The organism is Micromonospora sp. BRA006-A (assembly GCF_033433935.1).
GTDB classification, from domain to species: Bacteria; Actinomycetota; Actinomycetes; order Mycobacteriales; family Micromonosporaceae; genus Micromonospora; species Micromonospora aurantiaca.
On sequence record NZ_JANCLW010000001.1, the window covers coordinates 1692348 to 1748828 of the forward strand.

Annotated in this window: 54 protein-coding genes (2 of these 54 running past the window's edge); 36 read left to right on the forward strand and 18 right to left on the reverse strand. The window is 73.5% G+C overall.

Features of this window, described 5'->3' with window-relative positions; genetic code table 11:
- The 3 genes in view from NMK34_RS08205 to NMK34_RS08215 are tightly spaced (each overlapping or abutting the next) and all read left to right on the forward strand, a layout consistent with a single transcriptional unit that may run on beyond the window.
- A protein-coding gene (locus NMK34_RS08205) for an NUDIX hydrolase (RefSeq protein ID WP_318332898.1) crosses the window boundary here: on the forward strand, nucleotides 1-332 show its 3' portion. 136 nt of this gene lie to the left of the window's left edge; only the last 332 of its 468 coding nucleotides appear in the window; its start codon lies off the left edge, out of view; the stop codon is at nucleotides 330-332.
- Nucleotides 326-1201, forward strand: coding sequence for a ribonuclease HII (locus NMK34_RS08210; protein WP_318332899.1), 876 nt, complete (start codon nucleotides 326-328; stop codon nucleotides 1199-1201). Before NMK34_RS08205 ends, NMK34_RS08210 begins: the two co-directional genes overlap by 7 nt.
- Complete coding sequence (locus NMK34_RS08215; RefSeq protein ID WP_011905215.1) at nucleotides 1198-1521, forward strand: DUF2469 domain-containing protein; 324 nt, start codon at nucleotides 1198-1200, stop codon at nucleotides 1519-1521. Before NMK34_RS08210 ends, NMK34_RS08215 begins: the two co-directional genes overlap by 4 nt.
- A 24-nt stretch (nucleotides 1522-1545) precedes the next feature.
- Here NMK34_RS08215 and NMK34_RS08220 read toward each other — a convergent pair whose 3' ends face one another.
- Nucleotides 1546-2652, reverse strand: coding sequence for a sulfite oxidase (locus NMK34_RS08220; protein WP_318332900.1), 1107 nt, complete (start codon nucleotides 2650-2652; stop codon nucleotides 1546-1548).
- A complete protein-coding gene (locus tag NMK34_RS08225; protein ID WP_318332901.1) occupies nucleotides 2649-3308 on the reverse strand; it encodes a class I SAM-dependent methyltransferase in 660 nt (219 codons plus the stop codon). The genes NMK34_RS08220 and NMK34_RS08225 overlap by 4 nt, the downstream gene beginning before the upstream one ends.
- Before the next feature lie 206 nt (nucleotides 3309-3514).
- Here NMK34_RS08225 and NMK34_RS08230 point away from each other — a divergent pair, with 206 nt between their 5' ends.
- Nucleotides 3515-4072, forward strand: coding sequence for a M23 family metallopeptidase (locus tag NMK34_RS08230; protein ID WP_318336293.1), 558 nt, complete (start codon nucleotides 3515-3517; stop codon nucleotides 4070-4072).
- A 13-nt stretch (nucleotides 4073-4085) separates the two neighbouring features.
- Here NMK34_RS08230 and NMK34_RS08235 read toward each other — a convergent pair whose 3' ends face one another.
- Together NMK34_RS08235 and NMK34_RS08240 are read right to left on the reverse strand one after the other, a co-directional pair.
- Complete coding sequence (locus NMK34_RS08235; protein WP_318332902.1) at nucleotides 4086-5267, reverse strand: aminotransferase class V-fold PLP-dependent enzyme; 1182 nt, start codon at nucleotides 5265-5267, stop codon at nucleotides 4086-4088.
- Between the two features lie 48 nt (nucleotides 5268-5315).
- The gene (locus NMK34_RS08240) at nucleotides 5316-6374 is read right to left on the reverse strand and encodes a tyrosine recombinase XerC (RefSeq protein WP_318332903.1); all 1059 of its coding nucleotides are present in this window, start codon (nucleotides 6372-6374) and stop codon (nucleotides 5316-5318) included.
- Between the two features lie 353 nt (nucleotides 6375-6727).
- On the opposite strand from NMK34_RS08240, the gene NMK34_RS08245 reads away from it, so the two are divergent.
- On the forward strand, nucleotides 6728-7069 hold the full coding sequence (locus tag NMK34_RS08245; protein WP_318332904.1) for a hypothetical protein: 342 nt from the start codon (nucleotides 6728-6730) through the stop codon (nucleotides 7067-7069).
- A 5-nt stretch (nucleotides 7070-7074) separates the two neighbouring features.
- Here NMK34_RS08245 and NMK34_RS08250 read toward each other — a convergent pair whose 3' ends face one another.
- Genes NMK34_RS08250 through NMK34_RS08260 form a run of 3 tightly spaced genes read right to left on the reverse strand, consistent with a single transcriptional unit; the run spans nucleotide 7075 to nucleotide 10134 of the window.
- Nucleotides 7075-8256 (reverse strand): DNA-processing protein DprA, encoded by a 1182-nt coding sequence (locus tag NMK34_RS08250; RefSeq protein ID WP_318332905.1) that lies wholly within the window; start codon nucleotides 8254-8256, stop codon nucleotides 7075-7077.
- On the reverse strand, nucleotides 8253-9773 hold the full coding sequence (locus NMK34_RS08255) for a YifB family Mg chelatase-like AAA ATPase (RefSeq protein ID WP_318332906.1): 1521 nt from the start codon (nucleotides 9771-9773) through the stop codon (nucleotides 8253-8255). The genes NMK34_RS08250 and NMK34_RS08255 overlap by 4 nt, the downstream gene beginning before the upstream one ends.
- 1 nt (nucleotide 9774) lies before the next feature.
- Nucleotides 9775-10134 (reverse strand): YraN family protein, encoded by a 360-nt coding sequence (locus NMK34_RS08260; protein ID WP_318332907.1) that lies wholly within the window; start codon nucleotides 10132-10134, stop codon nucleotides 9775-9777.
- A gap of 258 nt (nucleotides 10135-10392) precedes the next feature.
- On the opposite strand from NMK34_RS08260, the gene NMK34_RS08265 reads away from it, so the two are divergent.
- The 8 genes from NMK34_RS08265 to NMK34_RS08300 all read left to right on the forward strand — a co-directional run bounded on the left by NMK34_RS08265 (nucleotide 10393) and on the right by NMK34_RS08300 (nucleotide 19189).
- Nucleotides 10393-11448 (forward strand): hypothetical protein, encoded by a 1056-nt coding sequence (locus NMK34_RS08265; RefSeq protein ID WP_412098859.1) that lies wholly within the window; start codon nucleotides 10393-10395, stop codon nucleotides 11446-11448.
- Nucleotides 11449-11693: 245 nt separating this feature from the next.
- Entirely contained in the window at nucleotides 11694-12560 is an 867-nt protein-coding gene (gene rpsB, locus NMK34_RS08270; RefSeq protein WP_194799737.1) for a 30S ribosomal protein S2, read from the forward strand.
- A 127-nt stretch (nucleotides 12561-12687) separates the two neighbouring features.
- A complete protein-coding gene (tsf, locus tag NMK34_RS08275; protein WP_114919657.1) occupies nucleotides 12688-13515 on the forward strand; it encodes a translation elongation factor Ts in 828 nt (275 codons plus the stop codon).
- A gap of 157 nt (nucleotides 13516-13672) precedes the next feature.
- Nucleotides 13673-14440, forward strand: coding sequence for a UMP kinase (pyrH, locus tag NMK34_RS08280; RefSeq protein ID WP_013284607.1), 768 nt, complete (start codon nucleotides 13673-13675; stop codon nucleotides 14438-14440).
- A gap of 86 nt (nucleotides 14441-14526) precedes the next feature.
- The gene (gene frr / locus NMK34_RS08285) at nucleotides 14527-15084 is read left to right on the forward strand and encodes a ribosome recycling factor (RefSeq protein WP_318332909.1); all 558 of its coding nucleotides are present in this window, start codon (nucleotides 14527-14529) and stop codon (nucleotides 15082-15084) included.
- 253 nt (nucleotides 15085-15337) lie between these two features.
- Nucleotides 15338-16687 (forward strand): phosphatidate cytidylyltransferase, encoded by a 1350-nt coding sequence (locus NMK34_RS08290; RefSeq protein ID WP_318332910.1) that lies wholly within the window; start codon nucleotides 15338-15340, stop codon nucleotides 16685-16687.
- Between the two features lie 104 nt (nucleotides 16688-16791).
- Complete coding sequence (rlmN, locus tag NMK34_RS08295; RefSeq protein ID WP_318332911.1) at nucleotides 16792-17937, forward strand: 23S rRNA (adenine(2503)-C(2))-methyltransferase RlmN; 1146 nt, start codon at nucleotides 16792-16794, stop codon at nucleotides 17935-17937.
- Nucleotides 17938-17959: 22 nt separating this feature from the next.
- Nucleotides 17960-19189 carry a DivIVA domain-containing protein gene (locus tag NMK34_RS08300; RefSeq protein WP_262014805.1) on the forward strand — a complete coding sequence of 410 codons (1230 nt, stop codon included), beginning with the start codon at nucleotides 17960-17962 and terminating at the stop codon, nucleotides 19187-19189.
- An 80-nt stretch (nucleotides 19190-19269) separates the two neighbouring features.
- On the opposite strand, the gene NMK34_RS08305 is transcribed toward NMK34_RS08300, so the two are convergent.
- Nucleotides 19270-19494, reverse strand: a complete 225-nt coding sequence (locus tag NMK34_RS08305; RefSeq protein WP_013284612.1) for a hypothetical protein — start codon at nucleotides 19492-19494, stop codon at nucleotides 19270-19272.
- A gap of 248 nt (nucleotides 19495-19742) precedes the next feature.
- Between NMK34_RS08305 and NMK34_RS08310 the strand changes: the two genes are divergently transcribed.
- Nucleotides 19743-21323, forward strand: coding sequence for a Rieske 2Fe-2S domain-containing protein (locus NMK34_RS08310; RefSeq protein ID WP_318332912.1), 1581 nt, complete (start codon nucleotides 19743-19745; stop codon nucleotides 21321-21323).
- A 108-nt stretch (nucleotides 21324-21431) separates the two neighbouring features.
- Nucleotides 21432-22070, forward strand: coding sequence for a TMEM175 family protein (locus tag NMK34_RS08315; protein ID WP_318336294.1), 639 nt, complete (start codon nucleotides 21432-21434; stop codon nucleotides 22068-22070).
- A 68-nt stretch (nucleotides 22071-22138) separates the two neighbouring features.
- On the opposite strand, the gene NMK34_RS08320 is transcribed toward NMK34_RS08315, so the two are convergent.
- A complete protein-coding gene (locus NMK34_RS08320) occupies nucleotides 22139-23734 on the reverse strand; it encodes an NAD(P)/FAD-dependent oxidoreductase (RefSeq protein ID WP_318336295.1) in 1596 nt (531 codons plus the stop codon).
- A 238-nt stretch (nucleotides 23735-23972) separates the two neighbouring features.
- Between NMK34_RS08320 and NMK34_RS08325 the strand changes: the two genes are divergently transcribed.
- On the forward strand, nucleotides 23973-24392 hold the full coding sequence (locus NMK34_RS08325; protein ID WP_318332913.1) for a ribosomal protein L7/L12: 420 nt from the start codon (nucleotides 23973-23975) through the stop codon (nucleotides 24390-24392).
- Nucleotides 24393-24496: 104 nt separating this feature from the next.
- Nucleotides 24497-25666 carry an alkaline phosphatase PhoX gene (locus NMK34_RS08330; protein ID WP_318332914.1) on the forward strand — a complete coding sequence of 390 codons (1170 nt, stop codon included), beginning with the start codon at nucleotides 24497-24499 and terminating at the stop codon, nucleotides 25664-25666.
- A gap of 10 nt (nucleotides 25667-25676) precedes the next feature.
- Here NMK34_RS08330 and NMK34_RS08335 read toward each other — a convergent pair whose 3' ends face one another.
- On the reverse strand, nucleotides 25677-26519 hold the full coding sequence (locus NMK34_RS08335; RefSeq protein WP_318332915.1) for a YhjD/YihY/BrkB family envelope integrity protein: 843 nt from the start codon (nucleotides 26517-26519) through the stop codon (nucleotides 25677-25679).
- Between the two features lie 51 nt (nucleotides 26520-26570).
- On the opposite strand from NMK34_RS08335, the gene NMK34_RS08340 reads away from it, so the two are divergent.
- The 5 genes from NMK34_RS08340 (at nucleotide 26571) to ispG (ending at nucleotide 32249) form a co-directional block, all read left to right on the forward strand.
- Nucleotides 26571-27116, forward strand: a complete 546-nt coding sequence (locus tag NMK34_RS08340) for a GNAT family N-acetyltransferase (RefSeq protein ID WP_318332916.1) — start codon at nucleotides 26571-26573, stop codon at nucleotides 27114-27116.
- A gap of 62 nt (nucleotides 27117-27178) precedes the next feature.
- Nucleotides 27179-28408, forward strand: coding sequence for a PP2C family protein-serine/threonine phosphatase (locus NMK34_RS08345; protein ID WP_318332917.1), 1230 nt, complete (start codon nucleotides 27179-27181; stop codon nucleotides 28406-28408).
- A 197-nt stretch (nucleotides 28409-28605) separates the two neighbouring features.
- Nucleotides 28606-29820 (forward strand): 1-deoxy-D-xylulose-5-phosphate reductoisomerase, encoded by a 1215-nt coding sequence (gene dxr, locus NMK34_RS08350; RefSeq protein ID WP_047894153.1) that lies wholly within the window; start codon nucleotides 28606-28608, stop codon nucleotides 29818-29820.
- A complete protein-coding gene (locus NMK34_RS08355; RefSeq protein WP_013284622.1) occupies nucleotides 29817-31064 on the forward strand; it encodes a M50 family metallopeptidase in 1248 nt (415 codons plus the stop codon). The genes dxr and NMK34_RS08355 overlap by 4 nt, the downstream gene beginning before the upstream one ends.
- Before the next feature lie 9 nt (nucleotides 31065-31073).
- The gene (gene ispG, locus NMK34_RS08360) at nucleotides 31074-32249 is read left to right on the forward strand and encodes a flavodoxin-dependent (E)-4-hydroxy-3-methylbut-2-enyl-diphosphate synthase (RefSeq protein ID WP_013474403.1); all 1176 of its coding nucleotides are present in this window, start codon (nucleotides 31074-31076) and stop codon (nucleotides 32247-32249) included.
- Nucleotides 32250-32307: 58 nt separating this feature from the next.
- On the opposite strand, the gene NMK34_RS08365 is transcribed toward ispG, so the two are convergent.
- Complete coding sequence (locus tag NMK34_RS08365; protein WP_030269886.1) at nucleotides 32308-32982, reverse strand: winged helix-turn-helix transcriptional regulator; 675 nt, start codon at nucleotides 32980-32982, stop codon at nucleotides 32308-32310.
- Nucleotides 32983-33111: 129 nt separating this feature from the next.
- On the opposite strand from NMK34_RS08365, the gene NMK34_RS08370 reads away from it, so the two are divergent.
- The gene (locus NMK34_RS08370; RefSeq protein ID WP_318332918.1) at nucleotides 33112-33930 is read left to right on the forward strand and encodes a class I SAM-dependent methyltransferase; all 819 of its coding nucleotides are present in this window, start codon (nucleotides 33112-33114) and stop codon (nucleotides 33928-33930) included.
- 48 nt (nucleotides 33931-33978) lie between these two features.
- On the opposite strand, the gene NMK34_RS08375 is transcribed toward NMK34_RS08370, so the two are convergent.
- Nucleotides 33979-34566 (reverse strand): PadR family transcriptional regulator, encoded by a 588-nt coding sequence (locus NMK34_RS08375; RefSeq protein WP_318332919.1) that lies wholly within the window; start codon nucleotides 34564-34566, stop codon nucleotides 33979-33981.
- Nucleotides 34567-34687: 121 nt separating this feature from the next.
- Here NMK34_RS08375 and NMK34_RS08380 point away from each other — a divergent pair, with 121 nt between their 5' ends.
- From NMK34_RS08380 to NMK34_RS08405, 6 genes are all read left to right on the forward strand, one after another.
- Entirely contained in the window at nucleotides 34688-35914 is a 1227-nt protein-coding gene (locus NMK34_RS08380) for an MFS transporter (protein ID WP_318332920.1), read from the forward strand.
- Between the two features lie 64 nt (nucleotides 35915-35978).
- A complete protein-coding gene (locus tag NMK34_RS08385; RefSeq protein ID WP_194799755.1) occupies nucleotides 35979-36818 on the forward strand; it encodes a DUF4081 domain-containing GNAT family N-acetyltransferase in 840 nt (279 codons plus the stop codon).
- A 93-nt stretch (nucleotides 36819-36911) separates the two neighbouring features.
- Nucleotides 36912-37619: an ATP-binding cassette domain-containing protein gene (locus tag NMK34_RS08390; protein WP_318332921.1), complete on the forward strand. Its 708-nt coding sequence runs from the start codon at nucleotides 36912-36914 to the stop codon at nucleotides 37617-37619.
- Entirely contained in the window at nucleotides 37616-39766 is a 2151-nt protein-coding gene (locus tag NMK34_RS08395; protein ID WP_318332922.1) for a YhgE/Pip domain-containing protein, read from the forward strand. The genes NMK34_RS08390 and NMK34_RS08395 overlap by 4 nt, the downstream gene beginning before the upstream one ends.
- Before the next feature lie 10 nt (nucleotides 39767-39776).
- Entirely contained in the window at nucleotides 39777-40370 is a 594-nt protein-coding gene (locus NMK34_RS08400) for a TetR/AcrR family transcriptional regulator (protein WP_120571140.1), read from the forward strand.
- Nucleotides 40371-40460: 90 nt separating this feature from the next.
- Nucleotides 40461-43946, forward strand: a complete 3486-nt coding sequence (locus NMK34_RS08405; RefSeq protein WP_318332923.1) for an ABC transporter ATP-binding protein — start codon at nucleotides 40461-40463, stop codon at nucleotides 43944-43946.
- A 104-nt stretch (nucleotides 43947-44050) separates the two neighbouring features.
- On the opposite strand, the gene NMK34_RS08410 is transcribed toward NMK34_RS08405, so the two are convergent.
- The 4 genes from NMK34_RS08410 to NMK34_RS08425 form a co-directional block, all read right to left on the reverse strand.
- Entirely contained in the window at nucleotides 44051-45118 is a 1068-nt protein-coding gene (locus NMK34_RS08410) for an NADH:flavin oxidoreductase/NADH oxidase (protein WP_318332924.1), read from the reverse strand.
- Nucleotides 45119-45188: 70 nt separating this feature from the next.
- On the reverse strand, nucleotides 45189-46469 hold the full coding sequence (locus NMK34_RS08415; RefSeq protein WP_318336296.1) for a dicarboxylate/amino acid:cation symporter: 1281 nt from the start codon (nucleotides 46467-46469) through the stop codon (nucleotides 45189-45191).
- Nucleotides 46470-46606: 137 nt separating this feature from the next.
- Nucleotides 46607-47275, reverse strand: coding sequence for a DUF998 domain-containing protein (locus NMK34_RS08420; RefSeq protein WP_318332925.1), 669 nt, complete (start codon nucleotides 47273-47275; stop codon nucleotides 46607-46609).
- Nucleotides 47268-48233 carry a glutathione S-transferase family protein gene (locus tag NMK34_RS08425; RefSeq protein ID WP_269696300.1) on the reverse strand — a complete coding sequence of 322 codons (966 nt, stop codon included), beginning with the start codon at nucleotides 48231-48233 and terminating at the stop codon, nucleotides 47268-47270. The genes NMK34_RS08420 and NMK34_RS08425 overlap by 8 nt, the downstream gene beginning before the upstream one ends.
- An 87-nt stretch (nucleotides 48234-48320) precedes the next feature.
- Between NMK34_RS08425 and pcaF the strand changes: the two genes are divergently transcribed.
- The 7 genes from pcaF (at nucleotide 48321) to NMK34_RS08460 (ending at nucleotide 56237) form a co-directional block, all read left to right on the forward strand.
- Nucleotides 48321-49526 carry a 3-oxoadipyl-CoA thiolase gene (gene pcaF / locus NMK34_RS08430; protein WP_318332926.1) on the forward strand — a complete coding sequence of 402 codons (1206 nt, stop codon included), beginning with the start codon at nucleotides 48321-48323 and terminating at the stop codon, nucleotides 49524-49526.
- Nucleotides 49527-49642: 116 nt separating this feature from the next.
- Entirely contained in the window at nucleotides 49643-50461 is an 819-nt protein-coding gene (locus tag NMK34_RS08435; RefSeq protein WP_121686128.1) for an SAM-dependent methyltransferase, read from the forward strand.
- Between the two features lie 5 nt (nucleotides 50462-50466).
- Nucleotides 50467-52617, forward strand: a complete 2151-nt coding sequence (locus NMK34_RS08440; RefSeq protein ID WP_318332927.1) for a putative bifunctional diguanylate cyclase/phosphodiesterase — start codon at nucleotides 50467-50469, stop codon at nucleotides 52615-52617.
- An 88-nt stretch (nucleotides 52618-52705) separates the two neighbouring features.
- A complete protein-coding gene (locus tag NMK34_RS08445) occupies nucleotides 52706-53206 on the forward strand; it encodes a DUF456 domain-containing protein (RefSeq protein ID WP_184977164.1) in 501 nt (166 codons plus the stop codon).
- Nucleotides 53207-53253: 47 nt separating this feature from the next.
- On the forward strand, nucleotides 53254-54000 hold the full coding sequence (locus NMK34_RS08450; protein ID WP_318332928.1) for an MBL fold metallo-hydrolase: 747 nt from the start codon (nucleotides 53254-53256) through the stop codon (nucleotides 53998-54000).
- 261 nt (nucleotides 54001-54261) lie between these two features.
- Entirely contained in the window at nucleotides 54262-55830 is a 1569-nt protein-coding gene (locus tag NMK34_RS08455; RefSeq protein ID WP_318332929.1) for an amino acid permease, read from the forward strand.
- 29 nt (nucleotides 55831-55859) lie between these two features.
- Nucleotides 55860-56237, forward strand: coding sequence for a nuclear transport factor 2 family protein (locus tag NMK34_RS08460; protein WP_184977161.1), 378 nt, complete (start codon nucleotides 55860-55862; stop codon nucleotides 56235-56237).
- Nucleotides 56238-56277: 40 nt separating this feature from the next.
- Here the strand turns inward: NMK34_RS08460 and NMK34_RS08465 are convergent, their stop codons facing one another.
- Entirely contained in the window at nucleotides 56278-56472 is a 195-nt protein-coding gene (locus NMK34_RS08465) for a DUF397 domain-containing protein (protein WP_013474420.1), read from the reverse strand.
- On the reverse strand, nucleotides 56463-56481 hold the end of the coding sequence (locus NMK34_RS08470) for a helix-turn-helix domain-containing protein (protein WP_013474421.1). The gene runs 782 nt beyond the window's last position; 19 of the gene's 801 nt are visible here — the last part of the coding sequence; the start codon falls outside the window, past its right edge; it ends in the stop codon at nucleotides 56463-56465. The genes NMK34_RS08465 and NMK34_RS08470 overlap by 10 nt, the downstream gene beginning before the upstream one ends.

Sequence of the window (56481 nt, forward strand, 5' to 3'; positions counted from 1 at the left end):
CGGGGGAGTCCCCGGCCGACGGCGCCGCCCGCGAACTGGCCGAGGAGACCGGCCTGCGGATGGCCCCGGCCGAGCTGGGCGCGCCGGTCTGGGCGGAGACCGTCGAGTTCCCGTTCGACGGCGTCTGGTACCGCCAGGAGCAGCAGTTCTACCTGGTCCGGGTGACGGGCTGGGACGTCGACACCGCGGGTTTCAACGACGTCGAACGGGCGAGCGTGCACGGGCACCGCTGGTGGCCGGTCGCCGAGCTGGCCGCCACCGCCGAGCGCTACTACCCGCCGGACCTGCCCGGCCGGCTCGGCGCCGTGCTCGCGGGAGGCGGCGCATGCTGACCCCGCCGCGCACCGTGGTCCGCCGCGACGGCGGCCTGTACGCGCTGGAGCGCGCCCTGCAACGGCGTGGCTTCCGGCACGTGGCGGGTGCCGACGAGGCCGGCCGGGGCGCCTGCGCCGGGCCGCTGGTGGCCGCCGCCGCGATCCTGCCCGAGGGCCGGCGCGGCGAGATCGACGAGCTGGCCGACTCGAAGCTGCTCACCCCCGCCGCACGCGAGCGCGTCTACGACGAGGTGGTGGCACGGGCCCTGGCGTACGCCGTGGTGGTCATCCCGGCCGAGGAGGTCGACGCCCGCGGGCTGCACGTGTGCAACCTCGCCGCGATGCGCCGGGCCCTCGCCTCGCTCACCATCCGCCCGGAGTACGTGCTGACCGACGGCTTCGGCGTCGACGGGCTGGACGTGCCGGGGCTGGCGGTCTGGAAGGGCGACCGGGTGGCCGCGTGCGTGGCGGCGGCGAGCGTGCTCGCGAAGGTCACCCGGGACCGGATGATGGTGGAACTGGACGGGCGGTTCCCCGGCTACGGCTTCGCCGAGCACAAGGGCTACATCACCGCCGAGCACAGCGCCGCCCTGCGCGCGCTCGGGCCCTGCCGGGAACACCGCTTCTCGTACGTGAACGTGGCCGCCGTCTCCGGACGGGACGGCCGGCCTCCCCGCGCCCGCCGACCGGTGGGCGCCGACGCGGCGTCGCCCGAGCCCGCAGCAGGGCTGCCGGGTCTCGGGCCGGGAGCGTTCGCCGGCCGCCCGGACGAGCCGATGGGGCACTGCGGCGCGTCAGGGGGTACCGTCGGCGTGGCGTTGGGCGAGCAGCCGCGACCTCCGGCGTCGGTGGGGGAAGATGTGGTCATGGAAGGCGGAGTGCGATGAGCGCGGAAGATCTCGAGAAGTACGAGACCGAGATGGAGCTGCAGCTCTACCGGGAGTACCGGGACATCGTCCGCCAGTTCTCCTACGTGGTGGAGACCGAGCGCCGTTTCTACCTGGCGAACCAGGTCGACCTGCACGTGCGCAACTCCGACGGCGAGGTCTACTTCGAGGTCGAGATGCACGACGCCTGGGTGTGGGACATGTACCGCCCTGCCCGTTTCGTCAAGAATGTGCGAGTGATGACGTTCAAGGACGTCAATGTGGAAGAGCTCGAAAAGCCCGACATCTCGCTTCCCGCAGATTCCGGATTCGGGAGCTGACCGCAGGCGGCTGAACGCCCCCGATCACTCCGCCGGAACGACCACCTCGACCCGCTGCACCAGGTTGTTCGCGAACCCGCCCCGGTTCCACGGCTGCTCGACCGGCTGGGTACGCCCCGACGCGTCGGTCGCCCGGGCGCCGAGCACGTACCGCCCCGGCGTCGCCGTCCAGCTCACCGACCAGCGGCGCCACGCCCACTCGCCCCCGGCCGGCTCGTCCAGGACCGCCGCTGTCCACGTCCCACCGCCGTCAGTCGTCACCTCGACCGAGGTCACCGGCGCGTGGCCGGACCAGGCCCGGCCGTCCAGAGTGCACGGGCCGGGCCGCAGCACCCGGATGCGGGACATGAAATCGGGGAACCCGGGCGGACGTACCAGCGCACGCGGCTCGATCCGGGTCACCGGCACACCCGGGTCGTCGGCGTCGCGCCGCAGCCGGTAGGCCACCGCGTTCTGGTAGCCGTCGAACGACTCGGTCGTCACGGTGATGTCGCGCAGCCACTTCACGTGCGCCATGCCGCACCAGCCGGGCACGATCAGGCGCAGCGGCGCGCCGTGCTGCGGCAGCAGGGGAGCGCCGTTCATCTCGTACGCCAGCAGCACCTCCTCGCGCAGCGCGTCGGCCACCGGCAGCGCCCGCTGGTAGTCCTGCTCGACGCCGCGCTCCACCCCGTGGTCCGCGCCGGTGAACACCACGTCCACCGCGTCGCCGGACAGGCCGGCCTCGCGCAGCAGCGGCGCCAGCGGCGTACCGGTCCACTCGGCGTTGCCCACCGCCTCCACCAGCCAGGGCTGGCTGACCGGGCGGGGATGCAGCAGCGCCCGGCCGTTGCCGGCGCACTCCAGCGTCACGCGGTGCGTCACCCGGGGCCGGTCGCGCACCGCCGCCAGGTCCAGCCGCAGTGGACGCTCGACCGCGCCGGACACGCTCAGCGCGTACGTGGCCGGGTCGACGTCCGGGATGTCGTAGTGGATGAGCAGGTAGTGCAGGCCCGCCGGGGTCACGTCGTACCGCAGCGCCTCCAGTGGGATGCCGTGGTTGCGCGCGGCGAGCTGAAGCTCCTCGGCGCTGATCGCCTCGTCCGGCCCGGCCACCCGGGAGGGCCGGCTGACGTCGTCCACAGTGGTCACGGCTGCTCCGTCCGCTCCAGCACGTCGTAGCCCACGAACGTGAACATCCGCACCCCCGGCGCCAGCGGGCGGGGCGTGCCGGTGAAGCGGTGCGCGCCGACGCCCACACCGTCGGCCGGGCTGTTCACCGCGACCGGCTCGAAGCCCTCCTCGGCGAACCACTCACAGATGACCGGCACCAGGTCCGGCTCGCGCCGGTGCCGCGTCCACAGCACCGTGCCGCCGGTGGCGCAGAGCGAGGCGCAGTGCCGCACCGTCTCCCGGATGTCGTCGTCGCTGATGTTGCCGAAGATGCCGCAGGCCAGCACCAGATCCGCCGGGGCCAGATCGGCGTAGCAGTCGGTCAGCGAGGCGTCCCCGGTCACCACCTCCACGCCGGTGAGCCCGGCGTCGGCGGCGGCGCGGCGGGCCGGGTCGGCGTTGCGCGGATCCAGCTCGACCAGGCGGGCGGTCACGTCGGCGCCCCGGGGATGGGCGGCCAGCACCGGGATCAGGTCACGGCCCTGACCCGCGCAGAGACTCAGCGCTCGCAGCGGACCGGGTGGCGCCGCATCGAGGGCGCCGGATACACGCTGCCGCACCTCGGCGAGCCGCCGGGCCAGTGTGGACTCGGGCTGGTCGTAGTCGCTGTGCCAGGCGTACCAGTCCTTCGTCACCCGGCCAGCATAGGCGTCCGGGCCGTAGCAGATCGGCCCCGATCTCGGCGCTCGTCCACAGTCGGTGCGTCGTCCACAGGGCCGGCGGGTGGGGTGCGCGGAAGGGTGCCCGGGCTGGGCAGGGTGCTCGCGTGCGTTCCTCGATCTCTCACGCCGTGGTGTTGTTCCTCGTCGTCTGCCTGCCGGGCGCCGCCGGGCCGCCGCCGATGTCGTCCCGGGCCGAGGTCTACTCGGTCGGGCCGCCTCCGGCTGCACCCGCGCGCGGGCCGGATGGTCCCGCATCAGCGGGTGCCCCGGCTTCTGGTGCTTCGGCTGCGGGACTTCGGGGTGCGCCCGGCGGGCGGTTCCGGTGGCCGCTGCCGGGCGCGCCCCGGGTGGTGCGGCGCTTCGACCCGCCGCCGCAGCCCTGGCTGTCCGGGCACCGGGGCGTCGACCTCGCCGCCGAGCCGGGCGCGCCGGTGCTGGCGGCCGGCGCCGGGACCGTCCTGTTCGCCGGTACGGTCGCCGGTCGGCCGGTGCTCACCGTCGGCCATTCCGGCGGGCTGCGCACCACATACGAACCGGTCCGCTCCCGGCTCACCGCCGGCACCCCGGTGGACGCCGGCACGCCGGTCGGCGACCTGCTCGCCGGGCATCAGGGCTGCGCCGAGGCGGCCTGCCTGCACTGGGGACTGCGACGCGACGCGGAGTACCTCGATCCGCTGGCCCTGCTCGGGCTCGGTCGCGTCCGGTTGCTGCCGCTGCACCCCGTCCCCGCCGGGTGATCGGCTGTGTCGCTCAGCCCTGGGCGAGCAGCGTGGGCAGCCGGACGGCCAGCCGGTCGTACTCGTCGGGGGTGTTGTAGACCTGCCCGCACAACCGCAGGTAGCCGCGCCCGTTCCAGCCGGCGATCGACACCTCGGCGGAGAGCCGGTCCGCGATCCGGGCCCGCAGCTCCCGGGCCGCGTCCAGCGTCGTCGCGACACCGGGCGGCAACGGCACGAGCCGCATGGCGACCGCCGGTCCGCCGGGCTCCGGCAGCCGCTCCGGCGCCACACCGAGCGCGTCCCCGACGACCCGTTGCCCGTACGCGGCCAGCGCCGCGTTGTGCGCGCGTACCCGGTCGACGCCGAGGCTGCGCAACGTGAACAGGCCCACCGGCGCGGCCAGCCAGCCGGTGTAGTCGAGCGTCGCCTGCCACTCGACCCGGATCGGGAAGCCGCTGTCCTGCTCCCACGAGACGACGAGCGGCTGGATCCTCTCCCGCCACTGCGGCGCCACCACGAGCACGGCGGTGCCGCGTGGCGCGTACGCCCATTTGTGCAGGTTGCCGACCCAGAAGTCGGCGCCTACCGACGCGACGGTGGCCGGCAGCATGCCCGGTGCGTGCGCGGCGTCCACCAGCACCGGCACGCCCTGTTCCCGGGCCACCGCGACGATCGCCGCGGCGGGGAGCAGCCGGGCGGTCGGCGAGGTGAGCTGGTCGACGATCAGCAACCTGGTACGCCCGGGGCGCAGCCCGCTGCGGACGATCTCGACCACCTCCTCGTCGGTGGCGGTCAGCGGCACCGGCAGGGTGCGGGACACCGCCCCGGTGCGGGCGCACTCCCGGGCGACCGACAGCGCCACCGCCCCGTACCCGTGGTCGGTGGTCACGATCTCGTCGCCGGGGCGCAGCGCCAGCGACTGCAGCACCACGGCCGCTCCGGCGGTGACGTTGCCTACGAGCGCGGTGCCGTCCGGATCGGCGCCGAGGAACGTGGCCACGTGCCGGCGGGCGTGGGCGATCCGGTCGACCAGGCCCTGCGTGAAGAACCGCAGCGGGTTGGCCTCCATCTCGTCGCGCAGGCGCTGCTGGGCGCGTTGCACGGCGATCGGTACGGCGCCGAACGCGCCGTGGTTGAGGTGGCTGACGGAGGGATCGAGGGAGAAGAGCAGCCGAGCCCCGGGAATCGGCTCGGGTGGCTGCGGCACCGTCATCCGTCGATCCTAGCCCGGGATGGATCATGCGCCGCCCGGATTCGGCGGTCAGGCGCGGGGGTGGGCCTGGCGGTACGCGGCGCGGAGCCGCTCCACCGAGACGTGCGTGTAGATCTGGGTGCTGGCGAGCGAGGAGTGCCCCAGCAGCTCCTGCACGGCGCGCAGGTCCGCGCCCCCTTCGAGCAGGTGCGTCGCTGCGGAGTGGCGCAGCCCGTGCGGCGTGACCCGTGGTACCCCGGCGGCACCGGCCCAGCCGGACACGATCCGCCGCGCGGTGGTCGGGTTGAGCCGCCCGCCCCGGGCTCCGAGCAGCAGTGCCCGGCCCGAGCCCGGGGTCAGCAGAGTGGGCCGGCCGTCGCGCAGCCAGGTGTCGAGCGCCCGCTGGGCCGGCACCCCGTAGGGCACCGACCGTTCCCGCCCGCCCTTGCCCAGCACGCGTACCACCCGGCGGGCCTGGTCGACGTCGGTGACGTTGAGGCCGCACGCCTCGCTGACGCGTACCCCGGTGCCGTAGAGCAGTTCCAGCAGCAGCCGGTCGCGCAGCAGCACCGCGTCGGCCGGTTCGGCGGACGCCGGCTCGGCGGATGCCGGTTCGGCGGCCGTTCCGTGGTCGCGTCCGAGCCCGGTGCCCTCGGGGTGGGCCGTCGAGCGGTCGGCCCCGGGCGGGCTCCGGCGCTGCCGCGACGGGGCCTCCACGAGAGCGGCGGCCTGGTCGGCCCGCAGCACGGTGGGCAGTTCCCGCCGGGCCCGAGGGCTGGCCAGCGGCGCGGCCACGTCGTCGGCGAGCAGGCCGGTCCGGTGCGCCCAGGCGCTGAACGTCCGGGCCGCGGCGGCGCGCCGCGCCATCGTCGTCCGGGCCGCACCCATGGTCCGCTGCTTCGCCAGCCAGCTGCGCACCACGGCGAGGTCCAGCTCCGGCAGTTCGGTGCAGCCCATCCGGACGGCGTGGTCCAGCAGCGACACGAGATCCGTGACGTACGCCCGGACGGTGTGGACGGAGCGGTTGCGCACCCGCGACAGGTGGTCGGCGAAGTCGTCCACCGCCTCGCGCATCGAGGCCGGCAGTTCCTCGTGCGCGTCCCGGGTGCCGCGCTGCCGCTTGGTCATCGCGGCACCCGGTCCTGGCGCACACGGTCGCGGCGGCGAAAGCGGACGGCGATCACCGCCCCAGCGTAAGGCCGGAGCGTCGCCGTTCGCCGTGCGTTGCTCTCGTCTTCGCGGTGGGCACGTCGGTTGTGCCGTCCGCCACGTCGGCCGCGTCCTTCCGGCGTGGGATACGTGACGACGCGCTGAGCGGGGTGGCAGAAGCCGGTCTGGACAGGGGAAACTCATGCTGCGGCACGCTCCGGTGCGGCGACCGGCGGGCAGCGTGGCCGGGCCGGCCCCGACGGAGGGTCGATCCGGCCGCGATCAGGCGAACGCGTCCCCGTGACGGTGACGCCGGTACGAGGAGGCCGAGAGTGGGAGTGGACGCCGTCCTCTACCGGCAGATATCGGCGGGCACAGGTCGTCGCCGGCCCGCGTACGTCTCGATCGAGGCCGTGGCGGATCCGCAGGACGTGCTGCTCGACCTGCTCAACCGTGTCCGGGGCGGTGGGCGGACCCCGCTGCTGGACCGCGTCGACCCGCTCGGCGAGCTGACAGTGGGCGCCGAGCGGATGCCGCAACTGATCGCCGAGCTGCGGTGCCTGGCCGAGGTGGCCGGGGCGCCGGCGGAGGTCGACCACGTGCACCGGCTGGCCCGGCTCGTCCGCCGATGTGCCGAGGGCCGCGACGCCGAGATCCGGTTCGAGGGCGACTGACGCGCTCACGAGCGGGCGATCGGCGGTGGTGGCGCGAGCGCGTAGCCGTCGTCGCGGCGTACCACCATCGCCAGTTCCTCCAGCATGGACAGTTTGCGCATGGCGGTGCGCAGGTCCACGCCCGCCCGCGCCGCGACGCTCTCCAGGTCGAGGGCCCGGCGGCGGGGCAGCGCCTCCAGCACCTGGGTGGCCTCCTCGTCGAGCCGGTCCCGGGGGCGTTCGGGTGCCCGGGCGGGCGGGGCCAGGTCGTACCCGATGCGTCCCACCTCCTCCAGCACGTGCGCGACGTTCGCGACCAGCCGTGCCTCCGGCCGCTCCCGCAGCACCTCGTGCCCACCGACCGACATCGCTGAGGTCACCGGACCGGGCACCACCATCGCCGGGCGGCGCAGGCCGAGCGCCCGGTTGAGCGTCTGGGTGGCGCCGCTGCGGGCGGCGGCCTCGACGAGGACCGTGCCGTTCGTCGCCGCCGCGATGACCCGGTTGCGGATGAGGAACCGGGGCCGCAGCGGCTCCGCGCCGGGAATCCATTCGCTCACCAGCAGGCCGGTCTCGGCGATCCGGTCGAACAGCGCGGCGTTGCCCATCGGGTACGGGCGGTCCACGCCGCAGGCGAGCACGGTGACGGTGCGCCCGCCCGCTGTCAGCGCCCCGCGATGCGCGGCGGCGTCGATGCCGAACGCCCCACCGGACACGACTGTCCACTCCCGGTCGGCGAGGCCGTAGCCCAGCTCGGTGGCGATGTGCGCGCCGTAGGGGGTTGCCGCCCGCGCGCCGACGACCGCCACCGAGCGCGCCAGCGCCTCACCGAGCGGCCACGCTCCGCGTACCCAGAAACAGAGCGGCGGATCGGTCTCCACGTCGACCCGCCGGGTGGCGCCGGAGAGTGCCAGCCGGCGCAGGTCGCCGACCTGGGTGGGCCATTCGTCGTCCTCGGGGGTGACCAGCCGGGCCCCGAGCCGTTCGCCGCGGGCCAGCGCGTCGGCGGCGACCGCCCGGGCGTCCCCGGCGGCGCCGCGCGCCGCGACGGCCGACCGCAGCGTCCGTTCCGGTGCCCCGCCGGACAGCAGCAGATCGAGTGCCGCGACCGGGCCGAGCCGCTCGACCAGGGCGTACACCGACCGGGTGCCGGGCTCGGCGAGCCAGGTGAGCGCGACCCGCGCCAACCGGCGGTCGTCGGCGCTCACGCGACCTCTCCCGTCCGGAGCTGGATGGCCTCCGCCACGTCGTCGTGGGCGGGCCGGTCCCGCCCGTCCAGGTCCGCGATGGTCCAGGCGAGACGGAGTACGCGGTCGTAGCCGCGCGCGGACAGCGAACCGGTGTCGAGCCGGCGGCGGAGATCCGTGGTGACCCGGGCGGGCAGGTGCCACGGCGGCCGGCGCAGGTGCGGGCCGGGGACGTCGGCGTTCACCCGGTGCCCGGTGGCCGTCCAGCGCTCGGCGGCGGCGTGCCGCGCGGCGACCACCCGGGCGGCGACGGTGGCCGAGGACTCGTGCGCGGCGTCGGTGCGCAGCAGCTCCGCCGCGCGTACCGCCGTCAGCCGGACCTGCACGTCCACCCGGTCCAGCAGTGGACCCGACAACCGCCCGAGGTAGCGTCGCCGGGCCAGCGGCGGGCACTCGCAGTCGACGTCGCCGGAGGGTTTCGCGCACGGGCAGGGGTTCGCTGCCAGCACCAGTTGGGTGCGGGCCGGGTACTCGGTGGCGCCCCGGGTACGCGCCACCCGCACCCGGCCGCTCTCCAGCGGTTGCCGCAACGCCTCCAGCGCGCCCTTGCTGAACTCGGGCGCCTCGTCCATGAACAGGACCCCGCGGTGGGCGAGCGACACCGCGCCGGGCCGGGCCAGCCCGGAACCGCCGCCGACGAGCGCGGGCACGGTGGCGGTGTGGTGCGGCGCCTGGAACGGGGGACGGCGCAGCAGCCCGCCGCCGGGTGGCAGCAGGCCGGCGATCGAGTGCAGCGCGGTCACCTCCAGGGCTGCCTCGTCGTCCAGCGCGGGCAGGATCGACGGCAGTCGTTCGGCGAGCATGGTCTTGCCGGCGCCGGGTGGGCCGAACAGCGCGAGGTGGTGGCCACCGGCGGCGGCGATCTCCAATGCGCGCCGCCCGAGCGGTTGCCCGGCCACGTCGGCCAGGTCGGGCCCGGCCGTGCCGCCGGCCGGGACGTGGGCGGGCGGGGCGAGCAGCGGGCTGCCGTCGCGGACGTGGGCGACGAGCCGGTGCAGCGTGTCGACCGCGTGCACGCGTACGCCCGGGATGACTGCCGCCTCGGCGGCGTTGCCGGCGGGTACGACGACGCGGGTGTGCCCGGCGCGGGCGGCGGCGGCGACCATCGGCAGCGTGCCGCGGACGGGGCGTACCGCGCCGTCGAGGCCGAGTTCGCCGAGCACGACAGTGGCGTCAAGCGCCACCGGCGGGAGTTCACCCGAGCCGGCCAGGACGGCGAGCGCGATGGCGAGGTCGAACGCCGAGCCGTACTTCGGCAGGGTGGCGGGGAGCAGGTTGAGGGTGATGCGCCGGTTGGGCCACTTCTGGCCCGAGTTGACGATCGCGGCGCGGACCCGGTCGCGCGCCTCGTGCAGCGCGGTGTCCGGCAGGCCGGAGATGATCACGGCGGGCAGTCCGGGAGCCAGGTCGGCCTCGACCTCGACGAGATGCCCGGCGACTCCGGCCAGGCCGACGCTCAGCACTTTCGCGTACCCCATGTCAGAACGCGCCGCGGAGGTGCTCGACGCGGGCGGGGCCGGTGAGCGGGAGCCGGACGGAGAGCACGTCGAAGCGGACCTCGTCGGCGGTGGTGCCGGTCTCGGCGAGCCAGCGCGCGGCCAGGCCGCGCAGCCGGCGGGCCTTGGCCTGGACGACTGCCTCGGCGGGGGAGCCGAACTGCTCGCTACGGCGGGTCTTGACCTCGCAGATGGCCAGGACCGGGCCGTCCCAGGCGATGATGTCGATCTCGCCCTCGGGGCAGCGCCAGTTGCGGGCGATCGGGCGCAGGCCCGTCTCGATCAGGTGCCGTAGCGCGCACCGCTCGCCGTACGCCCCGACGGCTCGGTTCCGGTTCGTCATGCCCGCCAGGATGCGACCGGCGGCCACCGTCACGGGCGACACGGATCGGTTGCCTGTGGACAGGGTGCCGCCTGTGGACGGAACGACGATCATGAGCCCGATCTGCTACGGAGCGGCACGTCCCCTACCGGGACGCCGCGCTGATATCCACGCCGTACGGCTACTGAGCGTGTCTTGTCGGCAACCCGGCGGCATCGGCGCTGACCTGGGCCGATCCCCGGGAGACCCGAATGGCGCGGCTGGTGCCCGTCGCATACCGTGCCGGTCGTGGACGGACGACGGAGCTACTCCGAGGATGAGCAGGGGTCGCGGTGGGGCGACCGGGGATACGAGTCGGACTGGCGCGCCGCCGGCGAGCCCCGCTACCGCGACGACGACTACCGCACGCCCGAGCAGCGCGCCGGTGAGAACCGGTACGCCGAGCCGGGCCGGTACTCCGCCGCCGATCCGCTGGTGGACGACACGAGCGGCTGGCGGTCGCAGCGTCCGGACGACCCGGAGGTCTCCGGTGAGCTGCCCGGGTCGCGCGCCGGCCGTCGCGCGGCACGCGAGTCGGCGGCCGACCCGCTCGGCGCGGTGTCCCGCAGCGGCGTCGACGCGCTCGGCACCGCCGCCCACGGCAACCCGCTGTCGAGCACGCTCGGTGCCCCGGCGAACGCCCCGCTGACCGGCGCCGCACCGGCCGGTGCCGACCCGTACGGTCTCATCGCCCACGGCAGCGACCCGGCGGGCGGCGCCGGCGTCGACGCCCGGAGCGCTGCCGCCGGCGTCGAGAAGCCCCGGCTCAGCCCGATCGGCGGCTACCCGGTCGTCGAGCCGGCGCCTGGTGCCGACGGCGGGGCCGAAACGGCCGCCGCGGCACGGCTGAACCCCGGCGAGGCCACTCCGCTGCGGATCGGCGAGCGTCCGGGGGGTCCGGCCCAGCCGGCGGCGACCCCGAACCCGCTGGAGATGCCGACCGGCCCGATGCCCGCGGTGCTGCCGCGCCCGGACGGTCCGCCGCCCGGCGACGGCGTCTACCGGACCCGGCGTCCGGCGCTGGCGGTCCTGCTGGCGGCGCTGGTGCTGGTGCTGGAGGTGCCGGCGGTGCGGGTGTTGCTGCACGGCGTGTTCGGTGACCCGGTGTCGACGTCGCACGTGGTGGTGGGCATCTTCCTGGTGGTGGGTCTGCCGATCTTCGGCACCGGCCTGTACGGGCTGCGCACCGGCGGGCTGGCACTGGCCGACGGCAGCCGGGGCTGGCTGCGCCCGCCGACGGCGTACCTGACCGTCGGCCTGGTGCTGTTCCTCGCCGCGGCGCTCGCCGCCGGCTGACCAGCGGACCGCACGGCCGGTCTCCGCACCCGGGGGCCGGGCAGCGGAGGGGGCGCGTACACTGGTCGACTGGCGACCGCCTCGTGCGGTCGACCTCGCGTGCCCTCTCCACGGTCTCCTCCGTGGGGCGACGGCCTCCCTGGTCCCGGTCTGACGTACCGGGCCCACCCTGGCCGGCGATCGGGCGCCAGGCGTCCGGCCGCCGGCTGGACGGACAACCAGGGACAACGTAGGAGTGACCCACCATGGCCGTCGTGACCATGCGTCAGCTGCTGGAAAGCGGTGTGCACTTCGGGCACCAGACCCGCCGCTGGAACCCGAAGATGAAGCGCTTCATCTTCACCGAGCGCAACGGTATCTACATCATCGACCTGCGCCAGACGCTCGACTACATCGAGAAGGCGTACGAGTTCGTCCGCACCACCGTCGCCGGTGGCGGCAGCATCCTGTTCGTCGGCACCAAGAAGCAGGCCCAGGAGGCCATCGCCGAGCAGGCGACCCGGGTCGGCCAGCCGTACGTCAACCACCGCTGGCTCGGCGGCATGCTGACCAACTTCCAGACCGTGTACAAGCGGCTGCAGCGGATGAAGGAGCTGGAGGCCCTGGGTGACCTGAGCGGCACCGCCGCCGGTTACACCAAGAAGGAGACGCTTCAGCTCTCCCGCGAGAAGATCAAGCTCACCAAGACCCTCGGTGGTCTGCGGGACATGCAGAAGCTCCCGGCCGCGGTCTGGATCGTCGACACCAAGAAGGAGCACATCGCCGTCGACGAGGCCCGCAAGCTGGGCATCCCGGTGATCGCGGTGCTCGACACCAACTGCGACCCGGACGAGGTCGACTTCCCGATCCCGGGCAACGACGACGCCATCCGCTCGGCCGAGCTGCTGACCAAGGTCGTGGCCGCCGCCGTCGCCGACGGTCTGATCGCCCGTTCCGGCCGTAACCGGGGCGCGGACGAGAAGCCCGAGGCCGGCCAGGTCGCCGCCGACGAGCCGCTGGCCGAGTGGGAGCGCGAGCTGCTCGAGGAGCCGAAGAAGGCCGACGAGCAGCCCGCCGCCGCCGAGCCGGCCGCGCCGGCCGCCGAGCAGCCGGCGACCGCCTCCGCGGAGTGATCTCGCCGTCGCGTCCCCACCGTCCGGGTTCCCGGCGGTGGGGACGCGACGGGTACGCCGGGCAGAACCGGCCCGGAACCGGGTAACCAGCACCCCAGACCACCTCACTGACACCGAAGAGAGAGTCATGTCCAACTTCACCGCCGCGGACGTCAAGAAGCTCCGCGACCTCACCGGCGCCGGCATGATGGACTCCAAGAAGGCGCTGACCGAGGCCGAGGGCGACTTCGACAAGGCCGTCGAGATCCTGCGCGTCAAGGGCGCCAAGGACGTCGGCAAGCGGGCCGGGCGCACCGCCGCCAACGGCCTGATCGCCCACTCCGGCCAGGCGCTGCTCGAGCTCAACTGCGAGACCGACTTCGTCGCCAAGAACGACGCCTTCATCGCGCTGGCCCAGCAGCTGGTCGAGCACGGCGTGGCCAGCGGCGCCACCAACGCCGAGGAGCTGCTCGCCAGCAGCATCGACGGCAAGAGCGTGGCCGACCTGATCCAGGAGCAGTCCGCCAAGATCGGCGAGAAGCTGGTGCTCAACCGCTTCGCCAAGCTGGACGGCACCACCGCGGTCTACATGCACCGCAAGAGCCAGGATCTGCCCCCGGCGGTCGGCGTGCTGGTCGAGTTCACCGGCAAGACGGACGAGGCGGCGGACGCCGACGCCCGCGCCGTGGCCATGCAGATCGCCGCGATGCGGCCGAAGTACCTCACCCGCGACGAGGTGCCGGCCGAGACCGTCGAGTCCGAGCGGCGCATCGCCGAGCAGACCGCCCGCGAGGAGAACAAGCCCGAGGCGGCGCTGCCGAAGATCGTCGAGGGCCGGGTCAACGCCTTCTTCAAGGACTTCGTCCTGCTGGAGCAGGCGTCGGTCGCCGACAACAAGAAGACCGTCAAGCAGGTGCTGGCCGACGCGGGCATCGAGGTGACCCGCTTCCTGCGGTTCGAGGTCGGCCAGGCCTGAGCCGCCGCACCGGGCCGTTCGGCCCGGGCACAGGGGAGAACGTCGACGAGGAGGCCGCCGGTGTACGCGACAGGCACCGCGGCCTCCTCGTCACATAGGGTCGGCAGGGGCACGTACGCGACGCTCGCGCGATGCGCGGGGAGAAGGGGCGGGGCGGATGACGCAGGTTGTGAGTGACCGGAGCCTGGCGGCGGAGGATCCGACCGCCCCTCCGCCCGGTCGGTCCCGCCGGGTGGTGCTGAAGCTCTCCGGTGAGGTCTTCGGCGGCGGCGCGATCGGCGTCGACCCCGACGTCGTGCAGGGCATCGCCCGCCAGATCGCCACCGTGGTACGCCGCGGCGTGCAGGTCTCCGTGGTGGTCGGCGGCGGCAACTTCTTCCGCGGCGCCGAGCTGCAGAAGCGCGGCATGGACCGGGCCCGCGCCGACTACATGGGCATGCTCGGCACGGTCATGAACTGCCTGGCCCTCCAGGACTTCCTGGAGAAGGAGGGCATCGAGACCCGGGTGCAGAGCGCCATCACGATGGCCCAGGTCGCCGAGCCGTACATCCCGCTGCGCGCGATCCGCCACCTGGAGAAGGGCCGCGTGGTCATCTTCGGTGCCGGCGCCGGCATGCCGTACTTCTCCACCGACACGGTCGCCGCCCAGCGGGCGCTGGAGATCCGCGCGGACGTGGTGCTGATGAGCAAGAACGGCGTGGACGCGGTCTACACCGCCGACCCCCGGATCGACCCGACCGCGAGCAAGCTCGACTCGATCACCTTCTCCGAGGTGCTGCGCCGTAACCTGCGGGTGGCCGACGCCGCCGCGTTCAGCCTCTGCATGGAGAACGGCCTGCCGATGCTGGTCTTCGGCGCCCAGGGCGACGACACCATCGTCCGGGCCGTCGGCGGCGAGAAGATCGGCACCCTGATCACCGCCTGACCGGCCCGCCGGACCGGCAGCGGTCCCTCTGCCACGGCAGCACCCGCACCACACACGACGAGCGACAGAAGGAGGCGAGGAGACCGGTGATCGACGACACCCTCCTCGAGGCGGAGGAGAAGATGGAGCGTGCCATCGAGCACGCCAAGGAGGAGTTCGGCGGCATCCGTACCGGACGCGCCAACGCCGCCATGTTCTCCCGGATCGTCATCGACTACTACGGCAGCCCGACCCCGCTGCCGCAGATGGCGTCCATCGCGGTGCCCGAGCCGCGCATGGTGATCATCAAGCCGTACGACAACTCGCAGCTGGGCGCCATGGAGAAGGCGATCCGCGACTCGGACCTCGGGGCCAACCCGAACAACGAGGGCAACCAGCTCCGCATCGTCCTGCCGCAGATGACCGAGGAGCGGCGCCGCGACATGATCAAGGTCGCCCGGCAGAAGGGCGAGGAGGCCAAGGTCGCCGTCCGCAACATCCGCCGCAAGGCCAAGGAGGAGCTGGACCGCCTGGTCAAGGACGGCGAGGTCGGCGAGGACGAGGGCCGGCGCGCGGAGAAGGAGCTGGACGACCTGACCCAGCGCTTCGTCGCCAGCGTCGACGAGCTGGTCAAGCACAAGGAGAGCGAGCTGCTCGAGGTCTGAGCACCCGCGTACCTCGCACGGCACCGCGCGCCGTCGCCCGCCCGGGCGGCGGCCCGGTGCCGTCGTCGTGCCCGGCGGCGCACACCCTCGGGGCCGCGACGGGTGCAGTAGGCTCGGCACGATTCCCGACCACCACGGGGTGAACGGCGGGAGTCGCCCGGCCGTCGGTCGGTAAACAGGAAGTCTCACGCCGGTAGGGGATGGTCTTGGTCTTGCGTCATGTGGTGGCTCTCGTACCGGCTGCCGGTGCGTGATGTCCCACCCCGACCCCTACGGCAACACCGAGTCGCGTGGCTGGGACCGCCCGGCCGCTCCGGCCCTGCCCTGGCCGGACACCGACTTGGAGCCCGGCCCCTGGCGACCCGGCCCGGCCGCGCACACCCACCCCGCCGAGCCGGACACCCACGCCCGCCCCGGCGCCGGCCCGGACACGTACGCCGGATCTGACACCTACGCCGGTCCGGACACCTACGCCGGGCCGTACCCGACGGGCTCGCGGCACCACGACGGCCCGGGCCGGTACGACGGACCGCCGGCCGGCGACCGCGGCCGGCCCGCCGGGCCGGAGCACGACGGCCCGTGGGGTGAGCCCGCCCGCGACGACGAGTACCCGACCGCGCAGATCGCCCCGGTGCGCGACGAGCCCACCGAGCAGATCCGCGACGAGCCCACCGAGCAGATCCCGGCGGTACGCGACGAGCCCGCCTCGGAGCCGCCGGCCGGCCGCCGCGGGCCGGGACGCCGGCGGGCGAGCGCCGAGCGTCCGCCGACCACCGAGCCGAAGACGTCCCGGGCGGGGCGCAACCTGCCGGCCGCGATCGGCGTCGGGGTGGCCCTCGGCGCGGCGGTCGTGGTGCCGCTGTTCTTCTTCATGCCGGCGTTCCTCGCCGTGCTCGCGACCGCTGTGGGGATCGGCATCTGGGAGATGGCCCGCGCGGTACGCCGCAGCGGCGCCCACCCGCCGCTGGCGCCGCTCGTCGCCGGTGGCGTGATCACCGTGGGCCTGGCCTGGTACGCGGGCCCCGACGCGCTCTGCCTCGGCCTGCTGGTCACGGTGCTGGGCACGATGATCTGGCGGCTGGGCGACGGGCCCGGCAACTACCAGCGCGACCTGACCGCGGCCACCCTGATCGCGGTGTACGTGCCGTTCCTCGCCGGGTTCGCGGCGATGCTCGCGGCGGCACCGGATGACGGGCACCTGCGGGTGCTGGTGACGCTGGCGGCGGTGGTGCTCTCCGACACCGGCGGGTACGCCGCGGGCGTGTCGTTCGGCAAGCACCCGATGGCGCCCACGATCAGCCCGAAGAAGTCCTGGGAGGGCTTCGCCGGCTCGGTGACCGCGGCGGCGGCGGGCAGCGCGGCGCTGCTGTGGGCGTTGTTCGACGTGGCCCCCTGGTGGGGTGCGCTGTTCGGGATGGCGATCTCGGTCTCGGCGGTGCTCGGTGACCTCGCCGAGTCGATGATCAAGCGGGATCTGGGCGTCAAGGACATGAGCAACCTGCTGCCCGGGCACGGTGGTCTGATGGACCGGCTCGACTCGATCCTGTTCGCCGTGCCGGTGGCGTACCTGCTGCTCGCCGTCTTCGTCCCGGTGGTGAACTGAGGCATGCGTCACGGCGGCGACCCGCTGCGGGCCGGGTGGCCGGGGGCGATTCGACACGTACGGACGGGTGCGTCCGGGCGGGAGCGTGTCAGACTGGACGCGCCATGACGAGTCTTCCGCTGATCTCCGTAGACCCCGACGCCCGCGGCCGCCGGCCCGCGATGCCTCCCCGCCACCTCGCCGACCTGGACCTGCCGGGCCGGCAGGCGCTCGTCACCGAGCTGGGTGAGCCCGCGTTCCGCGCCAAGCAGGTCTCCAACCACTACTTCGGCCGCCTGGTGCGCGACGCGGAGCGGATGACCGACCTGCCGGCGGCGACCCGGGAGCGGCTGGCGGGTGAGCTGCTGCCCACGCTGCTCACTCCGGTCCGCGAGCTGGCCTGCGACGACGGCGCGACCCGCAAGGCGCTCTGGCGGCTGCACGACGGCTCGCTGGTGGAGAGCGTGCTGATGGGCTACCCGGACCGGGTGACCGTCTGCATCTCCAGCCAGGCCGGCTGCGGCATGGCCTGCCCGTTCTGCGCCACCGGCCAGGCCGGGCTGACCCGCAACCTGTCCACCGCCGAGATCGTCGACCAGGCGGTCTACCTGGCCGGGGTGGCCGCGTCCGGCGCCGTGGCCGGTTCGCCGCCGCGGCTGTCGCACGTGGTGTTCATGGGCATGGGCGAGCCGCTCGCGAACTACTCGCGGGTGGTGGCGGCGATCCGCCGGCTGGTGGCCCCGGCGCCGGAGGGGCTGGGCCTGTCGCAGCGGCACATCACCGTATCGACCGTCGGTCTGGTGCCGGCGATCCGCCGACTGGCCAGCGAAGACCTCTCGGTGACCCTTGCGCTGTCGCTGCACGCCCCCGATGATGAGCTGCGCGACGAACTCGTCCCGGTCAACCAGCGCTGGAAGGTGTCCGAGGTGCTGGACGCGGCGTGGGACTACGCGGCCACGACGGGGCGTCGCGTGTCCATCGAATACGCGATGATCAAGGACGTGAACGATCAGCCGTGGAGAGCCGATCTGCTCGGGCGGCTACTGGCCGGCAAGCTGGCCCACGTGAACCTGATCCCGCTCAACCCGACTCCGGGCAGCCGCTGGGACGCCAGCCCGAAGCCGGTCGAGCGGGAGTTCGTCCGGCGGTTGCGCGACGCCGGGGTGTCGACCACGGTGCGCGACACCCGGGGACGCGAGATCGACGGGGCCTGTGGGCAGCTCGCCGCCGCCGGGGACACGGACGGCGACTCACACGCGGCAACGGCGTAGCGGTACGAGACCAGGAGACATAGTGGCGAGTCAGGGTCAGCGTTTCCGGCGTAAGGCGCTCCGCCGGGGCTACAAGGTCGACGAGGTCGACGCCTTCCTGGACCGGGTCGAGGCGACACTCGACGGCCAGCCGATCGGCGCGCCCGTGGCCTCCCAGGAGGTCCACGACGTCGTCTTCCGGGTCCGGTTCAACGGCTACGACGAGTGGCAGGTCGACCTGCACCTCGACCGGGTCGAGCGGCAGCTCGCCGAGCTGGAGGAGCGCGGTGGCGCGCCGGCCGGGCGCGGTGGCGACCCCCGGATGGCCGACCGGCTCGGCCCGCCGATGCGCGACGACCGGGGCATGTCGCCGGTGCCGCAGCCGCCGATGCCGCCCCGGCAGATGCCCGCCCAGCCCGGCCCGCCCGCCGATCGGTACGGCAACCGCTACGACGAGCCGACCGGCGCGTTCGCCGGTGGCTACGACGGCCCGCGCGGTGGCTACGACGGCCCCCGCGGCCCGGGTGGCCCCGGCCCGATGGGTCCGGGCGCGCCGATGGGGCACGGTGGCCCGCCGCCGCGCGGCCTGCCGCCCGGCCCGGGCGGTTACGGCCCGCCGGACAACGGCCCCGGCGGTTACGGCCCGCCGGACAACGGCCCCGGTGGGTACGGTCCGCCGGACAGCGGCCCTGGCGGCTACGGTCCCCCGGACAGCGGCCCCGGTGGGTACGGCCAGGAGGAGCGCTTCGACGGGTTCGAGGCCGGTCGGCGTGCCCGTGCCGACATGACCGCCGAGATCCGCATGCCCGAGCGTGAGCTGCGTGGTCGTGGCCCCGGTGGCCCGCCGGCGCTGCCGCAGCAGGGTTACGGCGCACCGGAGCCCGGCTACGGCCCGCCGGACCCGGGTTACGGGCCGCCGGACCAGGGCTACGGCCCGGGCCCCTCGATGACCGGCCCGCCGCTCGTGAGCCCGCCGGTCGCCGGTCCGCCGATGGTGGGGCCGCCGATGGCCGGCCCGCCCGGCAGCGACCTGCATCGGGTCGACCAGATCCGGCGCAGCTTCCAGGTCCGGCGCTTCGGCAGCGGGTACGACCCGGACCAGGTCGACCGGTTCTTCGAGACGCTGCTCGGCGGCATGCAGGGGCGCAACCCGATGCCGGTGAACCCCAAGGAACTCGACACGCTGCGCTTCGGGCTGGTGCCCGGTGGCTACTTCGAGGCCGAGGTCGACGCGGCGCTCAAGGACGTGCAGGACATCCTGCTCGGCCGCTGACCCCGCCTCCCGAGACGACGAAGGGCCCGCCCCCCCGGTGAGGGGGCGGGCCCTTCGCGCACTACCGTGGGCGCCGCGCGTCAGGACCGCAGGCCGTTGCGGCGCAGCACGGCGTCGCCGATGACGATGGCGATCAGCAGTCCGGCGATCCCGAACAGCCAGATGTGCTCCACCCGGCCCTCCTCGATCCCGCAGAGCGCCATCAGTACCAAAGCCACCGCCGACAGCACCGCACCGATCCGTCCGGACTTGCGGTGTCCGGGCTTGTGCTGATCTGGCGCGGTTACCGGCTCGTCTCCTGCCACTGTCGGTCCTTCCCTCGCGATCGGATCTCCGATCAGTCTGGCACGGCCCCAACCGGGCCCGGCGCAGGGTCCGACCTCCTGTGCCGGGGATGACCCGGGCGGGCGACAGCGGGCGGGCGGCGCGGCCCGGGTCGTTGGTCCCGTACCGGTGGGGGCGGATGACCACTACCGGCGTCGCGGGACGGCGAGCACACTGCCTCCGGTAGCGTCTTGACGTACACCTTGATGCCTTTTTGAGGAGGACTGCGGTGCGAGTGACCGGTACGGGGCATGCCAGCATGCGGATCGACACGGCCGCGGGCAGCATCCTGTGCGACCCGTGGGTCAACCCCGCCTACTTCGCCTCGTGGTTCCCCTTCCCGGACAACTCCCTGCTCGATTGGGCGACCCTCGGCCAGGTCGACTACCTGTACGTGTCGCACCTGCACCGGGACCACTTCGACGCGAAGCACCTGCGGGACTTCGTGTCGAAGGACGCCACCGTGCTGCTGCCCGAGTTCCCCACCTCGGAGATGGAGGACGAGTTCCGGGAGCTGGGCTTCACCAAGTTCCTCAAGGCCCCGAACGAGCAGGTCGTGGAGCTGCCCGGCGGCCTGAAGATCATGATCCAGGCGCTGACCAGCCCGACCGACGGCCCGATCGGCGACTCGTCGCTCTGGGTCGAGTACGACGGCGTGCGGCTGCTCAACCAGAACGACGCCCGCCCGACCGACCTCAGCGTGTTCGCCGAGCTGGGCCACGTGCACGCGCACATGCTCCAGTTTTCCGGCGCGATCTGGTACCCGATGGTCTACGAGTTGCCGCAGGCGGCGAAGACCGCGTTCGGCAAGCAGAAGCGGGACCGGCAGTTCGACCGCACCTGGCGCTACATCGACGACCTGAAGGCCGACCACGTCTTCCCGATCGCCGGCCCGCCGTGCTTCCTCGACGACGAGCTGTGGCAGTTCAACGACATCTTCGGCGACGAGGGCAACATCTTCCCCGACCAGTCGGTGTTCCTCGCCGAGTACGCCAAGGTCGGCGGCACCAACGGCATCGTGCTGCTGCCGGGCAGCGTCTCGGAGATCACCACCGAGGGCGCGACCACCACGCACCCGGTGCCGGTGGAGGAGTTCTTCGCGAACAAGGTCGCCCACCTGGAGGAGATGCGGGAGCGCAAGCGCGGCGTCATCGAGGCCGAGAAGGCGTCCTGGCGGCACCCCGAGGTCGACGTGCTCGGCGAGATGAAGCGCCGGATCGAGCCGCTGCTCGACGAGTCGATCTACCTGGCCAAGGGCGTCGGCGGGCCGGTCCGTTTCGACCTGGTCGGTTACGACGGTTCCGAGGTCGAGTCGATCGTGGTGGACTTCCCGGGCAAGGAGGTCCGGCCGTACGCGGACGAGAAGGTCCGCTACCGGTTCCGTACCGAGCGGGCGCTGATCGAGCACCTGCTGCACATCGGCGAGGTGGACTGGGTGAACTCCCTCTTCCTGTCCTGCCGTTTCTCCGCGGCCCGCATCGGCCAGTACAACGAGTTCGTCTACGCCTTCTTCAAGTGCCTGTCCGAGGAGCGTCTCCAGTACGCCGAGGGCTGGTACGACGAGCACGAGCGGGCGGTCGACGCCGAGGACATCACGCTCGACGGCTGGGTGGTGCAGCGGCGCTGCCCGCACCTGAAGGCGGACCTGAGCCGGTTCGGCATCGTCGACGGCGACCAGCTCACCTGCCAGCTGCACGGCTGGAAGTTCGACCTGGCCAGCGGCCGCTGCCTGACCAGTGTCGGGCACAAGATCCGCGCGCATCGCGCCGACGCGGAGACCCCGGCGCCGGCCGGGGAAGCGGCCATCTGACGAGTTCCGCCCCGTCCGCCGTCCCCGGCACGCGACCATCGGTCGGGAGGGGGCGGCGTGACGGGTGCGGACAGGGAACCGGCGTACCGGTTCGGACGCGGCAACGAGATGGCGCGCGACGCCTCCCGGGTGGAGGCGTTCAGCGACGCGGTGATCGCCATCGTGCTCACCCTGATGGCCGTCGAGCTGCTGTCGTTCGACCCGGACACGCCGCAGGACGACGGGCTGCCGGCCGCGCTGCTGCACGAGTGGCGCGCCTACCTGGCGTACGTGATCACGTTCGCCATCGTCGGCCAGGTCTGGCTGACCCACCACAACATGTGGCGTTACGTCCGCCGGGTCGACCAGATGCTGCTGGTGCTGAACCTGCTGCTGCTGATGTTCGTGGCGGCGATCCCGTTCACCGCCGACCTGCTCGCGGACAACCTGCGCGGCACCGTCGGCGACCAGCGGCTGACCGCCGCGCTGTACGCGGGCGTGGTGCTCGGTGAGGCGCTGTTCTTCAACCTGAGCTGGTGGTGGGCGCGCCGCCGCGGGCTGCTGCAACCGGGCCTGGACCCGAGGCTGGCGCGGGCGGTGGCCCGCCGGTTCCGCCTCGGTCCGCTGCTCTACCTGGTGGCGTTCGCGATCGTGTTCGTCGACCCGGTGCTGAGCCTGCTGGCGTACCTGCTGCTTGTCGGCGTCTACCTGGTGCGCGGGCCGGGCGACCTCCCGCCCGCCGGCCAGGAGTCGCCCGAGACGCCGTGAGCGGCTGTCAAGGCGGCTGTTAACAAGGGGCCCTTCCTCTACCGCAGGCGTTAATAAGGGGCCCTTCCTTACATCTCGGCGAGGATGCGGCGGGCGGCGTTGTGCCCGGCCGCGCCGATCACGCTGCCCGCCGGATGGCAGCCCGCGCTGCCCGCGTACACGCCGTCCACCCCCGTCGCGTACGGCATCCGGTCGGTGAACGACACCGTGTTGTCGACGTGGTGGATGTGCCCGCCGGTGATACCGAAGTGCGCCTCGATGCCGGGCGGCGGCAGCGGTACCGCGTCCGCGACCAGGTCACCGGCGCCCGGGGCGTACCGCTCGCAGATCGCGAGCAGCCGCTCCACGTAGCCGGGCAGCGCCGCGTCCCAGGTGGTGCCGGCCAGCTCGTAGGGGACCGACTGCACGAACAGCGCCGACGAGTGGTGCCCCGCCTCGTCGGACAGCGACGGGTCGACAGTGGTGTGCAGGTACCACTCGATCGTCGGCTCCTCCGGCAGCCGCCCGGCCCGCACGTCCGCCCACATGCCGCGCAGCGCCGCCATCGGCGACTCGCCGCCGTCGCCGACGAGCGAGGCCGAGCCGGGCAGCAGGTGGATGGTCGACCCGAACGGGCTCGGCGCGTCGGCCGGCAGGCAGGAGAAGCGCGGCAGTCCGGTCAGCGCCAGGTTGAGCTTGAGCGTGGTGCCGGGGCGGCGGACCGCCGCCATCCGCGCGCCCAGCTCCGCCGGGAGCGCGCCGTCGGGCAGCAGTTCCATCAGCCGGTACGGGTCACAGGCGCCGAGCACCACCGGGGCGTCCACCTCCCGCCCGTCGGCGAGCGTCACCCCGGCGGCGGCGCCTCCGGCCAGCCGGATCGCTGTGACCGGCGCGTCGGCCACGATCCGCGCCCCGGCCCGCACGGCGGCCTCGGCGAACGTGCGGGACACCGTGCCCATACCGCCACGGGTGATCATCCAGGTGCCGTCCGCGCCCGGCAGCCGGCACATGTTGTGCACCAGGAAGTTGTGACCCGTTCCGGGATCGTCCGGGCCGGCGTTCAGCCCGGACAGGCCGTCGGTGACCGCGTACATGCTGACCAGCAGCTCGGAGCGGAAGTCGAAGCGGGCCAGGTGGTCGGCGACCGAGCCGCGTACCAGGTCGACGAAGACCTGCCGCAGTGCGGGCCGCACGTAACGTTCGGCGGTCTCCTCGACCGGCAGCGGCTCGGCCAGCCACGCCGGGGCGAGATCCTCCCGTAGCTGGGCCAGCTCGGCGTGCAGCGCGTCGTCGGCGGCGACGTCGGCGGGGGAGAACATCTCCGCGAGCTGCCGCCGGCTCGCTGCCACGTCGCTGCCGGCCAGCAGGTACGGCGAACCGAGCCCGCCCGGCGTGGGCAGGAAGTAGTGCGGGTCGCGGCGCAGCACCGGGATGGTCACGTCGAGCGTGGCCAGCAGCTCCGGCGGCATCAGCCCGAGCAGGTACGACCCGGTGGAGTGACGCAGTCCCGGCACCTTCGGGAACGGGTTCTCGGTGCGGGTCGCCCCGCCGATCACCCCGGACGCCTCCAGCACCAGCACGTCCAGGCCGGCGCGGGCCAGCAGGATCGCCGAGACCAGGCCGTTGTGCCCGGCGCCGACCACCACGACGTCGGCGCGGGACGGCAGCTCACTCGCGTCGCTCATGGCGTGCCGGCTGGGCATGCGCTCACGGCCCTCGCTGCGCTCGGTGCGTTCGCTCATGCTGTGCCGGCTGGGCATGCGCTCACGGCCCTCGCTGCGCTCGGTGCGTTCGCTCATGCTGTGCCGGCTGGGCATGCGCTCACGGCCCTCGCTGCGCTCGGTGCGTTCGCTCATGCCGCGGAGCGTAGCGGCGACGGGTCCCGCGCGGGAGGGTTCGCGGCGGGGCGCTACCGTTCCCGGCATGTCCCCGGCTGTCCAGATCGCGCTCGCGGTGGCGCTCGTCGTGGTGGTGCTCCTCCTCCTGCTCGTGCTGCGGCGCGACCGTCCCCGGGACCTGGTCGCCCCGGATCGCCCGGCCGGCGACGGGCAGGCCGAGGTGCTCCGGCTGGCCCGCGCGGGGCGTACCGTCGAGGCGGTCAAGGTGCTGCGCGAGCAGACCGGGCTGTCGCTGCTGGACGCGAAGCGGGCGGTGGACGCGCTGGCGGCCGGCGGAGCCTGGTCGCCCGGCCCCCCGGCGCCCGGGAAGGGCGTCGACGAGGCGGTGCGGGCCGAGGCCGCGCGGCTGCTGTACCAGGGGAAGAAGATCCAGGCGATCAAGGTGGTGCGGGAGCACACGCACATGTCGCTCGCCGACGCGAAGCGGTACGTCGAAGGGCTCTGACGCCGGACGGCCGTCACCGGGCGTTCACCCTATAGTGGCAGTTGTCGATGCATTTCCGTCCTACCGTCGACGGGACACCCACCGACTCCGGGAGGTAATCCCCGATGGATCGTCGTACCGTCCTGCGTGCCACAGCCGTCGGTGGCGCCGCCGCTTTCGCCGGTGGCCTCTGGGCCGCCGCTGCCGCCCCGGCCCAGCCCGCCCAGCCCGGTCCCGGCCCGTACGGCGACCTGCTGGCCGCCGACGCCAACGCCCTCCAGTTGCCGGCCGGGTTCACCAGCCGGGTGATCGCGCGGTCCGGGCAGCGGGTCGCCGGCACCTCGTACACCTGGCACCCGGCGCCCGACGGCGGCGCCTGCTTCCCGGCCGGCGACGGCTGGATCTACGTCTCCAACTCGGAGGTGCCGCTCGTCGGCGGCGCCTCGGCGGTGCGGTTCGCCGCCGACGGCGCGATCGCCGCCGCGTACCGGATCCTCGGCGGCACGAACGTCAACTGCGCGGGCGGGCCGACCCCGTGGGGGACGTGGCTGTCCTGCGAGGAGGTGCCGCTGGGCCGGGTCTTCGAGACCTGGCCCGAGGGCGGCCGGTCCGGCGAGGAACGGACCCGGATGGGCCGCTTCAAGCACGAGGCGGCGGCCTGCGACCCGGTGCGCCGGGTGGTCTACCTGACCGAGGACGAGGGCGACGGCTGCTTCTACCGGTTCGTCCCGGACTCCTGGGGCGACCTGCGCACCGGCAAGGTGCAGGTGCTGTGCGCCCCGGACGGCCAGGTGACCGGGCCGGTGACCTGGCGGGACCTGCCGGACCGCGACGGGTTCCCGGTGCCCACCCGCTACCAGGTGGGCGCCGCCCAGACGTTCGACGGCGGTGAGGGCTGCTGGTACGCCGACGACACCTGCTGGTTCACCACGAAGGGCGACAACCGGGTGTGGGCGTACGACGCGGTGAACCAGCGGCTCGACCTCGCGTACGACGACTCGCTGGTGCCGGCCGGTGCCGCGCCGCTGACCGGCGTCGACAACATCACCGGCACCGCCGGCGGTGACCTCTACGTGGCCGAGGACGGCGGCAACATGGAGATCAACGTGATCACGCCGGCCGGTGTGGTGACCCCGTTCCTGCGGCTGCTCGGGCAGCCCGAGTCGGAGATCACCGGGCCGGCGTTCTCGCCGGACGGCAGCCGGCTCTACTTCTCCTCGCAGCGCGGCACCAGCGGCGCCCGGGCGGGAACCGGCGGTATCACGTACGAGGTGCGCGGCCCGTTCCGGCGCTGACCTCCCGCGGTCAGGCGCGGGCCGCCACCCGGGCGGCCCGCCACCGGCTCGCCGCCAGCGTGGCGGAGTAGCCGGACAGCACGATCACGTGGAACAGATAGAGCCACAGCAGCACCGCCACGCCGCCGCCGATCTCGTCGAACCCGCCGAACGGCACGCCCAGGTCCAGCGGCAGCGAGCAGAACAGCACGAACCCGTGCAGGAAGCCGGACAGGTTCGCCGCGGTGAACGAGCCCAGGCCCACTGTGACGAGCCAGTCCGGGGAGGCCGGGCCGACCACCCGGAACACCCAGATCAGCACCGGCGTGAGCACCAGCCACACCGCTAGGAACGACAGCACCACGCCGAGCGCACCGACCCAGCCGCCCTGGCGTACCAGCCGGGTGGTCAGCGGCAGCCCCAGCAGGATCGACAGCAGCAGCGCCGGGGCCGGCGCCAGCAGCGGGAGCAGCAGCAGGCGGCCCCGCCAGCCGACCAGCGCACCGGACTCGGCGCGCGGCTCGGCCACCGAGACGAACGCGCGGCGCAGCCCTTCCCCGTAGAGCGAGGCAGGCAGCAGCGACGCCAGCGCCAGCAGCGGGGTCAGCTCCAGCCCGGCCTCGACGAGCGCGGCCGCCGCCCGGTGGGCGCCGATCTCGGTGGGCAGCGTGTCGATCGCGTACCCGGTCAGCCGCCGCACCCGGTCCGCCCCGGCGAGCAGCCCGGTCAGCCAGATCGCCAGCAGCGCCACCGGCACCACGGCGATCGCGCCGTAGAAGGTGATCGCGGCGGCGTGCAGCGACAGGTCCCGGCCGCGGACCGGCCGGAACGCCGCAGCCGTGATCCGCTTGGTCCGCTCCCACCCGTCGCCCATCGCCCTCTCGTTCCCCGTACGCCCCCGCGCCACGCATTACGATCCGGCGGCATGACGATCGCCACGACCGACCGGCTGGTTCTCCGCGACTGGACCGAGTCGCCGGACGACCTGGCCCGGATCTACGACATCTACTCACGGGACGAGGTGATGCGCTGGCTGGGCGGCGGCAAGGGGCGGATGACCGACCCGTCCGAGGCGCGCGAGCGGGTCCGGATGTGGCACGAACGCTGGGCGCCGTACGGCGGCCGCTGGGGTCTGTGGGCGATCGAGCCGCGCGACGGCGGGCCGGTGGCGGGGAGCATCCTGCTCAAGCCGCTGCCGGGACGCGACGGCGTCACCCTGACCGACGACATCGAGGTCGGCTGGCACCTGCATCCCGACGCCCAGGGCCGCGGCTACGCGACCGAGGCGGCCCGCGCGGTGCTGGAACGCGAGTTCGCCACCGGCACCCCGAGGGTGTACGCGGTGGTGATGGCCGGGAACGACCCGTCGATGGCGGTGGCCCGGCGCCTCGGCATGACGCACGCGGGTGTGCGTACCGACTGGTACGGCGGGGTCGAACTGGAGACCTTCGTCCTGGAACGTCCGACCTGAGCCGTGCCGTTGGCAGTTCGCCCTCGGCCTCCTACGGTGGTGGGGACACGGGGGAGGCACGGATGGTCGACGGTGGCGACGCAGCGCGTTGGCTGCACCTCAACGCCGCCCGGGGCGGTCCGGACGACCTGTCGGTCCTGGTGAACCGGGTCGCGTCCGCCATCGGGGCCACCGACATCGTGATCTACCTGGCCGACTACACGCAGTCCTCGCTCGTACCCCTGGTCGGCGCGGGCGCGCCCCGGGACGAGCTCACGATCGAGACGACGCTGGCCGGCCGGGCGTTCACCGGCCTACAGGTGCAGCGCGCTCCCGACCGCCCGGACCGGCTCTGGGTGCCCCTGCTGCTCGGCTGTGAACGGCTGGGGGCGCTGGAGATCGTGTCGTCGCGCGCCGGCGACCCCGCGCTGGACCGGCCGGCCTGGGAGGTGGCGGTCGCCGTCGCTCAGGTCCTGGTGAACCGCCGGCTCTACGGCGACATCGTGGAACGGATCCGCCGCCGCCTGCCGATGCAGGTCGCCGCCGAGACCGTGTGGGGGCTGCTGCCGCCGCTGACCTTCGCGACTGACGAACTGGTGATCACCGCCATCCTCGAACCGTGTTACGACGTCGGCGGGGACATCTTCGACTACGCGCTCAACGGCGACGTGCTCAGCGTCGGGCTCTTCGACACCTGCGGGCACGGGATCAAGGCGAGCGCGATGGCCTCGCTCGTGGTCAGCGCGTACCGCAACGCCCGGCGCACCGGTCTCGACCTGGTCGACACGGCGATCAGCATCGACAGGTGGGTCCGCTCCGAACACCCCGGCCTGTTCGCGACCGCGCTGCTCGCCGAACTCGACCGGCGGACCGGCGTGCTGCGGACCATCAACGCCGGCCACCCCGGCGCCATGCTGCTGCGGGACGGCAAGGCCGTCCGGGCACTGCCCGGACCGACCGCTCTGCCGCTCGGGCTGGGCAACCTGTCGACGCGGCGCCCGCGGGTGCACGAGGAGGCGCTGCACCCGGGCGACCGCATCCTCGCCTACACCGACGGCATCACCGACGCCCGGGGCGACGACGGGGAACGGTTCGGGCTGGACCGGCTCGTCGACTTCGTCGAGCGTGCCCTCAACGAGCGGCTGCCCAGCCCGGAGACGATGCGCCGGCTGGTGCGCGCCGTCCTCGCCTACCAGCAGGACGAGCTCGACGACGACGCCACCGCGCTGTTCCTGGAGTGGCAGCCCTCGCACCTGCCGTTGGGGCACCTGGAGCACCTCACCGCGCCCGACGGAACGATCGCGCCCTCGTAGCCTCCTCCTGGAGCGCCGGTCGCACGCGGACGGCCGACCTGCTCGACGAGGAGGCGCCGCAGGCGTGATCGACACCGGATCGCCGAGGTGGCGGCATCGCAGCGACACTGATGCCGCCACCTCGGTGAAGTGGAGTCGATCATGCCGCCGGGCACTCCGGGACGAACCGGGGTGAGGCGCTGGGGAACAATGGTCCGGTGACCACTCCCCGAGATCTCGTGCTGCTCGGCTCGACCGGCTCGATCGGCACCCAGGCCATCGACATCGTCAAGCGCAACCCGGACCGCTTCCGGGTGGTGGCCCTCGGCGCGGGTGGCGGCAACGTGGAGTTGCTCGCCGCGCAGGCGCTGGAGCTGGGCGTGGAGGCGGTCGGTGTGGCCCGCGCGTCCGCCGCGCAGGATCTTCAGCTCGCGTTCTACGCCGAGGCGAGCCGGCGTGGCTGGGCCACCGGCGACTTCAAGCTGCCGAAGATCGTGGCCGGGCCGGACGCGATGACCGAGCTGGCGCAGTGGCCGTGCGACGTGGTGCTCAACGGCGTGGTCGGCTCGCTGGGCCTGCCGCCGACGCTGGCCGCGCTGCACGCCGGTCGTACCCTCGCGCTCGCCAACAAGGAGTCCCTGGTGGCCGGCGGCCCGCTGGTCAAGGCCGCCGTCTCGCGACCGGGGCAGATCGTTCCGGTGGACTCCGAACACTCGGCGCTGGCGCAGTGCCTGCGCGGCGGCGCCCGGGGCGAGGTGCGGCGGCTGGTGGTCACCGCCAGCGGCGGCCCGTTCCGGGGGCGGCGGCGCGACGAGCTGACCGCCGTCACGCCGGAGCAGGCGCTGGCACACCCGACCTGGAACATGGGCCCGGTCGTCACGATCAACTCCGCCACGATGGTCAACAAGGCGCTCGAGGTGATCGAGGCGCACGAGCTGTTCGACGTGCCGTACGCCGACATCGAGGTGATGGTCCACCCGCAGTCGGTGATCCACTCGATGGTCGAGTTCACCGACGGGTCCACGCTCGCCCAGGCCAGCCCGCCGGACATGCGACTGCCCATCGCGCTCGGCATCGGCTGGCCGGACCGCGTACCCGGCGCCGCCGCGGCTGTCGACTGGACCACTGCCCACACGTGGGAGTTCTTCCCGCTCGACGACGCGGCGTTCCCGGCTGTCGCGCTGGCCAAGGCGGCGGGGGAGGCCGGGCGCTGCCGCCCGGCGATCTACAACGCGGCGAACGAGGAGTGCGTGGCCGCGTTCGTCGCGGGCCGGCTGCCGTTCCTCGGCATCGTCGACACCCTCCAGCGGGTGCTGGAGGACGCTCCCGATTTCGACGAACCAGGTACCGTCGAGGACGTGCTCGCCGCCGAGTCGTGGGCACGGGCGCACGCCCAGGAGATCATCGTCGGGTCGGTGGAAGGAGCTCGATGAGCTATCTGCTCGGGGTGGTGCTGTTCGCCCTGGCGATCCTCATCTCGGTGAGCCTGCACGAGGCGGGGCACATGCTCACCGCCAAGGCGTTCGGGATGAAGGTCACCCGCTACTTCGTCGGCTTCGGCCCGACGCTCTGGTCGTTCAAGCGGGGCGAGACCGAGTACGGCATCAAGGGCATCCCGCTCGGCGGCTTCTGCAAGATCGTCGGCATGACACCGCAGGACGACGACGTCGAGCCGGGGGACGAGAAGCGCGCCATGTGGCGCTACCCGGTGTGGAAGCGGACGATCGTGATGTCCGCGGGCTCGATCACCCACTTCGCCCTGGCCCTGATCGCGCTCTGGATCATCGCGGTGTCGGTGGGGCTGCCGAACCCGAAGTTCCCCAGCACCGAGGCCGGCTTCCGGGCCGAGCCGGCGGTGATCGCCATCGCGCCGTGCGTGGTGGTGGAGAACGCGGCCCGCGCCTGCGAGTCCGGCGACCCGGCCAGCCCGGCCGAGAAGGCCCAGCTCAAGGACGGCGACCGGATCACCGCGGTGAACGGCAAGCCGGTCTCGACCTGGGGCGACATGCTCGACGTGGTCCGGGCCACCCCGCCCGGCACGGCCACCGTCGCCTACGTGCGTGACGGCAAGCCGGCCGAGGCGCGGGTCGACCTGGCCTCGGTGCAGCGTCCGCCGCTGGGCGACCCGAAGGGCGCCGCCTCGGCGGTCTCCGCGCTCGGTGTGGCGCTCTCGCCCAGCACCCCGACCCGGGTCGAGTACGGCCCGGTCGCCGCGTTCGGCGCCACCGCCGACTTCACCGGCACCATGGCCGTGCAGACCGCGCACGCCATGCAGCGCATCCCGCAGAAGGTGCCCGCGTTGTGGAACGCGATCACCGGCGGCGAGCGCGACGTGGACACCCCGATCAGCGTGGTCGGCGCCAGCCGGCTCGGCGGCGAGGCCGTGGAGAACAACGCCTGGCTGGTGTTCTTCATGCTCTTCGTGTCGCTGAACTTCTTCATCGGCGTGTTCAACCTGCTGCCGCTGCTCCCGCTGGACGGCGGCCACATCGCCATCGCCTGGTTCGAACGGGCGCGGTCCTGGCTCTACGCACGCATCGGCCGCGCCGATCCGGGCCGCGTCGACTACCTCAAACTCATGCCGTTCACGTACGCGGTGATCCTGATCGGCGGCGCGTTCACGCTGCTCACAGTCACCGCTGATGTCATCAACCCCATCACGCTCTTCTCAAGGTGAGTGCCTGAAGTGACCGCTGTCAGTCTCGGTATGCCCCCCGTACCGCCGCCGCCGCTGGCCCCGCGCCGGGCCAGCCGCCAGATCATGGTCGGTTCGGTGCCGGTCGGTGGTGGCGCGCCGGTCTCGGTGCAGTCCATGACCACCACCCTCACCGCCGACGTCAACGCCACGCTCCAGCAGATCGCCGAGCTGACCGCGTCCGGCTGCCAGATCGTCCGGGTCGCCGTGCCGTCGCAGGACGACGTGGAGGCGCTGCCGGCGATCGCCAAGAAGTCGCAGATCCCGGTGATCGCCGACATCCACTTCCAGCCGAAGTACGTCTTCGCGGCGATCGACGCAGGCTGCGCCGCGGTCCGGGTGAACCCGGGCAACATCCGGCAGTTCGACGACAAGGTCAAGGAGATCGCGCGGGCCGCCGGCGACGCGGGCGTGCCGATCCGGATCGGCGTCAACGCCGGCTCGCTGGACAAGCGCCTGCTGGCCAAGTACGGCAAGGCCACCGCCGAGGCGCTGGTGGAGTCGGCGCTGTGGGAGTGCTCGCTGTTCGAGGAGCACGGCTTCCGGGACATCAAGATCTCGGTGAAGCACAACGATCCGGTGGTGATGATCCGCGCCTACCGGCTGCTGGCCGAGAAGTGCGACTACCCGCTGCACCTCGGTGTCACCGAGGCCGGCCCGGCGTTCCAGGGCACGATCAAGTCGGCGGTGGCGTTCGGCGCGCTGCTGGCCGAGGGGATCGGCGACACCATCCGGGTCTCGCTGTCCGCCCCGCCGGTCGAGGAGATCAAGGTCGGCAACGCGATCCTGGAGTCGCTGGGCCTGCGCGAGCGCGGCCTGGAGATCGTCTCCTGCCCGTCCTGCGGGCGGGCGCAGGTCGATGTCTACAAGCTGGCCGAGGAGGTCACCGCCGGGCTGGAGGGCCTGCCGGTGCCGCTGCGCGTCGCGGTCATGGGCTGCGTGGTGAACGGTCCGGGCGAGGCCCGCGAGGCCGACCTGGGTGTGGCCTCGGGCAACGGCAAGGGCCAGATCTTCGTCAAGGGCAAGGTCGTCAAGACCGTGCCCGAGGCGCAGATCGTGGAGACGCTGATCGAGGAGGCGCTGCGGATCGCCGACGAGATGGGCGCCGAGATCCCCGAGGAGCTGCGTGACCTGGTGCCGGGCGGCGCCACAGTCACAGTGCACTGATCTGCTTTTCGCGCCGCCGTGCGGCCGTCCCCGACAGGGGGCGGCCGCACGCGCCGTCTCAGGGCCGGGGCACGGCGGCGAAGGGGGAGAGGGTGAACCAGCCGGGCGCGGCGCGCCGCAACGCCTCCGGCCCGGTCACCTCCACCGCGCCGCCGCGCAGCGCCGCGGCCCACTCCAGGTCGCCCATCCAGACCTGGACCAGGGCGCGCAGGTCCGCCGTGACGGTCACCGTCACGTCGTGCCCGGGGTCGCTGTCGCAGACGTCGGCCTCGCCCGCGGCGATCACCATCCACCAGTCGCGCTGCGTCGTGGGCACGTCCCGGAAGCGGAACCGCACGACGGTACGCCCCGGCGGAACAGCGTCGTGGTCGACGTGGCGGTGCATGTCCCACAGCAGCAGCTTCGGGTCCAGGTCGGCGTCGCCCAGCTCGCCGATCCAGCGCACGCCCCAGGCGCCGAGCGCCTCCACCACGGGCCGCAGTTCGCGTCCGGCGGCGGTCGGGACGTAGCGCACGTCGGCGCCGTCGACGCGCCGCTCCACCACCCCGGCGCGGACGAGCTGGTGCAGCCGGCGGGACAGCAGCGTGGGCGACATCCGGGGCAGGCCCCGGCGCAGCTCGTTGAAGCGTTCCGAGCCGCTGACCAGCTCCCGGACCACAAGCAGCGTCCACCGCTCGTCGAGCAGTTCCATGGCCTTCGCCACGGGGCAGAACTGGTGGTAGGAGGCCCCCATGGCGGGCACGCTACGCCCGGCCCGCCACCCCGGCCAGCGCCCTGTCGGGAGCGGTACAGATCTCGTACTGGGGGCCGGGTCGTCCGCTGCCTAGCGTCCTGTGCAGGGACGACAGGCGAGGAGCGACCGATGATCGAGGAACGGGAACAGGACGCCGCGGTGAAGGCCCGGCACCGCGCGATGTGGGCGATGGGGGACTATGCGGCCGTGGCCGCGCAGGTGATCCCGGAGCTGGGGGCGACGCTGGTCCGGGCCGCCGGGGTGGCGCCGGGCATGCGGGTGCTGGACGTGGCGGCCGGGACCGGCAACGCGGCTCTGCCCGCGGCCCGGGCCGGTGCGGAGGTGGTGGCCGGCGACCTCACCCCGGAGTTGCTGGCGATCGGGCGGGCGGAGGCCGAGCGGGAGGGCTTGACGCTGACCTGGGAGGAGGCGGACGCGGAGGCGCTGCCGTACGCGGACGCCGCGTTCGACGCGGTGCTGTCGTGTGTGGGCGTGATGTTCGCGCCCCGGCACCGGGCCGCAGCCGACGAGGTGCTGCGGGTGTGCCGGCCGGGCGGGACGATCGGGCTGGTCAACTGGACCCCGGAGGGCTTCGTGGGCCAGTTGTTCGCGGCCATGCGGCCGTACGCGCCGCCACCGCCGCCGGGCGCGCAACCGCCCCCGCTCTGGGGCGACGAGGAGCACGTCCGGGAGTTGTTCGGTGACCGGGTCGACGCGTTCACGTCGGCGCGCGACGCCGTGGTGGTGGACCGGTTCGCCACGCCGGGGGAGTTCCGGGAGTTCTTCGCGACCCGTTACGGGCCCACTGTGGCGGTCTACCGGGCGAACGCGGGCGACCCGGAGCGTACGGCCGGGCTCGACCGGGCTCTGACCGACCTGGCCGCCCGGCACCTGGACGGTGGCGTGATGCGCTGGGAGTACCTGCTCGTCACCGCGCGCCGTGCTTGACGGCACGCCGGCCGGTCGACGGTCGGCGTGCCGTTCCGGCGGCGGTGCTCACTCGGACTCGGCGAGGATGGCGTAGAGCTTGCGCCGGGTCTCGTCGAGCACCTGGGCGGCACGGGCGCGCTGGTCGTCGGTGCCGGTGGTCATGACCTGCCGCAGCGCCTGCATGGCCTGCGCGCCGGCGTCGCGGATGTCGTGCCAGCTGTTGACGGTCTGCTCGGCGAACTCCGCCCAGGGCGGGGCCTGCGCCGCGCCGGCCGCCTCGGCCTGGCCCGCCTCGGTCAGCGCGAACCGCTTGCGCCCGCCCTCGGAGTCGGCGGCGGTCGCGATGAGCCCCTCGTCCTCCAGCAGTTGCAGCGTCGGATAGATCGAGCCGGGGCTGGGCCGCCAGGCCCCGCCGGTGCGGGAGTCGATCTCCTGGATCATCTCGTAGCCGTGCATCGGCCGTTCGGTGAGCAGGGCCAGCACGGCCCCGCGCACGTTCGGCCGCCGGCCGCGTCCGCGCCCGCCCCGGCCCCGACCGTGGCCGTGGGGTCCGGGGGAGAAGGGCGGCGGACCCGGGGGTACGGGCGGGAAGCCGAAGCCGCCACGGCGGCGCATCTCGTCGTGCATGGCGTGCATGCGTCGATGGAAACCCATCAGGGCTCTCCTTCTGTCGTCGTATCACTGATGCATCAACGATATATCGGCAATGCATCGCCGACAAGACGTCACGTAAACCGGGCTGCAAACCGTACGTACGTACTGTTAGGGTGCCGGTGTGCGCCTGCTTCCCGAACCGGGCCCGTCCCGGACCCTCGCCCTCTCCACGCTCGTCAACACCGTCGGGCGGGGCACCTGGCTCACCGCCAGCGCGCTGTTCCTCACCCGGTCGGTCGGGCTCTCGGTGACCCAGGTCGGTGTGGCGCTCACGCTCACCGCGCTGGTCAGCCTGGTGGCGAGCACGCCGATGGGCTACCTCGCCGACCGCCTCGGCCCGCGCGGGCTCCAGATGGCCGCGTTGCTCGCCTCGGCCGGGTGCACGGCCGCGCTGGTCACGGTGCGCTCGTTCACCGGCTTCCTGGCCGTCGGCGTGCTGATGGCGGTCGCCGACGCGGGCACCCGGGGCGCCCGCGGTGCGCTGATCGCCGGCGCCGTCCCGCCCGACCAGCGGGTCCGTACCCGCGCCTACCTGCGCGCTGTCACCAACGTCGGGATCTCGGTGGGCACGGTGCTGGCCGGGTTCGCGCTCGCCGCCGACACCCGCGGCGCGTACGTCACGCTGATCCTGCTCGACGCCGCCACGTACGTGCTGGCGGCGGCGGTGCTGCTGCGGCTCCCGCCGGTGCCGCCGATGCCCGCCCCGGCGCACGGGCCGCGGCTGATCGCGCTGCGGGACCGCCCGTTCCTCGCCTTCACCGTCCTGGACGGGCTCATGTCCATGCACTTCTCGCTGATCAACATCGCGCTGCCGCTGTGGATCGCCGGGCACACCACAGCGCCGAACTGGCTGATCTCCGTCTGCCTGCTCGTCAACACCGTGGTGGTGATCCTGTTCCAGGTCCGCGCCTCGCGGGGCACCGAGGACCTGACCGGCGCGGGCCGGGCCGCCCGCCGGGCCGGTGTCCTGCTCGCTGTCGCCTGCGCGCTGTTCGCCGCAGGTGGCGGCGTGCCGGTCGCGGTGGCGGTGCCCCTGCTGCTGGCCGGTGCGCTGGTGCACGTCGTGGGGGAGCTGTGGCACGCGGCGGCCGGCTGGGGCATCTCCTTCGGCCTGGCCCCGGCGCACGCGCACGGGCAGTACCAGGGCGCGTACGGGATGGGCATGCAACTCGGCTCGATGGTCGCCCCGGTGGTCGTGACCACGCTCGCGATCGGCTGGGGCGTGCCCGGCTGGCTGGTGCTCGGCGTGGTGTTCCTGCTGCTCGGCGCAATGGTGCCGCCTGTGGTGCGATGGGCCGCCCGGACCCGGCCGCCCGCACCCGAACCGGTGCCGGCGCCGGCCGGCTGAGCGCCGTGCGGCAGGTGCCCGGTCGGCCCGCGCACGCCGGGGTGGATCTGGCAGGCTGGTAGCCGTGCTCACGGTGCCGGTACGCCAACTCGGGGAGTCGGAGCGCCGCGCGGTCGAGCGGCTGCTCGACCTCGACCCGTACGCCGGCGCGCAGGTCGCCGAGCGGGTGGCGGCACGCGGTCTGGCCTGGTGGCGGGCCGAGGCGCGCATCCTCGGGTACGGCTCCCGCCGGCACCTGGAGTCGATCTGCTGGCTGGGCGGCAACCTGACCCCGGTGCTCGCGTCCGAGTCGGCGGTGACCGCGTTCGCCGACCAGTTGAGCGCCGAAGAGCGGCTCTGTTCCTCGATCGTGGGCCGGGCCGACGCGGTGCTCGGACTCTGGGACCGCCTCTCCGCGCACTGGGGGCCGGCTCGGGACGTACGCCCGAACCAGCCGTTGCTGGCGACGGACGCGCTGCCCGCCGTGGCGCCCGACCCGCACGTGCGGCGGGTGCGCGGCAACGAGGTCGACCGGCTGTTCCCGGCGGCGGTGGCGATGTACACCGAGGAGGTCGGGGTGTCGCCGCTTGCCGAGGACGGCGGGCGCGGCTACCGGCGGCGGGTGACCGAGCTGGTGCGCGCCGGCCGCGCCTACGCCCGCTTCGTCGACGGGCGGGTGGTCTTCAAGGCGGAGCTCGCCGTGGTGACCCGCCGGACCGCGCAGGTGCAGGGCGTCTGGGTGGCGCCCGAGTGGCGTGGCCGGGGCATCGCCACCGCCGCTATGGCGGCGGTGGTCCGCGACGCGCTGGAACGGGTCGCGCCCACAGTGAGCCTCTACGTCAACGACTTCAACCTGCCCGCCCGCCGGGTCTACGAGCGCTGCGGCTTCCGCCCGGTCGGCACGCTCGCCACAGTGCTGTTCTGAGGATCACTACCGCCAGACGTCCCGAACCGGACACCCGGCGCTATGCTGGGCATGTTTTTATACTGACTAGTCAGTTTGGAATTCGGGAGCGGAATGAACATCGTCGAGGCCAGCGGCCTGGGCCTGCGCACCCGCCGCGGCTGGGTCTACCGGGACGTCGACCTCACCGCCGCGAGCGGTGAGCTGCACGCCGTCACCGGCCCGCCCGGCAGCGGACGCACCTCGCTGCTGCTCGCGCTGGCCGGGCGCTTCCCGCACAACCACGGCGAGCTGCGCCGCCGCGGCCCGGCCGCGCTCGGCCAGGTGGCCGGCGTGCACGAACCCGACCCGACGCTCACCGTCGCCGAGCACATCACCGAACGCCTGCTGTTGCTCGGCCCGGTGCCACGTCGCCGGCGCCGCCTCGTGCCGGTGGCAGCGGTCCGGGCCCGCCGGTCCTACCGCCGCGACGCCTACGCCGCCGCCATCGCCGGCGCCGGACTCACCGACGCGCCCCTGGACCCCGACCGGTACGGCCGCGACCTCACCCCGGTCGAACGCCAGGTGCTCGGGTTGGTGCTGGCGAGCCTCGGCGGCCCCAGCCTGATCGTCGCCGACGACGTGGACGCCGGCGCCGACCGCGCCGAGCGGGAGTGGATGTGGGGCGCGCTGGAACGCCTCGCCGACCAGGGGTACGCCGTGGTCGCCAGCGCCCGCGCCGTCGAACCCGGCGTGGCCGCCACCGTGCACCGCATCGGCGACCCGGCTCCGCCCGTCCCCGCCCTGACCGTCCCCACCGAGCCCGCCGAGGTGCCCGCATGAGCGTCCTGCGACTGGCCCTGTTCGAGCTGCGCCGGATGACCCGGGGCCGGCTGCCGCGCGCCGCGCTCGCCGTGCTCACCATCGTCCCGCTGCTCTACGGCGCCCTCTACCTGTACGCGTTCTGGGATCCCTACGGGAAGATGGACCGGATCCCGGTCGCCCTGGTCAACGCCGACCGCCCGGCCACCGCCGGTGACGGCAGCGAGGTGCACGCCGGCCGCGACCTCACCGAGAAGCTGCTCGACCGCAAGGTGTTCGGCTGGACCGTCACCGACCAGGCCGACGCCACCAAGGGGCTGCGCGACGGGCGCTACCACCTGGTCTTCTCCATCCCGGAGGACTTCTCCGCCACGCTCGCCGCCGGTCCGGAACCGGACCGCCCGGCCCGGCAGGGCGAGCTGAAGGTCGTCAACGACGACGCCACCAACTACCTCTCCGGCCTGCTCGCCAGGTCGGCGTTCAGCGAGATCCGGGCCGCCGCCGCGCAGAGCACCGCCGCCACGTACTTCGACAAGATGCTGATCGGCTTCACCGACGCCAAGGCCGAGACCGGACGCGCCGCCGACGGCGCCGGGAGGATCGCCGACGGGCTCGGCAGCTCCCAGCAGGGCGCGGGAAGGATCGCCGACGGGCTCGGTGACGCCGAGGACGGCGCCGGGCAGCTCGCCGGTGGGCTCAACCAGTCCGTCCAGGGCGCGGACAAGCTCGCCAAGGGCCTCGACCAGCTGCGGACCGGCGCCGCCCAGCTCGCCGACGGCGCCGGCCGCGCCGCCACCGAGACCAGGGCCGCCGCGGCCACCGTGAACGCCGCCGCCGACAAGTACGAGCCGGTGCTGCGCCGCAACGCCGACAAGATCGAGAAGGCGGCCACGCTCGTCGCCGACGGCGCGCAGCAGCTCGCCGCCGGGCTGGACGCGCTGCCGGGCAGGGCCGCCGAGGTGGTCGCTACCGCCGAGGAGATCCGCGACCGGCTCGACGCGGTCGCGAAGGAACACCCCGAGCTGGCCGACAACCCCGACTTCGCCGCCGCCCGCAAGGCCGCCGACCGGGCCGTCACGCAGGCCCGCTCCGTGGTGGCCGCGCTGGACAAGACCGACATGGCCACGCTGCGCAAGCAGATGACAGACGTGTCGAAGACCGCCCGCGAGGTGGCCGCCGCCGCGCCGCACCTGGCCGACGACGTCGCGTCCGCCCGCGCGAAGGTCAACGAGCTGGCCGGTGGGCTCGCCACGCTGGCCCAGGGCAGCGCCAAGCTCCGCGACGGGCTGGGCGACGCGTCGACCGGCGCGAACGAGCTGCGCGGCGGCCTCTACCGGCTCGCCACCGGCGCCCGCCAGCTCGACGGCGGCCTGGCCCAGCTCGGCAGCGGCAGCAACCGCCTGGTCGACGGGCTGACCCGGCTGGAGGGCGGCGCCGGCGACCTCGCCGACGGGCTCGCCGCCGGGGAGCGGAAACTACCGGGGTACGACGACGCGGCCACTCGCGCCGGCGTGCTCGGTGACCCGGTCGGCCTGATCCGCGACTCGCAGAACCCGGCCGGCTCGTACGGCGTGGGCTTCGCCCCGTACTTCCTGTCGCTGGCGCTCTGGGTCGGCGCGATGATCACGTACATGCTGTTGCGGCCGGTCAACCGCCGGCACGTGATGTCCGGCGCGCCCGGCTGGCGGGTCGTGCTCGCCGGGTGGCTCCCGGCCGCCGGCATCGGCCTGGCCCAGGTCACTGTGCTCTACACGGTGGTGACGCTCGGCCTCGGGCTCGACCCGAGGCACGGCCCGGCCACGTTCGGGCTGCTCGCACTCACCTCGCTGGCGTTCACCGCGATCATGCAACTGCTCGGCGTGGCGCTCGGCCCGGCCGGCCGGCTGGCCGCGCTGGCGCTGCTGATGCTCCAGCTCACCTCGTCCGGCGGCACCTACCCGGTGCAGACCTCGCCCGGCTTCTTCCAGGCCATCCACCCCTGGCTGCCGATGACGTACGTGGTGGACGGCCTGCGGCACACCATCAACGGCGGTACGACCGCCCCGGTGGTCACCGCCGCGCTGGTGCTGCTCGCGTTCGGGCTGGGCGCGATGGCGCTCACCGTCGGTGCGGCCCGCCGGTCCCGCCGGCTGACCCCGTCGAAGCTGCACCCCGAACTGACCATGTGAGGATGAGCCGGTGACGGACGGACGGACACGCCGGCGCGAGGACACCCGCCAGCGCCTCTTCGTGGCGGCGGTGGACCTCATCGCCGAGCAGGGCTTCTCGGCCACCACCGTGGACGACATCGCGGCCCGGGCGGGTGTGGCGAAGGGGACCGTCTACTACAACTTCGAGTCCAAGACCGTCCTGTTCGAGGAGCTGCTGCGGCACGGCATCGGCCTGCTCACCGCCGAGTTCCGGGCCGCCGTCGACGGGCTGCCGCCGCTGGAGGCGCTCGGCGCGCTGGTCCGCGCCCAGCTGGAGTACATCCGCCGCTACCGCGCCTTCGCCCAGCTCCTGCTCTCGGAGATGTGGCGGACCAACAGGGAGTGGCAGCAGACGCTGCGGCTGCTGCGCGGCGAGGCCATCGCGGTGATCGCCGACACCGTGAAGGCCGGCGTGGACAGTGGCGACCTGCCGGCCGACCTGGACGTGCGTACCGCCAGTTCGGCGCTGTTCGGCGTCGGGCTGGTGGTAGCAGTGGACTGGTTGGTCTTCTCGCCGGAGCGGCCGATCGACGAGGTGCAGGAGTCGCTGCTCGGCATCGTCCGGCGGGTCGCTCGGACCTGACCAAGGGCCGGTAATTCGGTTGAATCCGGGCCACCGTAAGGACGAGGCTGGGGACACCGCCCCCACCGAGCCGAGTCCGGAGGACCTTCCATGCGCCTGCTCCGAGATCTCTGGGCCACGGCGCCCCGGCGGATGACGGCGGTCCTGCTGCTGATCGTGCTCGGCGCCGCCGGCCAGGCGGCCGCCGCCGCGCTGGCCGGTCCGGTGCTGGTGCACCGCTCGTCCGGCTGGTTCGTCGCGCTCGCGGTGGCGCTCGTCGCCGCTGTCGTCACCGACCTGCTGATCGGCCTGATCATGGCGCGGCTCACCGCCGACTGGTCGGCCGACGTGCGGCGGCGGCTCTGCCGGGTCGCGCTCGGCCAGGACCTGCCCACCCTGGAGACCACACCGGTCGGCGAACTGCTCGACCGGATCGACAACGACGTCTACCAGGTCGCCGCCGAGATGCGGAACACCGGCGTACGGCTGGCGCAGGGTCTCGCGGTCTGCGTCCTCGCGACGGTGAGCGCGCTGATCGTCTGGTGGCCCGCCGGTGTCGGCATGATCGTGCTCACCTCCCTGCTCGCGGTGACGCTGCGCCGCCCGACCGCCCGGATCGCCCCGGCCCGGATGGCCGAGGAGGAGGCGTGGTCCGACCTCGCCGCCGTGATGGAGGAGGCGGTGCACGGGCAGGACGACGTGCGCACCAGCCTCGCCCGGCCGTACGTGCTGCGTCTCTACGCGCGCCGCGCGGCCGAGGTGATCGCCCGGTGCGTCCGGGTGTTCCGGCTCTCCGCGCGGGTCACCGCGATCGCCGCCGGCGCGGTCGGGCTCGGCGTCGCGGGCGTGGTGCTGGGCGGCGCGTGGGCGCTGGCCACCGGCCGGGTGGACGCCGCGCGGCTCACCGCGATCTGGCTGCTGGTCGTCGCGTTCGGCGCGACCGTCGAGCAGATCGCCCGCTGGGTGCCGCACCTGCAACAGGCGTTCGGCGCCTGGGGCCGGGTGCAGCTGCTCGCCGGGTCGCCGCAGGAGCCGGACGGCGGCGACGCCCCGGTCGACGGCGACCTGACCGTGCGCGGGCTCACCTACCGCTACCCGGCCGGCGGGGACGACCGCGGTCCGGCGCTGCGCGACGTGCACCTCGACTTCGTCCGCGGGCGCTCGTACGCGCTCGTCGGGCGGACCGGCTCGGGCAAGTCGACGCTGGCCAAGGTGCTCACCCGGGCGGTCGACGTGCCGCGCGGCACGGTGTTCCTCGGCGGCACCGACCTGGTCGACCTGGACGTGGAGGAACTGCGCCGGTGGATCGCCGTGGTGCCGCAGCGCACCGAGATCCTGGCCGGCACGCTCGCCGAGAACGTGGCGCTGTTCGACCCGGAGCTGCTGGACGCCGCCGAGCGGGCGCTGGCCGAGCTGGGACTGGCCGGCTGGATCGCCGAGCTGCCCGACGGCGTGCACACCCGGCTCGGCGACGGCGGCTACGTGCTCTCCGCCGGGCAGGAACAACTCGTCGCGTTCGCCCGCATCCTGGTCCGCGACCCGCACGTGGTGATCCTCGACGAGGCCACCGCGCGGCTCGACCCGGTCACCGAGAACCGGGTACGCGAGGCCACCGAACGGCTGCTCACCGACCGGATCGGCATCGTCATCGCGCACCGGCTCTCCTCGGTGCGCCGCTGCGACGAGGTGGTCGTGATGGCCGACGGCGCGGTGCTGGAGGCCGGCCCGCTGCGCGAGTCGGCCCGCTTCGCCGAGCTGCTCGCCACCAGCCACGCCGGGGCGTACGCCGGGGTGGGCGCCCGGGGCGGCGGCGTGGACCTGCTCGACGCGCCCGCCTGGGACGACGCGCCCGCCACGCCTGCCGCGCCCGCGACCCGGCCGGCCGCCGTGCCGCGCGCCGACCCGCCACCCGCGCCGCCCTTGCCGCCCGCGCGGACCATGCGGGAGATCTTCCGGCTGGGCACCAACGACACTCGGTACGGCCTGCTCTCGGTCGGCCTGTTCGTCGTGATGACGGTGCTCGGCCTGGACGGCGCGGTGCTGCCCTGGCTCTGGGCCGACCTGGTCGGCGGCGGCGACCCGTGGCTGCCCGCGCTGGGCATCGTGGCCGCGCTGCTCGTGGTGCTGCCGCTGCCGTACCTGACCAACCTGTGGTTCCCGCAGTGGTGGATCCGGCAGATGCTGCGGATCAGCGCCCGGCTGGTGCACGGGCAGACCGGCGCGCGCCGGGTCAGCGGGCACACCCCGGCCGAGGTGGTGGCCCAGGGCGGCGACACGGACCGCGTGGTGCACCTGGCCGACAACCTGATGGACCAGTTCATCTCGCTGGTCATCGTGGTCGCCATGACGCTGGTGACGGGCAGTCTCGTACCGGCGATGTTCTTCGTCGGCACGATGGTGGTGTCCGGCCTGGCGGCGACGCTGTTCGGGCCGCGGCTGGAACGCACCGCCGCCGGCACGGTGAAGGCGCGCGCCGCGTTCGCCACCGCGCTGGTCTCCGCGTTGTCCGCCGCCCGTACGGTGAAGCTGGCCGGCGCCACCCGCCCGGTGCTGCGCCACCTCGCCCGGCTGGACGAGGTTCGCAGCGAGCGGCAGCGGCGCGAGATCGCGATGCAGGTGTGGGCCCGGTCCACCCCGTCGGTCGCCAGCGGCCTGCTGCCGATCGGCGCGTGGGCGCTCTACCTGGCCGGTGAGCTGTCGGCGGGTGCCACGCTGGTGGCCGTGTCCACGCTGGGCGCGGCCCGGTGGTTCGCGTGGACCACCGCGTCGCTGGTGTCGCAGTACCCGTCGGCGCGGGTGTGGACGAAGCGGACGGTGGCGATGACCGGCGAGGCCGTGTACGCGGCGCCGGTGCCCGGCCTGGACCTGGTCGCCGGCACCGCGCCCGCGCCCGAGCCGCCGCCCCGGCACCCGCTGCGCCGCCTGGAGCTGGCCGGCTTCGGTGCGCTGCACTCCGACGGCACGCTCGCCGTCCGCGACGTCGACCTGGTGGTCGAGCGCGGGCAGCTGGTGCTCGTCGTCGGTCCGGTCGGGTCCGGCAAGTCGTCGCTGCTGCGCGCGCTCGCCGGGATCGTGCACCACGTCGGCGAGCTGCGCTGGAACGGCGACCCGGTCACCGAGCCGGAGATGTTCCTGCGCCCCAACCAGGTCGGGTACGTGGGTCAGCTTCCCCGGGTGCTCTCCGGCACGGTGGCCGACAACATCGCGCTCGGCCACCAGGTGGATGCCGCCGGGGCGGTCACCACCGCCCAGCTCGAACACGACCTGGCCGCCGCCGGGGGCGGGCTCGGGCTGCTGATCGGGCACAAGGGCACCCGGCTGTCCGGCGGTCAGCTCCAGCGGCTGGCACTGGCCCGGGCGCTCGCCCCGCGTACCGAGCTGCTGGTGGCCGACGACGTGTCGTCGGCGCTGGACGTGAGCACGGAGCTGGCGCTGTGGGCGGCGCTGCGGGAGCACGGGGTGACTGTGGTCGGCTCGACCGCGAAGCGGGCCGCGCTGGTCCGGGCCGACCACGTGGTGGTGCTGATCGACGGCACCGTGGCCGACCAGGGCACCTGGACCGACCTGGAACCCCGCTGGAACCACCTGGCCGGCTGACCGCCGGGAGTTCCCGCGCCCTGCTGATCATGAAGTTGGCGGCGACAAATCGGACGCCGTTCGCCGCCAACTTCATGATCGACGCGCAAGGGCGGGGAGGCGGGTCAGAGGGCGCGGGTGTACTGGTCGGGCCATGTGGGGGCGGCGCCGAGCTTGGCGGCGGCGCGGTGCGGCCAATACGGGTCGCGCAGCAGTTCGCGGCCCAGCAGCACAAGGTCCGCCTCACCGCCGGCCACGATCTGTTCGGCCTGCTCGGGCTCGACGATCAGGCCCACGGCGCCGGTCGGCACCCCGGCGTCGCGGCGGATGCGGGCGGCGAGCGGCACCTGGTAGCCGGGTCCGACCGGGATGGACGCCTGGACCGCCGCGCCGCCCGAGGACGTGTCGACCAGGTCCACACCGGCGGCGGCCAGTTCCCCGGCGAGCACCACGCTGTCGTCGATGGTCCAGCCGTCGTCGGTCCAGTCGGTGGCGGAGATCCGGGTGAGCACCGGCACCGATTCGCCGACGGCGGCGCGTACCGCGCGGGCCACCTCCAGGGTGAGCCGCATCCGGGCGGCCCGGTCGCCGCCCCAGCCGTCGGTGCGCCGGTTGGTGAGCGGGGACAGGAACTCGTGCAGCAGGTAGCCGTGCGCGGCGTGGATCTCCACGGCGGCGAACCCGGCGTCGAGCGCCCGCCCGGCGGCGGTGGCGAAGGCGTCCACCACCGCGGCGATGCCCGACTCGTCCAGCGCGGTCGGCGTGCGGTACTCCGGTACGAACGGCTGGTCGCCCGGGCCGACCGGGGTCCAGCCGCCCTCGGCGTCCGGCACGCCGCCGCGCGCCGGTGCCCACGGCCGGTACGTGGACGCCTTGAACCCGGCGTGCGCGAGCTGTACGGCCGGGACCGCACCCTGACCGGCGACGAACGCCGTGATCGGCCGCCACGCGTCGACGTGCGCGCCGGACCAGAGCCCGGTGTCCTGCGGGCTGATCCGGCCCTCGGGCACCACTGCCGTCGCCTCGGTGATGACGAGCCCGGCCCCGCCGACCGCGCGGGAGCCGAGGTGGACCCGGTGCCAGTCGGTGGGCAGGCCGTCCGGCCCGGCGCTGTACTGGCACATGGGCGCCAGCGCGATCCGGTTGGGCAGCGTGACGCCGCGCAGGGCGAGCGGGGTGAACAGAGCGCTCATTGGCGAGGATCCTCCGGTCATGACTTCGGGTGCGTCCCGGTTTCGAGGGACGCACCCGTCGGGGTGTGGATCAGGCGGGTACGGGGTCGAGCCGCTCGGTCTCGACCGGCTCGATCAGGTCGCGCTTGCCGGCCGAGTCGTACGCGGCCCGGTCGAGCGTGCCCTCCCGGGCGGCCACGATGGTCGGCACCACTGCTTGCCCGGCCACGTTCGTGGCGGTACGGATCATGTCCAGGATCGGGTCGATGGCCAGCAGCAGGCCGGCCCCGGCCAGCGGCAGGCCCAGCGTGCTCAGGGTCAGCGTCAGCATGACGATCGCGCCGGTCAGGCCGGCGGTGGCGGCCGAGCCGACCACCGAGACGAACGCGATCAGCAGGTAGTCGGTGACGCCCAGGTTCACGCCGAAGACCTGCGCCACGAAGATCGCGGCGAGCGCCGGGTAGATGGCGGCGCAGCCGTCCATCTTCGTGGTGGCGCCGAACGGCACGGCGAAGGAGGCGTACTCGCGGGGGACGCCGAGGCGCTCGACCGAGCGCTGGGTCACCGGCATGGTGCCCACCGAGGAGCGGGAGACGAACGCCAGCTCGATGGCGGGCCAGGCGCCGGCGAAGAAGCGCAGCGGGTTGAGCTTGCCGGCCACCGCCAGCAGCACCGGGTAGACCACGAACAGCACCAGCGCGCAGCCGACGTAGACGGCGGTGGTGAACTTCGCGAGCGGGGCGAGCAGATCCCAGCCGTACGAGGCGACGGCGTTGCCGATCAGGCCGAGCGTGCCGATCGGGGCGAGCCGGATGACCCACCAGAGCGCCTTCTGCACGATCGACAGCAGCGAGCGGTTGAGCGACACGAACGGCTCGGCGGCGTCGCCGACCAGCAGCGCGGCGGCGCCCACCACCAGGGCGAGGAAGACGATCTGGAGGACGTTGCCCTCGACGAACGCGCCGACCGGGTTGGTCGGCACGATGCCGGTGAGGAAGTCGATCCAGGAGCCGGTGGTCTTCGGCGCGGTGGCGCCGGCCGGGTCCAGGTTGACGCCCCGGCCAGGGTCGGTGAGCAGGCCGATGCCGATGCCGATGCTCACCGCGATGAGCGCGGTGACGGCGAACCAGAGCAGCGTCTTGACGGCGAGCCGGGCGGCGTTGGCGACGCCGCGCAGGCTCACCACACTGACCACGATGGCGGTGAAGACAAGCGGCGGCACGGCGAGCTTGAGCAGCTGGACGAAGAGGCCGCCGACGGTGTCGAGCGTGCTGGTGAGCCAGGCGAGGTCGGCGGCGCGGGCGAGGAAACCGAGCGCCACGCCGAGCACGAGGCCGAGCAGGATCTGGACGGAGAAGGGAATTCTGCGCAGGGCGGAAGTCATGGGGACGGATCCAGGGTCTGGAGAGGGAAGGCGGGCGTCGGGGGCGTGGAGCTACGCCGGACAGACGCCGCTGGCCTGCCGTCGCAGATCGACGTACAGGCGCTCGGTGAGGCACCAGACATTGGTCATCGTCGCGACACGTTACTCCCGTCCGGCGTCCGAACGGAAGGACCGTCGCCGGTGAGGCTCCTTACAGCCAGGTAGCCGGAGGTGGCCAGTCCCCAGGCCGCCACCACGACCAGCAGCACCCGCTCCGACACCCCGAGCAGCGCGCTGCGCCCGACCAGCAGCAGCGCCGCCGCGACTACGGCGGCCACCGGCAGCGCCAGCGCCGCGCCGATCGCGGCGATCCGCCGCAGCCCCCGGTCCGCCGCCGGGGAGAACAGCAGCACCAGCATGGCGAGCACCACAGCGGCGGTCGCCGCGATGCTGGCCCCGCCGTGCACCAGGTCAGCCACCGTTGTCGCCTCGAACGGCGGCAGCGGGCAGCCCTCGCTGCACGTGACAGCGCCGGAGAGCACCGTGGCGACCGCGCCGACGCCGAGCAGCCCGGCCGCCGCGCGCACCCCCGGTGGCAGCGCCCCGGCGAGCAGCAGCAGCGACGCGGCCACCGAGAAGATCCCGATCCGGTACGCCCCGGCGTACCCGCTGTCGGTGATGCCCGCCTCACTCACGTACGCGATGGGGCCCGGGCCGGGACCGGCGATCACCGCGACGGTCACCGCTGCCACGCCGGCGGCCAGGCAGACGGCGGCGAACGCGGCGGCGATCCGGCGGGCCGTGTCCTCAGCCACGTCCGTGCGGGGTGGTCCAGCCGGACAGGTCGGGGCCGAGCGGCACGATCCGGGTCGGGTTGATCATGTCGTGGGTGGCGTAGTAGTGCCGCTTGATGTGGTCGAAGTCCACCGTCTCGCCGAAGCCGGGCGTCTGGAACAGGTCCCGCGCGTACGCCCACAGCACCGGCATCTCGGTGAGCTTGCGCTCGTTGCACTTGAAGTGCCCGTGGTACGCCACGTCGAAGCGCACCAGCGTGGTGAACAGGCGCACGTCCGCCTCGGTGATCGCGTCGCCCATCAGGTAGCGCCGGCCGGACAGCCGCTCGCTCAGCGCGTCCAGGCGGGCGAACAGCGCGGTGAACGCCTCGTCGTACGCCTCCTGCGAGGTGGCGAAGCCGCACCGGTACACGCCGTTGTTGACGTCCCGGTGGATCTCCGCCATCAGCGCGTCCATCTCCGGCCGCAGCTCGACCGGGTAGAGATCCGGTGCGTCCGGCGCGTGGAACCGCCGCCACTCGGTCGAGAAGTCCAGCGTGAGCTGCGGATAGTCGTTCGTCACGACCCGTCCGGTGAGCGTGTCCACGAGCGCCGGCACCGTCACCCGGCCGGTGTAGTCCCTGTCGGTGGACAGGTACGCCTCGGACAGGAAGCCGATGCCGAGCACCGGGTCGAAGCCGTCCGGGTCGAGCGCGAACCGCCAGCCCCGCTCGTCCCGGATCGGGTCGACGGTGCCCAGCGAGATCACCTCGTCCAGCCCGAGCAGGCCGCGCACGATCCGGGCCCGGTGCGCCCACGGGCAGGCCCGGCACCAGATCAGCCGGTAGCGGCCCGCCTCCAGCGGCCAGCGTCCCGCCTCGTCCGGCCCGCCGCCCTCGGGTGACGTGGAGTGCGGGGTGACCCGGCCGGTGAACCGGTTGGGCTGGCGGACGAACGCGCCGCCACCGCTGGTCTCTGCGCTGAACTGAGCCCCGGACATGCGGCAAACCTATCCGCTCCGGTCACGGATATCCTGGCGCCGGGTACCCCCACCGACCCCTTCCCACCCCCGAAGGACGTACGCGCGATGACAGTGGCCTATCTCGTTGCCGGAGTCCGCACCCCGATCGGCCGGTACGCCGGCGCCCTGGCCGGGGTCCGCCCGGACGACCTGGCCGCGCACGTCGTCCGCGAGCTGGTGGCCCGCCACCCCTCGGTCGACTGGGCCCGCACCGACGACGTGATCCTGGGCTGCGCCAACCAGGCCGGCGAGGACAACCGCAACGTGGCCCGGATGGCCGCGCTGCTCGGCGGCCTGCCGGAGGAGGTGCCGGGCAGCACCGTCAACCGGCTCTGCGGCTCCGGCCTGGACGCGCTCGCCTCCGCCGCCCGCGCGATCGTCGCCGGGGAGGCCGACCTGGTGGTGGCCGGCGGCGTGGAGAGCATGAGCCGCGCGCCGTTCGTCATGCCGAAGGCGGCCACGCCGTTCGCCCGCACCGCCGAGGTGTACGACACCACGATCGGCTGGCGGCTGGTCAACCCGCTGATGCGCAAGGGCTGGGGCATCGACTCGATGCCGGAGACGGCCGAGAACGTGGCAGCCGAGTTCGGCGTGGACCGGGCCGCGCAGGACGCCTTCGCGTACCGGTCGCAGCAGCGGGCCGCCGAGGCGCAGGCCGACGGCCGGCTGGCCGAGGAGATCGTCCCGGTGACCGTGCCCGCCGGCAAGCGCGAGACGAAGCTGGTCGAGACCGACGAGCACCCGCGCGAGACGACGCTTGCGAAGCTCGCCGCGCTGCCCACCCCGTTCCGCGAGGGCGGCACTGTCACGGCCGGCAACTCCTCCGGCGTCAACGACGGCGCCGTCGCGCTGCTCGTCGCCTCCGCGGCGGCCGTCGAACGCTACGGCCTCACCCCGCTGGCCCGGGTACGCGGCGCCGCGTCGGCGGGCGTACCGCCACGGATCATGGGCATCGGCCCGGTCCCGGCGACCCGCAAGCTGCTCGACCGGACGAGCCTGTCGCTCACCGACGTGGACGTGATCGAGCTGAACGAGGCGTTCGCCGCGCAGTCCGTGGCGGTGCTGCGCGAGCTGGGCCTGCCGGAGGACGCCGAGCACGTCAACCCGGGCGGCGGGGCCATCGCGCTGGGTCACCCGCTCGGGGCCAGCGGTGCCCGGCTGGCGTTGACGGCCGCGCTGGAACTGCGCCGCCGGGGCGGCCGGCGGGCGCTCGCCACCATGTGCATCGGCGTCGGCCAGGGCATCTCGCTGCTGCTGGAGTCGGCCGACTGAACCGGGCCACCGGCATCGCCTCCAGTGGATCTCCCGAACCCGGCCGTACCGGCCTAGAGTGGTCTGGACCACATGATCCGCCATCGACGGCGGACGACGACCTGGGGGACCGAGCGATGCAGACGCCGGAGAGCCTGCCCACCGAGATCGACCTGAGCCGGCCGAGCGCCGCCCGGGTCTACGACTACTTCCTCGGTGGGGCGCACAACTTCGAGATCGACCGGCAGCTCGCCGAACAGATCGCGGCCATGACGCCGAACCTGGCCGCCACCATGCGCTCCGGGCGGGAGTTCCTGCGCCGGGCCGTACGGGTGCTGCTCGACGCCGGCATCGACCAGTTCCTCGACATCGGCTCCGGCATCCCCACCGTCGGCAACGTGCACGAGGTCGCCCAGGCGGCCGACCCGGACGCCCGGATCGTGTACGTCGACATCGACCCGGTCGCCGTGGCGCACAGCCACGAACTGCTCGCCGGCAACGACCGGGCCACGGCGGTCCTGGCCGACCTGCGCGAGCCGAAGCTGATCCTGGACCACGCCGCCGCCAGCGGCCTGATCGACTTCGACCGGCCGCTGGGCATCCTGCTCGCCGGCGTGGTGCACTTCGTGCCCGACGCCGACCGCCCGGCCGACATCCTGGCCACCCTGCGTGCCGCCGCCGCGCCCGGCAGCTACCTGGTCATCTCCCACTCGACGTTCGAGGACCAGCCGCAGGAGATGCTGGACGCGCAGCGGCTGTCGGCGCGTACCGCCACGGAGATCACGTTGCGCTCGCGGGCCGAGATCACCGGCTTCTTCGGCGACTGGACGATCCTCGAACCGGGCGTGGTGCACATGCCGCTGTGGCGGCCCGACTCCCCGTCGGACGTGGACGAGCACCCGGAGCGGTTCGGGGCCTTCGGCGGCGTCGCCCGGCACGACCGCGCCGCCGGCTGAACCCCGTGCGCGCCCCGGACAGCGACGGGGGCGACGTCAGCCGGCCCGGCGCCGCCGCGTACGCCGCCGAGTGGGCTCGCGCGGTGCGCCGCATCGGGTTCGTGCCGCTGAGCGCGGCCGAGACCGAGCGCCTGCTGGTGCCGCTCACCGAGCGGCTCGGTGAGGCCCTGCTCGCCCCCACCTTCTCCGCCGGCCCGGCGGAGGAGGTGGGCCGTGCCCTGGTCCAGGCGCACCTCACCGAGCCGGGGGTACTCGACTGGTCGGTGCAGGCGCTCGGTGACCGGTTCCTGCCGTGGGTGCTGCCGTCACGCACCGAGTCGCCGGAGCTGCGCGAGCGGGTGGCACTGCTGCAGGGCGCGTTCGCCGCCGGGTTCGCCCGCGCGCTACGCGACCGGGTCTTCAGCCAGCAGGAGCGGATCGCCCGGTCGGCGTGGCAGGCCCGGGACACCGTCGAGCAGGCGCTACGGGACAGCGAGGCCCGCTTCCGGGCGGTCTTCACCGGCGCCGCCATCGGCATCGGCATCGCCGGTGTGGACGGGCAGATCATCGAGGTCAACCAGGCGTTCGCGGACATGCTCGGCTACACCGTCGCGGAGATGCGGCGGATGAACGTGTCGGCGTTGTTCCACCCCGACGACGCGACCGGGATGTGGGAGCTGTACAAGGAGCTGATCGAGGGCAAGCGGGACAGCGCCCGGGTGGAGAAGCGCTACTACCGCAAGGACGGCAGCGTGGTCTGGACCGACCTCGCGGTGTCGCTGATCCGGCACGACGACGGCCGGCCCCGGTTCACCGTCGCCATGGTGGAGGACATCACCCAGCGGTACGAGTTGCAGCAGCGGCTGCGTTTCCAGGCGCTGCACGACCCGCTGACCGGCCTGCCCAACCGCACGCTGTTCTTCGACGAGCTCGGCGCGGTCTTCGACGCCGCCGGCCCGGACCAGCGCGTCGGGCTCTGCTTCATCGACCTGGACGGCTTCAAGGCGGTGAACGACAGCCTCGGCCACGACCTGGGCGACCGGCTGCTCAAGGTGATCGCCCGCCGGCTCAGCGACTGCGTGGCCGGACGTGGCCACCTGGTCGCCCGGATGGGCGGCGACGAGTTCGTCATCCTGGTCGACTCCGACGGCGGTATCGACGACGCGGTGGAGGTCGCCGAGCTGGCCCTGGCCGCGGTGTCCGCGCCGGTGCACGTCGGTGACCAGCAGCTCGCCGTGTCGGCGAGCATCGGCATCGTGGAGTGCCCGGCGGCGGAGACGAGCGTCGGTGACCTGATGAAGGCCGCCGACACCACGCTGTACTGGGCCAAGGCGGAGGGCCGGGGCCGCTGGGCGGTGTACGACCCGGAGCGCAGTGCCGCCGACATCGCCCGTTCCGCGCTGGCCGCGAACCTGCCCGCCGCGCTGGACCGGGGCGAGTTCGTGCTGCACTACCAGCCGATCGTGTCGCTGCTGGACGGCACGATGGTGGCGGTCGAGGCGCTGGTGCGCTGGCAGCACCCGGAGCTGGGGCTGATCGGCCCGGACCGGTTCATCGGGCTGGCCGAGGAGACCGGCCTGATCGTCCGGCTCGGCGCCTGGGTGCTACGCCAGGCGTGCCGTGACGCCGAGTCGTGGCGGCGCGCGTACCCGGACACCACGCCGGTGGTCAGCGTCAACCTGGCCGCCCGGCAGGCCGACGACCCGGCCATCGTGGAGACGGTGGCGGAGGCGTTGCAGCACACCGGCCTGCCGGCCGAGCTGTTGCAGCTGGAGCTGACCGAGAGCGCCGTCATGGGCAGCGCCGGCGAGCCGCTGCGGACGCTGCACCAGCTCGCCGGCCTCGGGCTGCGGCTGGCCATCGACGACTTCGGCACCGGCTACTCGAACCTGGCGTACCTGCGGCGGCTGCCGATCCACTGCGTGAAGCTGGCCGGCCCGTTCGTCGAGGGGATAAAGGGTGACGGCGGGGACGTGGTCGCCGACCACCGGGACGAGCGGATCGTGGACGCGCTGGTCCGGCTGGCGCACGCGCTGGAGCTGTCGGTGACGGCCGAGGCGGTGGAGACCGAGGTGCAGGCCGAACGGCTGCGCGCGCTGCGCTGCGACACCGGGCAGGGCCGGCTGTTCGGCGCACCGATGCCCGCCGACGGCATCCGCGCCCGCCTGGGCGGGTAAGGAAGGGCCCCCTCTTAACGCCTCCGGTAGAGCAGGGGGCCCCGCTTAACACCTCCCGCGAACGCGGCAGGCGAGGAAGGGAGAACCGGTGAGCCTCACCGATTCGCAGGCCGTGGTGTCGGTGGTCGCCGCGCTGGCGATCGTCGCCGGCCTTGCCGGGGTGGTGGTGCCCGGGTTACCGGCGCTGCCGCTGTGCTGGGGCGGCGTACTGGTGTGGACGCTGTTCGGCGACGCCGGACCGGGCCGCTGGGCGGTGCTCGCCGCCGCCACGGTGATCGCCGCCGGTGGCACCGTGCTCAAGTACCTCTGGCCGGGGCGCAACCTGAAGCGGACCGGCGTGCCCACCACCTCGCTGCTGGCGGGCGGGCTGCTCGGCGTGGTCGGGTTCTTCGTGATCCCGGTGATCGGGCTGCCGATCGGCTTCGTCGGCGGCATCTTCGGCGCCGAACGGCTGCGGCTCGGCGACACCCGGCTGGCCTGGCCGGCCACGGTGCAGGCACTCAAGGCGGCCGGGCTGTCGATGGTCCTGGAGTTCACCGCCGGTCTGATGATCGCCGCGCTGTGGGTCGCGGGGCTGCTGTTCGTCTGACCGTCGCCGGCCCACCCGGCGAGCACCCCACCGGTACGGTCGACCGGATGCGGACAACCGTCCTGGGCGGCCTCGGCGCCTACCCCACCGCCCACCAGGCCTGCGCCGGCTTCCTCGTCGAACACGACGGCTTCCGGCTGCTGATCGACCCCGGCTACGCGACGCTGCAACCGTTGCTGGCGCTCACGCGGGCGGAGCACGTCGACGCCGTCTACGTCAGCCACGGCCACCCCGACCACTGCGCGGACCTGCAACCGCTGATCCGCGCCCGGGTGCTCGCGAACCGGTCCGGGCCGCCCCTGCCGGTGTACGCCCTCACGGGCAGCCTCGCCGGGCTGCTCGCGATCGACGAGCCGGGCCTGCTCGAACCCGGGTACCGGCTGACCGGGTTCACCCCGGGGGAGACGCTGCGTCTGGGGCCGTACGAGGTGCGGACGTTCGCGTTGCCGCACTGGGTGCCGAACGCCGGGGCCCGGTTCTCGGCGGCGGGCCTGGTGCTCGCCTACACCGGGGACACCGGACCCAGCCCGGCGCGGGTGGAGCTGGCTCGCGACGCGGACCTGCTGATCGCGGAGGCGACCTATCCGGACGAACTCCCGCAGCGGCACGAGGGAAACCTGTCCAGCGCCGTCGAGGTCGGCCGGTACGCCGCCGAGGCCGGGGTGCGGCGCCTGCTGCTCACCCATCTGTGGCCCGGGACGGAGCCGCGGGAGGCGCTGACCGCCGTACGGCGCGGGTTCGCAGGCCCGGTGGAGGTGGCAGCGCCCGGGCTGACGGTGACCGTCGGCCGGTAGGGAGCGGCGGCGCGGGGCGTCCGGAGGGTACGGCCGAGCGCCGTACTTCAGTGAGAGAGAGGTGGACGCCGCGCGCCGCCGCGGACCGGGCGTTGCCGAGCGCCCGGTGCCGGCCCGTCGGGTCGGGCCTGGTCACGCCCACAATGATGCCCCGGGTGGGATCGGGCGACAACGCAATTACGGGGGTACGTATTGACCGCCTTGATCGGCCGGGAGCACACTGCGAGCACTCGCACGAGCATCGCCTCGAGGAGGTGTGCAGTGGCCACGACGCCCGCGCCGACCGCCGAGCAGCCGATGGACGACGACGCCCGACGACTCGCCGAACTCGGCTACAAACAGGAGCTGCGCCGCAAGTGGAGCGGCTTCTCCAACTTCGCGATCTCGTTCTCCATCATCTCGATCCTGGCCGGCTGCTTCACCACGTTCGGCCAGGCGTGGAACAACGGCGGCCCGGTGGCGATCTCCTGGGGCTGGCCGCTGATCTCGCTGTTCATCCTGATCATCGGCTTCTGCCTGGCCGAGCTGGTGTCGGCGTACCCGACGGCGGGCGGAATCTACTGGTGGGCGGCGACGATGGGGCGGCCGGTGCACGGCTGGTTCACCGGCTGGCTCAACCTGATCGGGCTGGTCGCGGTGACCGCGTCGGTCGACTACGGCTGCGCCACGTTCCTCAACCTGACGCTGTCGGCGCTGTTCGACGGCTGGGCCGGCACCGGGCACCAGACGTTCGGCCTGTTCGTGGTGATCCTCGCGCTGCACGGGCTGATCAACATCTACGGGCACCGGATCATCGACGTACTCCAGAACGTCTCGGTCTGGTGGCACGTCGCCGGCGCGGCCGCCGTGGTGCTGATCCTGGTCCTGGTCCCGGACAACCACCAGAGCTTCCAGTTCGTGTTCACCGAGCGGTTCAACAACTCCGGCTTCGGTGACGGCGACACCGGCGGGCTGGCGTTCTGGTTCTACGTGCTGCCGCTGGGCTTCCTGCTCACGCAGTACACGATCACCGGCTTCGACGCCTGCGCGCACGTCTCCGAGGAGACCCGGGGCGCCTCCAAGGCCGCCGCGCAGGGGCTGTGGCGGTCGATCTTCTACTCGGCGGTGGGCGGCTGGATCCTGCTGCTGGCGTTCCTGTTCGCGGCCACCGACGTGGACGCGATCAACGAGGCGGGCGGCTTCTCCGGGGCGATCTTCGAGTCCGCGCTGACGCCGTTCTTCTTCAAGGCCGTCATCATCATCTCCACCATCGGGCAGTTCTTCTGCGGCATGAGCTGCGTGACCTCGATGTCGCGGATGGCGTACGCGTTCAGCCGGGACCGGGCGGTGCCCGGCTGGCGGCTGTGGTCGAAGGTGAACCGCAACGGCACGCCCGTCAACGCCATCATCGGCGCGACGCTGGCCGGGCTGGTGCTCACGCTGCCCGCGCTCTACCAGCGCGGCGGCATCCCTGTGGCGTTCTACGCGGTGGTGTCGGTCGCGGTGATCGGGCTGTACCTGTCCTTCATCATCCCGATCTTCCTGCGGCTGCGGATGGGTGACCGGTTCACCCCGGGCCCGTGGACGCTCGGCCGCCGCTACAAGCTGCTCGGCTGGATCGCGGTGGTCGAGATCGCCGTCATCTCGGTCTACTTCGTGCTGCCGATCGTCCCGGCGGGTGTGCCCGGCAACCCCGGCTTCAGCTGGACGGCGGTGAACTACGCACCCATCGCGATCGGTGGCGTGCTGCTCGGCGTCGCAGTCTGGTGGTACGCCTCGGCCCGCAAGTGGTTCACCGGCCCGCGCCGCACCGTCGACCAGGCCGAACCCGAGCCCGCCGAGCCGTCGTAGCTGTCGGTGGGGCCTGCCATGATCCGGCGATGGAAACGGAAACGGTGGTACGCGCGCTGTGGGACCGCATGCAGGCCCGGGACTGGGCCGGCGTCGGCGACCTGCTGGCCGACGACGTGGTGGTGGAGTGGCCGGCCAGCGCCGAGCGGATCGTCGGCCGCGACAACTACGTGAAGGTCAACGCCGAGTACCCGGAGGGCTGGTCGATCCGGGTGCTGCGGGTGGTGGCGGCGGGCGACACGGTGGTGTCCGAGGTGGAGGTGCCGCACGAGGGAATGGGCGTGCACCGGGTCGCGTCGTTCTGGACCGTGCGGGGCGGGCGGATCACCGAGGGCCGGGAGTACTGGACCAGCCTCGGCCAGGACCCGTCCCCGCAGTGGCGATCCGCCTGGGTCCAGCCGATGTGAGCGCCGGGCTGTCCGGAGATCTTGGCGATCGTTTTGTCGGTTAGGCTGCGGATCCGATCTGCTTGGCCAGTCCGACGAACGACCTCCACGACGTCGGGGTGACGTGGAGCGTGCCGCCGTCCCGGTCCTTGGAGTCGCGTACCAGCACCACTTCCGTCAGGTTGTCAGCCACCTCGACGCAGTCGGTGTTGCCGCTCCGGGTCGCCTTTCGCCAGGTCGCGCCGCTCAGATCCATGACGTCTCC

Coding starts and splice junctions, on each gene's coding strand:
- NMK34_RS08210 (WP_318332899.1), top strand. CDS start 326: ATGCTGACCCCGCCGCGCACCGTGGTCCGCCGCGACGGCGGCCTGTAC.
- NMK34_RS08215 (WP_011905215.1), top strand. CDS start 1,198: ATGAGCGCGGAAGATCTCGAGAAGTACGAGACCGAGATGGAGCTGCAG.
- NMK34_RS08230 (WP_318336293.1), top strand. CDS start 3,515: ATGTCGTCCCGGGCCGAGGTCTACTCGGTCGGGCCGCCTCCGGCTGCA.
- NMK34_RS08235 (WP_318332902.1), bottom strand. CDS start 5,267: ATGACGGTGCCGCAGCCACCCGAGCCGATTCCCGGGGCTCGGCTGCTC.
- NMK34_RS08240 (WP_318332903.1), bottom strand. CDS start 6,374: ATGACCAAGCGGCAGCGCGGCACCCGGGACGCGCACGAGGAACTGCCG.
- NMK34_RS08255 (WP_318332906.1), bottom strand. CDS start 9,773: ATGGGGTACGCGAAAGTGCTGAGCGTCGGCCTGGCCGGAGTCGCCGGG.
- NMK34_RS08260 (WP_318332907.1), bottom strand. CDS start 10,134: ATGACGAACCGGAACCGAGCCGTCGGGGCGTACGGCGAGCGGTGCGCG.
- rpsB (WP_194799737.1), top strand. CDS start 11,694: ATGGCCGTCGTGACCATGCGTCAGCTGCTGGAAAGCGGTGTGCACTTC.
- tsf (WP_114919657.1), top strand. CDS start 12,688: ATGTCCAACTTCACCGCCGCGGACGTCAAGAAGCTCCGCGACCTCACC.
- pyrH (WP_013284607.1), top strand. CDS start 13,673: ATGACGCAGGTTGTGAGTGACCGGAGCCTGGCGGCGGAGGATCCGACC.
- NMK34_RS08290 (WP_318332910.1), top strand. CDS start 15,338: ATGTCCCACCCCGACCCCTACGGCAACACCGAGTCGCGTGGCTGGGAC.
- rlmN (WP_318332911.1), top strand. CDS start 16,792: ATGACGAGTCTTCCGCTGATCTCCGTAGACCCCGACGCCCGCGGCCGC.
- NMK34_RS08315 (WP_318336294.1), top strand. CDS start 21,432: ATGGCGCGCGACGCCTCCCGGGTGGAGGCGTTCAGCGACGCGGTGATC.
- NMK34_RS08320 (WP_318336295.1), bottom strand. CDS start 23,734: ATGAGCGACGCGAGTGAGCTGCCGTCCCGCGCCGACGTCGTGGTGGTC.
- NMK34_RS08325 (WP_318332913.1), top strand. CDS start 23,973: ATGTCCCCGGCTGTCCAGATCGCGCTCGCGGTGGCGCTCGTCGTGGTG.
- NMK34_RS08330 (WP_318332914.1), top strand. CDS start 24,497: ATGGATCGTCGTACCGTCCTGCGTGCCACAGCCGTCGGTGGCGCCGCC.
- NMK34_RS08335 (WP_318332915.1), bottom strand. CDS start 26,519: ATGGGCGACGGGTGGGAGCGGACCAAGCGGATCACGGCTGCGGCGTTC.
- NMK34_RS08340 (WP_318332916.1), top strand. CDS start 26,571: ATGACGATCGCCACGACCGACCGGCTGGTTCTCCGCGACTGGACCGAG.
- NMK34_RS08345 (WP_318332917.1), top strand. CDS start 27,179: ATGGTCGACGGTGGCGACGCAGCGCGTTGGCTGCACCTCAACGCCGCC.
- NMK34_RS08355 (WP_013284622.1), top strand. CDS start 29,817: ATGAGCTATCTGCTCGGGGTGGTGCTGTTCGCCCTGGCGATCCTCATC.
- NMK34_RS08365 (WP_030269886.1), bottom strand. CDS start 32,982: ATGGGGGCCTCCTACCACCAGTTCTGCCCCGTGGCGAAGGCCATGGAA.
- NMK34_RS08370 (WP_318332918.1), top strand. CDS start 33,112: ATGATCGAGGAACGGGAACAGGACGCCGCGGTGAAGGCCCGGCACCGC.
- NMK34_RS08375 (WP_318332919.1), bottom strand. CDS start 34,566: ATGGGTTTCCATCGACGCATGCACGCCATGCACGACGAGATGCGCCGC.
- NMK34_RS08390 (WP_318332921.1), top strand. CDS start 36,912: ATGAACATCGTCGAGGCCAGCGGCCTGGGCCTGCGCACCCGCCGCGGC.
- NMK34_RS08395 (WP_318332922.1), top strand. CDS start 37,616: ATGAGCGTCCTGCGACTGGCCCTGTTCGAGCTGCGCCGGATGACCCGG.
- NMK34_RS08405 (WP_318332923.1), top strand. CDS start 40,461: ATGCGCCTGCTCCGAGATCTCTGGGCCACGGCGCCCCGGCGGATGACG.
- NMK34_RS08410 (WP_318332924.1), bottom strand. CDS start 45,118: ATGAGCGCTCTGTTCACCCCGCTCGCCCTGCGCGGCGTCACGCTGCCC.
- NMK34_RS08425 (WP_269696300.1), bottom strand. CDS start 48,233: ATGTCCGGGGCTCAGTTCAGCGCAGAGACCAGCGGTGGCGGCGCGTTC.
- pcaF (WP_318332926.1), top strand. CDS start 48,321: ATGACAGTGGCCTATCTCGTTGCCGGAGTCCGCACCCCGATCGGCCGG.
- NMK34_RS08435 (WP_121686128.1), top strand. CDS start 49,643: ATGCAGACGCCGGAGAGCCTGCCCACCGAGATCGACCTGAGCCGGCCG.
- NMK34_RS08450 (WP_318332928.1), top strand. CDS start 53,254: ATGCGGACAACCGTCCTGGGCGGCCTCGGCGCCTACCCCACCGCCCAC.
- NMK34_RS08460 (WP_184977161.1), top strand. CDS start 55,860: ATGGAAACGGAAACGGTGGTACGCGCGCTGTGGGACCGCATGCAGGCC.
- NMK34_RS08465 (WP_013474420.1), bottom strand. CDS start 56,472: ATGGATCTGAGCGGCGCGACCTGGCGAAAGGCGACCCGGAGCGGCAAC.